Source organism: Brevibacterium jeotgali (genome assembly GCF_900169175.1).
In the GTDB taxonomy this organism is placed as follows: Bacteria; Actinomycetota; Actinomycetes; order Actinomycetales; family Brevibacteriaceae; genus Brevibacterium; species Brevibacterium jeotgali.
Genome location: NZ_FXZM01000002.1, coordinates 286,715 through 342,874, shown reverse-complemented (window position 1 = coordinate 342,874; position 56,160 = coordinate 286,715). Strand labels below are relative to the sequence as shown.

General features: G+C 68.7%; 52 protein-coding genes and 1 tRNA gene (2 of these 53 only partly in view). 22 read left to right on the top strand and 31 right to left on the bottom strand.

Annotated elements, in window-relative coordinates:
* Positions 1-279, bottom strand: partial view of an NAD(P)/FAD-dependent oxidoreductase gene (locus BJEO58_RS03425; RefSeq protein ID WP_246076015.1) — the start only. 969 nt of this gene lie to the left of the window's left edge; the window shows 279 of its 1,248 coding nt (coding positions 1-279); it begins with the start codon at positions 277-279; its stop codon lies beyond the left edge, outside the window.
* A gap of 153 nt (positions 280-432) precedes the next feature.
* Between BJEO58_RS03425 and BJEO58_RS03420 the strand changes: the two genes are divergently transcribed.
* Positions 433-1,341, top strand: a complete 909-nt coding sequence (locus tag BJEO58_RS03420) for a LysR family transcriptional regulator (protein WP_101587740.1) — start codon at positions 433-435, stop codon at positions 1,339-1,341.
* 109 nt (positions 1,342-1,450) lie between these two features.
* Here the strand turns inward: BJEO58_RS03420 and BJEO58_RS03415 are convergent, their stop codons facing one another.
* The 6 genes from BJEO58_RS03415 to BJEO58_RS03390 form a co-directional block, all read right to left on the bottom strand.
* Positions 1,451-2,758: a TRAP transporter large permease gene (locus BJEO58_RS03415; RefSeq protein WP_101587738.1), complete on the bottom strand. Its 1,308-nt coding sequence runs from the start codon at positions 2,756-2,758 to the stop codon at positions 1,451-1,453.
* On the bottom strand, positions 2,751-3,368 hold the full coding sequence (locus BJEO58_RS03410; RefSeq protein WP_246076014.1) for a TRAP transporter small permease subunit: 618 nt from the start codon (positions 3,366-3,368) through the stop codon (positions 2,751-2,753). Before BJEO58_RS03410 ends, BJEO58_RS03415 begins: the two co-directional genes overlap by 8 nt.
* The gene (locus BJEO58_RS03405) at positions 3,365-4,453 is read right to left on the bottom strand and encodes a TRAP transporter substrate-binding protein (protein WP_246076013.1); all 1,089 of its coding nucleotides are present in this window, start codon (positions 4,451-4,453) and stop codon (positions 3,365-3,367) included. Before BJEO58_RS03405 ends, BJEO58_RS03410 begins: the two co-directional genes overlap by 4 nt.
* 247 nt (positions 4,454-4,700) lie before the next feature.
* The gene (locus BJEO58_RS03400; protein WP_101587734.1) at positions 4,701-5,867 is read right to left on the bottom strand and encodes an acyl-CoA dehydrogenase family protein; all 1,167 of its coding nucleotides are present in this window, start codon (positions 5,865-5,867) and stop codon (positions 4,701-4,703) included.
* Entirely contained in the window at positions 5,864-7,159 is a 1,296-nt protein-coding gene (locus tag BJEO58_RS03395; protein WP_101587732.1) for a CaiB/BaiF CoA transferase family protein, read from the bottom strand. Before BJEO58_RS03395 ends, BJEO58_RS03400 begins: the two co-directional genes overlap by 4 nt.
* Entirely contained in the window at positions 7,156-8,628 is a 1,473-nt protein-coding gene (locus tag BJEO58_RS03390; protein WP_180951807.1) for an MmgE/PrpD family protein, read from the bottom strand. The genes BJEO58_RS03395 and BJEO58_RS03390 overlap by 4 nt, the downstream gene beginning before the upstream one ends.
* Positions 8,629-8,950: 322 nt before the next feature.
* Here BJEO58_RS03390 and BJEO58_RS03385 point away from each other — a divergent pair, with 322 nt between their 5' ends.
* From BJEO58_RS03385 to BJEO58_RS03375, 3 genes are read left to right on the top strand one after another with little or no spacing between them, the layout of a single operon-like run.
* Complete coding sequence (locus BJEO58_RS03385) at positions 8,951-9,688, top strand: IclR family transcriptional regulator (protein WP_180951806.1); 738 nt, start codon at positions 8,951-8,953, stop codon at positions 9,686-9,688.
* A gap of 56 nt (positions 9,689-9,744) precedes the next feature.
* A complete protein-coding gene (locus tag BJEO58_RS03380) occupies positions 9,745-11,046 on the top strand; it encodes an aspartate aminotransferase family protein (protein WP_101587729.1) in 1,302 nt (433 codons plus the stop codon).
* The gene (locus BJEO58_RS03375) at positions 11,027-12,040 is read left to right on the top strand and encodes a phosphotransferase (protein WP_180951805.1); all 1,014 of its coding nucleotides are present in this window, start codon (positions 11,027-11,029) and stop codon (positions 12,038-12,040) included. Before BJEO58_RS03380 ends, BJEO58_RS03375 begins: the two co-directional genes overlap by 20 nt.
* A 52-nt stretch (positions 12,041-12,092) precedes the next feature.
* Here the strand turns inward: BJEO58_RS03375 and BJEO58_RS03370 are convergent, their stop codons facing one another.
* Positions 12,093-12,911 carry a siderophore-interacting protein gene (locus BJEO58_RS03370; RefSeq protein WP_101587726.1) on the bottom strand — a complete coding sequence of 273 codons (819 nt, stop codon included), beginning with the start codon at positions 12,909-12,911 and terminating at the stop codon, positions 12,093-12,095.
* Between the two features lie 216 nt (positions 12,912-13,127).
* Between BJEO58_RS03370 and tpx the strand changes: the two genes are divergently transcribed.
* Both tpx and BJEO58_RS03360 read left to right on the top strand, forming a co-directional pair.
* Positions 13,128-13,625: a thiol peroxidase gene (tpx, locus tag BJEO58_RS03365; RefSeq protein WP_101587724.1), complete on the top strand. Its 498-nt coding sequence runs from the start codon at positions 13,128-13,130 to the stop codon at positions 13,623-13,625.
* A gap of 79 nt (positions 13,626-13,704) precedes the next feature.
* A complete protein-coding gene (locus BJEO58_RS03360; RefSeq protein ID WP_101587722.1) occupies positions 13,705-14,874 on the top strand; it encodes an SPFH domain-containing protein in 1,170 nt (389 codons plus the stop codon).
* Positions 14,875-14,977: 103 nt separating this feature from the next.
* Here the strand turns inward: BJEO58_RS03360 and BJEO58_RS03355 are convergent, their stop codons facing one another.
* From BJEO58_RS03355 to BJEO58_RS03325, 7 genes are all read right to left on the bottom strand, one after another.
* Positions 14,978-15,526 carry a CoA-binding protein gene (locus tag BJEO58_RS03355; RefSeq protein WP_101587720.1) on the bottom strand — a complete coding sequence of 183 codons (549 nt, stop codon included), beginning with the start codon at positions 15,524-15,526 and terminating at the stop codon, positions 14,978-14,980.
* Positions 15,526-16,866 carry an O-acetylhomoserine aminocarboxypropyltransferase/cysteine synthase family protein gene (locus BJEO58_RS03350; protein ID WP_101587718.1) on the bottom strand — a complete coding sequence of 447 codons (1,341 nt, stop codon included), beginning with the start codon at positions 16,864-16,866 and terminating at the stop codon, positions 15,526-15,528. The genes BJEO58_RS03355 and BJEO58_RS03350 overlap by 1 nt, the downstream gene beginning before the upstream one ends.
* A gap of 70 nt (positions 16,867-16,936) precedes the next feature.
* Positions 16,937-19,030 (bottom strand): acetate--CoA ligase, encoded by a 2,094-nt coding sequence (gene acs / locus BJEO58_RS03345; RefSeq protein ID WP_101587717.1) that lies wholly within the window; start codon positions 19,028-19,030, stop codon positions 16,937-16,939.
* Positions 19,027-19,893, bottom strand: coding sequence for an ABC transporter permease (locus tag BJEO58_RS03340; protein ID WP_101587715.1), 867 nt, complete (start codon positions 19,891-19,893; stop codon positions 19,027-19,029). The genes acs and BJEO58_RS03340 overlap by 4 nt, the downstream gene beginning before the upstream one ends.
* On the bottom strand, positions 19,890-20,951 hold the full coding sequence (locus tag BJEO58_RS03335) for an aliphatic sulfonate ABC transporter substrate-binding protein (RefSeq protein WP_101587714.1): 1,062 nt from the start codon (positions 20,949-20,951) through the stop codon (positions 19,890-19,892). The genes BJEO58_RS03340 and BJEO58_RS03335 overlap by 4 nt, the downstream gene beginning before the upstream one ends.
* A 93-nt stretch (positions 20,952-21,044) precedes the next feature.
* On the bottom strand, positions 21,045-21,869 hold the full coding sequence (locus tag BJEO58_RS03330) for an ABC transporter ATP-binding protein (protein ID WP_101587712.1): 825 nt from the start codon (positions 21,867-21,869) through the stop codon (positions 21,045-21,047).
* A 120-nt stretch (positions 21,870-21,989) separates the two neighbouring features.
* Positions 21,990-22,655: a PepSY domain-containing protein gene (locus BJEO58_RS03325; protein WP_101587710.1), complete on the bottom strand. Its 666-nt coding sequence runs from the start codon at positions 22,653-22,655 to the stop codon at positions 21,990-21,992.
* Between the two features lie 228 nt (positions 22,656-22,883).
* Here BJEO58_RS03325 and thpD point away from each other — a divergent pair, with 228 nt between their 5' ends.
* Positions 22,884-23,819, top strand: a complete 936-nt coding sequence (gene thpD / locus BJEO58_RS03320; protein WP_246076012.1) for an ectoine hydroxylase — start codon at positions 22,884-22,886, stop codon at positions 23,817-23,819.
* Positions 23,820-23,852: 33 nt separating this feature from the next.
* On the opposite strand, the gene BJEO58_RS03315 is transcribed toward thpD, so the two are convergent.
* From BJEO58_RS03315 to BJEO58_RS03300, 4 genes are read right to left on the bottom strand one after another with little or no spacing between them, the layout of a single operon-like run.
* A complete protein-coding gene (locus BJEO58_RS03315) occupies positions 23,853-24,656 on the bottom strand; it encodes a DeoR/GlpR family DNA-binding transcription regulator (protein WP_101587708.1) in 804 nt (267 codons plus the stop codon).
* 3 nt (positions 24,657-24,659) lie between these two features.
* On the bottom strand, positions 24,660-25,703 hold the full coding sequence (pdxA, locus tag BJEO58_RS03310) for a 4-hydroxythreonine-4-phosphate dehydrogenase PdxA (protein WP_101587706.1): 1,044 nt from the start codon (positions 25,701-25,703) through the stop codon (positions 24,660-24,662).
* A complete protein-coding gene (locus BJEO58_RS03305) occupies positions 25,700-27,067 on the bottom strand; it encodes a four-carbon acid sugar kinase family protein (protein WP_101587704.1) in 1,368 nt (455 codons plus the stop codon). Before BJEO58_RS03305 ends, pdxA begins: the two co-directional genes overlap by 4 nt.
* Before the next feature lie 10 nt (positions 27,068-27,077).
* Positions 27,078-28,553: a GntP family permease gene (locus BJEO58_RS03300; RefSeq protein WP_101587702.1), complete on the bottom strand. Its 1,476-nt coding sequence runs from the start codon at positions 28,551-28,553 to the stop codon at positions 27,078-27,080.
* Positions 28,554-28,838: 285 nt separating this feature from the next.
* Between BJEO58_RS03300 and BJEO58_RS03295 the strand changes: the two genes are divergently transcribed.
* On the top strand, positions 28,839-29,591 hold the full coding sequence (locus tag BJEO58_RS03295; protein ID WP_101587701.1) for a DsbA family oxidoreductase: 753 nt from the start codon (positions 28,839-28,841) through the stop codon (positions 29,589-29,591).
* Positions 29,588-29,797, top strand: coding sequence for a hypothetical protein (locus BJEO58_RS03290; protein ID WP_101587699.1), 210 nt, complete (start codon positions 29,588-29,590; stop codon positions 29,795-29,797). The genes BJEO58_RS03295 and BJEO58_RS03290 overlap by 4 nt, the downstream gene beginning before the upstream one ends.
* Positions 29,798-29,802: 5 nt before the next feature.
* On the opposite strand, the gene BJEO58_RS03285 is transcribed toward BJEO58_RS03290, so the two are convergent.
* Complete coding sequence (locus BJEO58_RS03285; protein ID WP_101587697.1) at positions 29,803-30,729, bottom strand: LysR family transcriptional regulator; 927 nt, start codon at positions 30,727-30,729, stop codon at positions 29,803-29,805.
* Positions 30,730-30,850: 121 nt separating this feature from the next.
* Here BJEO58_RS03285 and BJEO58_RS03280 point away from each other — a divergent pair, with 121 nt between their 5' ends.
* From BJEO58_RS03280 to BJEO58_RS03265, 4 genes are all read left to right on the top strand, one after another.
* Positions 30,851-32,686 (top strand): acyl-CoA dehydrogenase family protein, encoded by a 1,836-nt coding sequence (locus BJEO58_RS03280; protein WP_101587695.1) that lies wholly within the window; start codon positions 30,851-30,853, stop codon positions 32,684-32,686.
* Positions 32,683-33,837, top strand: a complete 1,155-nt coding sequence (locus BJEO58_RS03275) for a CaiB/BaiF CoA transferase family protein (protein WP_246076011.1) — start codon at positions 32,683-32,685, stop codon at positions 33,835-33,837. Before BJEO58_RS03280 ends, BJEO58_RS03275 begins: the two co-directional genes overlap by 4 nt.
* A gap of 88 nt (positions 33,838-33,925) precedes the next feature.
* Positions 33,926-33,998 (top strand) — tRNA-Ala (locus BJEO58_RS03270).
* Between the two features lie 157 nt (positions 33,999-34,155).
* A complete protein-coding gene (locus BJEO58_RS03265) occupies positions 34,156-34,731 on the top strand; it encodes a DUF421 domain-containing protein (protein WP_101587808.1) in 576 nt (191 codons plus the stop codon).
* Here BJEO58_RS03265 and BJEO58_RS03260 read toward each other — a convergent pair.
* Together BJEO58_RS03260 and pdxS are read right to left on the bottom strand one after the other, a co-directional pair.
* Positions 34,712-35,527, bottom strand: coding sequence for a class I SAM-dependent methyltransferase (locus BJEO58_RS03260; RefSeq protein ID WP_101587694.1), 816 nt, complete (start codon positions 35,525-35,527; stop codon positions 34,712-34,714). The genes BJEO58_RS03265 and BJEO58_RS03260 overlap by 20 nt on opposite strands.
* A gap of 48 nt (positions 35,528-35,575) precedes the next feature.
* Positions 35,576-36,496: a pyridoxal 5'-phosphate synthase lyase subunit PdxS gene (gene pdxS / locus BJEO58_RS03255; RefSeq protein WP_101587692.1), complete on the bottom strand. Its 921-nt coding sequence runs from the start codon at positions 36,494-36,496 to the stop codon at positions 35,576-35,578.
* A 113-nt stretch (positions 36,497-36,609) separates the two neighbouring features.
* Between pdxS and BJEO58_RS03250 the strand changes: the two genes are divergently transcribed.
* Complete coding sequence (locus BJEO58_RS03250; RefSeq protein ID WP_101587690.1) at positions 36,610-37,971, top strand: aminotransferase class I/II-fold pyridoxal phosphate-dependent enzyme; 1,362 nt, start codon at positions 36,610-36,612, stop codon at positions 37,969-37,971.
* Here the strand turns inward: BJEO58_RS03250 and BJEO58_RS03245 are convergent.
* Both BJEO58_RS03245 and BJEO58_RS03240 read right to left on the bottom strand, forming a co-directional pair.
* Positions 37,959-38,954 (bottom strand): cation diffusion facilitator family transporter, encoded by a 996-nt coding sequence (locus tag BJEO58_RS03245; protein WP_101587688.1) that lies wholly within the window; start codon positions 38,952-38,954, stop codon positions 37,959-37,961. The two genes, BJEO58_RS03250 and BJEO58_RS03245, sit on opposite strands and share 13 nt — an antisense overlap.
* Positions 38,951-39,463: a transporter substrate-binding domain-containing protein gene (locus BJEO58_RS03240; RefSeq protein WP_101587686.1), complete on the bottom strand. Its 513-nt coding sequence runs from the start codon at positions 39,461-39,463 to the stop codon at positions 38,951-38,953. Before BJEO58_RS03240 ends, BJEO58_RS03245 begins: the two co-directional genes overlap by 4 nt.
* Positions 39,464-39,713: 250 nt before the next feature.
* On the opposite strand from BJEO58_RS03240, the gene BJEO58_RS03235 reads away from it, so the two are divergent.
* Together BJEO58_RS03235 and BJEO58_RS03230 are read left to right on the top strand one after the other, a co-directional pair.
* Positions 39,714-41,006: an ATP-grasp domain-containing protein gene (locus BJEO58_RS03235; protein WP_101587684.1), complete on the top strand. Its 1,293-nt coding sequence runs from the start codon at positions 39,714-39,716 to the stop codon at positions 41,004-41,006.
* A 112-nt stretch (positions 41,007-41,118) separates the two neighbouring features.
* Positions 41,119-43,164: a CocE/NonD family hydrolase gene (locus BJEO58_RS03230; RefSeq protein WP_101587682.1), complete on the top strand. Its 2,046-nt coding sequence runs from the start codon at positions 41,119-41,121 to the stop codon at positions 43,162-43,164.
* A 34-nt stretch (positions 43,165-43,198) separates the two neighbouring features.
* Here the strand turns inward: BJEO58_RS03230 and BJEO58_RS03225 are convergent, their stop codons facing one another.
* Genes BJEO58_RS03225 through BJEO58_RS03215 form a run of 3 tightly spaced genes read right to left on the bottom strand, consistent with a single transcriptional unit; the run spans position 43,199 to position 45,612 of the window.
* Positions 43,199-44,809: a deoxyguanosinetriphosphate triphosphohydrolase family protein gene (locus BJEO58_RS03225; protein ID WP_101587681.1), complete on the bottom strand. Its 1,611-nt coding sequence runs from the start codon at positions 44,807-44,809 to the stop codon at positions 43,199-43,201.
* A 27-nt stretch (positions 44,810-44,836) separates the two neighbouring features.
* The gene (locus tag BJEO58_RS03220) at positions 44,837-45,259 is read right to left on the bottom strand and encodes a phage holin family protein (RefSeq protein ID WP_101587679.1); all 423 of its coding nucleotides are present in this window, start codon (positions 45,257-45,259) and stop codon (positions 44,837-44,839) included.
* Between the two features lie 35 nt (positions 45,260-45,294).
* Positions 45,295-45,612 carry a hypothetical protein gene (locus tag BJEO58_RS03215; protein ID WP_101587677.1) on the bottom strand — a complete coding sequence of 106 codons (318 nt, stop codon included), beginning with the start codon at positions 45,610-45,612 and terminating at the stop codon, positions 45,295-45,297.
* Positions 45,613-45,887: 275 nt separating this feature from the next.
* Between BJEO58_RS03215 and BJEO58_RS03210 the strand changes: the two genes are divergently transcribed.
* Positions 45,888-47,594 carry an AMP-binding protein gene (locus BJEO58_RS03210; RefSeq protein WP_246076010.1) on the top strand — a complete coding sequence of 569 codons (1,707 nt, stop codon included), beginning with the start codon at positions 45,888-45,890 and terminating at the stop codon, positions 47,592-47,594.
* Between the two features lie 70 nt (positions 47,595-47,664).
* On the opposite strand, the gene BJEO58_RS03205 is transcribed toward BJEO58_RS03210, so the two are convergent.
* Positions 47,665-48,120: an acyl-CoA thioesterase gene (locus BJEO58_RS03205; RefSeq protein ID WP_101587675.1), complete on the bottom strand. Its 456-nt coding sequence runs from the start codon at positions 48,118-48,120 to the stop codon at positions 47,665-47,667.
* Between the two features lies 1 nt (position 48,121).
* Complete coding sequence (locus BJEO58_RS03200; protein WP_101587673.1) at positions 48,122-49,774, bottom strand: thiamine pyrophosphate-dependent enzyme; 1,653 nt, start codon at positions 49,772-49,774, stop codon at positions 48,122-48,124.
* Between the two features lie 300 nt (positions 49,775-50,074).
* Here BJEO58_RS03200 and BJEO58_RS03195 point away from each other — a divergent pair, with 300 nt between their 5' ends.
* The 5 genes from BJEO58_RS03195 (at position 50,075) to BJEO58_RS03175 (ending at position 53,698) form a co-directional block, all read left to right on the top strand.
* A complete protein-coding gene (locus BJEO58_RS03195) occupies positions 50,075-50,794 on the top strand; it encodes an amino acid ABC transporter ATP-binding protein (RefSeq protein ID WP_373270402.1) in 720 nt (239 codons plus the stop codon).
* Positions 50,795-50,880: 86 nt separating this feature from the next.
* The gene (locus BJEO58_RS03190) at positions 50,881-51,777 is read left to right on the top strand and encodes a glutamate ABC transporter substrate-binding protein (RefSeq protein WP_101587669.1); all 897 of its coding nucleotides are present in this window, start codon (positions 50,881-50,883) and stop codon (positions 51,775-51,777) included.
* A 103-nt stretch (positions 51,778-51,880) separates the two neighbouring features.
* Positions 51,881-52,537: an amino acid ABC transporter permease gene (locus BJEO58_RS03185; protein ID WP_180951804.1), complete on the top strand. Its 657-nt coding sequence runs from the start codon at positions 51,881-51,883 to the stop codon at positions 52,535-52,537.
* Positions 52,534-53,364 carry an amino acid ABC transporter permease gene (locus BJEO58_RS03180; protein ID WP_101587666.1) on the top strand — a complete coding sequence of 277 codons (831 nt, stop codon included), beginning with the start codon at positions 52,534-52,536 and terminating at the stop codon, positions 53,362-53,364. Before BJEO58_RS03185 ends, BJEO58_RS03180 begins: the two co-directional genes overlap by 4 nt.
* 19 nt (positions 53,365-53,383) lie before the next feature.
* Positions 53,384-53,698 (top strand): GNAT family N-acetyltransferase, encoded by a 315-nt coding sequence (locus tag BJEO58_RS03175; protein WP_101587664.1) that lies wholly within the window; start codon positions 53,384-53,386, stop codon positions 53,696-53,698.
* A gap of 9 nt (positions 53,699-53,707) precedes the next feature.
* Here BJEO58_RS03175 and BJEO58_RS03170 read toward each other — a convergent pair whose 3' ends face one another.
* Positions 53,708-55,531, bottom strand: coding sequence for a 2Fe-2S iron-sulfur cluster-binding protein (locus BJEO58_RS03170; protein ID WP_101587662.1), 1,824 nt, complete (start codon positions 55,529-55,531; stop codon positions 53,708-53,710).
* Positions 55,532-55,586: 55 nt separating this feature from the next.
* Positions 55,587-56,160, bottom strand: the 3' end of a protein-coding gene (locus BJEO58_RS03165; protein WP_101587660.1) for a DEAD/DEAH box helicase. Its footprint extends 1,265 nt past the window's final position; only the last 574 of its 1,839 coding nucleotides appear in the window; the start codon falls outside the window, past its right edge — the gene reads right to left on this strand; the stop codon is at positions 55,587-55,589.

The window sequence follows — 56,160 nt, the reverse complement described above, 5'->3', positions numbered from 1 at the left end:
CGCGAACGTCTCGAGACTCCGCGCTCCCAATCGGATGTTCGCCTCATCGGAGAACTGGCTCCGCAGCCCTCCTGCCGCCTTCGACGTCGAGCCGGCGCCCAGATCGGACCGCTCCAGGACCAGCACACTCCGGCCGGCGCGAGCCAGTTCGTACGCACTCGCGAGTCCTATGATCCCGCCGCCGATCACGATGACGTCCACACGCTGCGGCAGCTCCGTCCTGCTCGCGCACGCGGCACCGGAGGATCGCTCCGTCTTCGTCGTACCAGTGGGTTCCACGTCCACTCACCCCCTCACTCGTCAGCCCCGTTGCGGACTGTGAAGTGGATCTCATGTCTCTGCCAGTGTGTTCTCGCTGGACTCTTCACACAAGCGAGGGTTCATGACAGCATCCATCAGTAAAGCTGACAGTGGCGTAGGCGAAGGAGCCTCATGCAGTGGACGTTGGCGCAGCTGCGCACCTTCTCCGCGGTCGCGGAGCTCGGAACGATGACGGCTGCGGCCGGGGCCCTCGGCTACACGCCCGGCGCGGTCAGCCAGCACATGACAGCACTGCAGCGGACCGTCGGCGTGCGACTGCTCGCGCCGACGGGCCGTCGCGTCGCGCTCACCGAGGCCGGGATCGCGCTCCTGCCCCGGATCCGGACCCTGCTGGCGGCGGAGGCCCAGGCCGCCGAGGCCGTGGCCGGGGGAGAGCCCGCGGGTCGCCTGCCGGTGACGGTCGGCGTGTTCGGCTCCGCCTCGGTCGTCGCGATCGCACCGGCCAAGCGGCTGCTCGAGAAGTCCGACGTCGAGCTGCGGGCCCGGGAGGTCGACGTCGAGCAGATGCAGGACGCCGTCTCCGCGGGGCGCATCGACGTGGGCATCGGCATCGACTACCCGTCGTCCCCGCTGGCGCCCCAGCGGGGTGTGCGCATGCGTGTGCTGAGGACGGAGTCGTTCCGGATCGTCAGAGTGAGCGCGGGTGAGAGCGCACGCCCGCCTGCCGGGACGAGTGATGCCGCCTCGCTCGAGACTGCCGAGGCCGCGTGGATCCTTCCGCCCGGGGACTCCCGGTTCGGTCGTGCCGTCCGCTTCGCGCTGGCGGAGCGGGCGATCGCGCCGCGCGAGACGCATATCGTCGTGGACACCGCGGTCACGCTCGCGCTCGTCGCGGCCGGCGTGGGCCTGGGGCTCGCGACGCCGACGATGCTGGCGCTGGCGCCAGAGCCGGTGGACAGCGTCCCGGGCACGGAATGCGGGGAGAGGCGGATCGTCGCACTCACGAGGTCTGAGCTGGACGCCCAGCCGGGCGTCGCCGCGGCCGTCGACGCGTTCGCTGACGTGCTGGGGGACGCCTGAGGGGGCAGTGGACGACCACTGCCCCCCTCAGGTGGCGAATACCTCAGCCGGCCGGGACACCTCAGCCAGCTGGGTGACTACCTCGCAGGCTGACGATGGCACGGGCTGACTATGTCGCGGTGAGCGACGGGAACCAGGTCGCGATCTCCGGGACGAAGACCATGAGGATGACGAGCCCGAACTCGATCGCGAGGTAGGGCAGGGCCCCTCGGATGATGTCCCCGATGTCGACCTGTGGCACGACGGACTTCATCGCATACAGGTTCAATCCCACGGGCGGCGTGATGACCGCCGTCTCCAGCGTCACGACGAGGATGACGCCGACCCACAGGGGGTCGTACCCGAGCGATTCGAAGATCGGCAGCAGGATCGGCGTGATCACCAGCATGAGCGAGGCCGCATCGATGAGGCAGCCGAGGCCCAGAACGATGATCAGCAGGATGATGACGATGAGCGACGGCGGGATCGACAATCCACCCACGAAGGTGGTGAGCGCCTCTGCGGCCCGGACCACCACGAGCATCTGGGTGAAGACGAATGCCGAGCCGACGATGATGAGCAGCGCACCGGAGATCTGCGTCGTGTGGATGAGGATCTTCTTGATGTTCGTCCAGGTGAGTGCACGATCGAAGACGCCGACGACGAGGAAGGCGCCGATCGCGCCGATGGCAGCCGCCTCCGTGGCGGTCGCGATGCCCGTGTAGATCGAGCCGAGCACGATGATGATGAGGATGAGGGCGGGCGCCACCTTCACCATCGCATCGAGGCGCTGCTTCCACGTGATGCCCTCTTCCGCACGCGGTGCGATCTCCGGCTTGAGCGTCGCCATGGTGAGGACGAACAGCGCCATGAGGGTGGCGAGCACGAGGCCCGGAACGATGCCGCCGGCGAACAGCGCGCCGATGCTCACACCGGAGACGGATGAGTAGAGGATGAACATGAGGCTCGGCGGGATGAGCATCGCGAGCGCTCCGGACGCGACGACGGCGCCGGTCGCGAAGCTCGGACGGTATCCGCGTTCGAGCATCTCCGGCACGGACATGCGACCCACGACCGTGACGGCGGACAGGCTCACGCCGGACAGCGCGCCGAACACAGTGGACGAACCGACGGCGGTGACGCCCAGACCACCGGGCAGGCGCCCCAGCCACGCGTGCGCGAACCGGAAGATCGCGCGCCCCAGGCCGCCCGCGGCGAGGATCTCGCCCATGAGGATGTACATCGGGGCGGCGACCAGCGCGTAGCTCTCCAGCTGGCTGACGAAGGCGATCGGGATCTGTTCGATGCCGCGCGGGCCCTCGAGCAGCAGCAGCCCCACGAGTCCGGACGAACCCAGGGCGATGAAGATGGGAGTGCGGAGGTAGACGAGGAGGAAGAGCAGGAGGATCGCGGCAGTGACCGCGAGGATGTCAAGCATCGCCGTCTCCCTTCTGGGTGGTCTGTGCCTTCTGGGTTGTCTGTGCGGACGTCGCGGAGGGTTCTGCCTGCGCGGACGATGCAGCCGCTCCGTCCTCAGCCGCTGCCTCCTCCGAGGACGCGAGCGCAGCGCCCTGGCGTGTGAGGAGGTAGCGCAGCAGCGTCACGACGGCGGCGAGGAGGAGCCCCAGAGCGACGAGCGCATAACCGATCCAGACGGGCATGTTGAAGGTGCCCGCGGTGCGCATCCCGGCAGTGAAGAAGTGGACGGACGTGAGAGCAGCGGCGACGCCGGACACGGTGCAGAAGACGAACGTCGCGATGACCGTGACGATGTCGGCGATGGCAGTCTGCGTCCGGCCGAAGCCGCGGTAGCACAGGTCCATGCCGATATTCGAGTCCTCGGCCTCGAGGTCCGGGACGGTCAGCATGACGATCGCGACGAGGCCCACCATCGAGATGGTGATGGACCACTCGAGCGGCTGCGCGAAGACGTACCGCATGACGACGTCATAGCCGGTGATGAGCATGACGAGGAGGATCACGCAGGCGGACGCCATGCGCAGCACCCGGGTCACCCGGCGGAGGGCGTTGAATGTGCTGAGCATCATGCCTCCTTCACGTAGGCCAGAGCCTGTTCGGCGAGCTCGGTGTCTCCGACGGCCTTGATCCACCAGTCGACGACGCCGCTCGTGGCATCCCGGAACGAGTCGATCTGGTTGTCGTCCAGTTCGACGATCTCCAGCGAGGAGGCCTGGACCATCGGGAGGTAGTCCTCCTCGTACACCTGGTACTGGATGTCCGTGCCCTCCTGCGCGTAGACGGCGCCGGCGGAGTGCAGGGCCTCCTGGACCGCCGGACCCGTGTCGCCGAACCATGCGGTGTTCGCATACGCATCGACGCTGTAGGCGCCGAAGTGTGCGCGCGTCGCGTAGTTCACCACGTCCTCGAGTCCGCGGGACACGATGGTGCCGAGGTAGGACACCATCCCGTCGATGGTGCCGCGCTCCAGCGCCTCGTACAGCTCTGCGGACGACATCGAGACGGGCGCGCCGCCGAGCGACTTCACCATCTCGCCTTCGACATGACCGGCGGTGCGGATGCGGAGTCCGCGCAGATCACCGGGTTCGACCACCGGACGGTCGACCGTGAAGAGCCACTGCTCCGTGCACGGCATCGCGCCGATGTTCGTGATGCCCTGCGGCCTCAGCGTGTCGTTCATGAGCGTCATGAGGGGTGAAGACGGCGCGAGGGCGCGACGCATCTGCTCGAATCCGTCATTGACGAACGGGAGCTCCGCAGCACCCAGGATCGGGAAGCTCGCAGACACGTAGCTGGACGTCTGGAAGCCCACGTCGGTGACACCGCGGAGCATGCCCGGGACCAGCTGTTCGGCGTTCAGGAGCGCGCCGGAATCGAAGAAGTCGACGATGTCGGACCCGAGCTCTGCGGAGAGCGACTCGTTGAAGAGCTCGATGCCGGGAAAGAGGTCGGTGTAGCCGGGGGTGATATAGGTGGCGACGCGCAGCGCGCCGTCGGGGCGAAGACCGTTCGCGGAGGCGCCCGGTGCGCAGCCGGCTGCGGCGAGCATCGGTGCCGCGGCAGCCAGGGCCAGCAATGACCTGCGGTTGAGCGGTCCGCTCGCGAAGGGCGCGTGTGAACGGGCAGCACCCTGTGAGGTCGTGATCGGTTTCATGGGACCGGATTCCTTGGGAAGGGGATTTCGTGTGATGCGTGCGCACGGAGCGTCGTCGCTCCGTCGATCCCCGGACGCGGCGGGATGTGCCGCGTGCAGGGACGCTGTCACTGGTGGATCCGAGGGTGTGGCTCCACCTGAGTATGCGAGGTGCTGTGAGGATGCGCTGTGCTCTGAGTATGCGCTGTGCTGTCCGGGCAGGCCGGCCTCACCCGGACGGCCTGCCCGGACAGCACAGTAGTCGGCGTCAGAACGAGCGGGGCATGCCCAGCACGTGCTGGCCGACGAACGACAGGATGAGGTTCGTCGAGATCGGCGCGATCTGGTAGAGACGCGTCTCACGGAACTTCCGCTCGATGTTGTACTCGCGGGACATGCCGAATCCGCCGTGCGTCTGCAGGGCCGTGTCGCCGGCCTTCCAGGACGCTTCGGACGCGAGCATCTTGGCCATGTTCGCCTCCGCGCCGCAGGGCTTGCCCGCGTCGAAGAGGTCCGCGGCCTTCCAGCGCATGAGGTCCGCCGCCTCGAGTTCGACGTGTGCGCGGGCGATGGGGAACTGGACGCCCTGGTTCGCGCCGATGGGACGGTTGAAGACGACGCGCTCCTTCGAGTAGTCCACAGCGCGGTCGATGAACCACCGGCCGTCTCCGATGCACTCGCTGGCGATGAGGATCCGCTCTGCGTTCATGCCGGTCAGCACGTACTTGAAGCCCTTGCCCTCCTCGCCGATGAGGGAGGAGGCAGGGATGCGCATGTCATCGAAGAACAGGGCGTTCGTCGAGTGATTGACCATCGTGTCGATCGGATTGATCGTGAGCCCGGGCAGGTCGCGGATGTCGATGAGGAACAGCGAGATCCCGTCGGACTTCTTCTGCACCTGATCCAGCGGGGTGGTCCGAGCCAGCAGGAGCATGAGGTCGGACTGCTGGACCCGGGAGATGAAGACCTTCTGGCCGTTGACGACGTACTCGTCCCCGTCGCGCACGGCGGTGGTCGTGAGGCTCGTGGTGTCCGTGCCGGCGCCGGGCTCCGTCACGCCGAACGCCTGCAGCCTCAGATCGCCGGACGCGACCTTCGGGAGGTACTCCTGCTTCTGCTCTTCGCTGCCGTGGTGGAGCACCGCGTTCATCGTGTACAGCTGCGCGTGGACGGCACCGGAGTTCGCGCCGTTGTAGTTGATCTGCTCGAGGATCGCAGATCCGTCGCCCAGGCCCAGGCCCAGGCCGCCGTACTCCTCGGGGATGAGTGCGCCCAGCGCACCGGTCGCCGTGAGGGCCTCGACGAACTTCTCCGGATAGGCCTCCTCCTTGTCGACCTGCTGCCAGTAGGTATCGGGGAAGTCCTGGCAGATCTGGTCGACCAGCGAGCGGAGATCCTTGCGGGTCTCGGTCTCCTCGTACGTGTTGATGGTCATGGTCGCTCCTTCGGATCTGGGGTGTGTTCGGGAATGGTCTGGGTCGAGCGGGACGTGGTCTGGGGCCGTGCAGGTGCGGGACTTGCCTCGTCCGGGTCGTCCAACCAGGCGAGGACGGAGTCCGTATGCTCGCCGAGTGCCGGGACGGCGCCGAAGTCCTGGGCCTCGGGCGGGACGGACCACGGCGGCCGGAGGGTCTCTGCGGAGCCGCCGGGGTGGGGAGTGTCGACCCAGCGTCCGCGTGCCCGCAGCTGCTGGTGGTCGCCCAGGTCGCGGATCCCGTTGAGGCGGGCCACGGCGATGTCCGCCTGCTCGAGGAGGGCACGGACCTCGTCGGTCGTGAAGGCGGCGAAGCGCTCCTCGATGAGGGCCTCGAGGTCGTCGGCCCGGGCGACCCGGTTCGGCTGATCCACGTAGCGGGAGTCGTCCGCGAGCTCCGGGTCTCCCAGCACGATGGTGCAGAGTCTGCGCCACTCGCGGTCATTCTGCACCGCGAAGAGGACCTGCCCCCCGTCACCGGTGGCGAATGCGCCGTAGGGGGCGATCGTCGCGTGCGACGTGCCGCGGCGCAGTGGTGCCGCACCGGAGTGCAGCGAGTAGTGGAGCGGGTAGCTCAGCCATTCGGCCAGGGCCTCGAGCATGGAGATCTTCACCGGCAGAGCCTCGCCGAACCGCAGACGGTGATGCAGCGCCGCGAGGATCGAGGAGTAGGCGTAGGAGCCGGCGGCGATATCCGCGATCGAGATGCCGACCTTGGCCTGGACATCGCCGTCGCCGGTGAGATCGATGAGACCGGACTCGCCCTGGACCAGCAGGTCGTAGGCCTTCGCCGTCGCCATCGGGCCGTCCTCGCCGTAGCCGGAGATGCCGCACGCGATGACGTGGGGGTGTCGCTCCTGCACCGCGTCCGGATCCAGGCCGGCACGGCGGGCGGCGGAGGGGGAGAGGTTCTGGATGAAGACGTCCGCGCGCTCGAGCAGCGACTCGAGCCGCGCCCATCCGTCGTCGTCCTTGAGGTCGAGGACGACCGATTCCTTGCCGCGCCCCAGCCAGAGGAATGCCGACGATGTGCCGTCGACGTGCGAGTCGTAGGCGCGGGCGAAGTCGCCCCCGCCCGGTCGCTCGACCTTGATGACCCGTGCGCCGAGGTCAGCCAGCTGCCGCGAGGCGAACGGCGCGGCGACCGCCTGCTCGAGGGCCACGACGACGATGCCGTCGAGCGGCCGCCGGAGCGCGTCTGCCGCCGAGGCTGCTGCAGCTGAGCGCTGCCGGTCCTTCTGCGTGGATGTCACTGTGCCGCCTCCTGGTCGGGTCGGTCCGCAAGGACCGTGGTGATGTGCTGAGCGACGTCGGAGACCGAACGCTGATCGGCGATCGTCACGAGTGCGTCGAAGAGCGCAGAGCCGTCGGCAGTCGCTTCCCCGTTCGTGCCCGTGAGCGGGACTCCGGCCGCAGTGAGGCAGTCGTCGAACTTGGCCCTCAAGGTGGCGTCGTCGACCGGACGGGTCGCGTGACCGCGCGGCCGATCGACACGCCTGCTGAACGTGCGACCGTCCGCCAGGGTCGCGACGACGACGGCGTACCCGGCGGTCCACCCGGCGGGCCCCACGGGTGGGACCTCCGCCTCGGCCTTCGTCACCGTCGCCAGCAGCTCCTGCAGTGCAGGGCGGGCGACGGAGGCCGGCTCGAACGAGGCGAGGGTGACGGCTCCGTCGAAGAGCATCGCGGCGGCGACGTACTCCATGCTGAACTTCGCCTGTGTGCCATCGCTGGGCTGCGGATGGATGAGCGGGGCGAGACCGCCCGGCTGGACGGTCACGCGGAGGGACGCGATAGAGGTGGGATCGACTGCGTCCGTGACCAGGTCCTCACGGAGTTCGGAGACCGCGTCCGCTGCGGCGTGCGTGTAGTAGCAGCAGGGATAGAGCTTCACATTGAGGAACGGGGTCGCGATGTCCGCATCGGTCACCGGTGGCGCCGACGACTGCCCGCGGTGGAGCGCGATGAAGCCCAACGGTCCTTCGAGCAGCTGGTCATCGGCAGTGAAGCCCTGCTCCGCGAGGGACGCGGCGAGCACCGCGCTGTGTGCGGCGGCGCCTGCGTGGAGCGGCTTCGTCATCGTCCCGAAGTTCTGCCGGCTGCCCTGTGCCAGTGACCCCGCGATGCCCAGCGCAGCGCGCATCCCGTTCTCGTCGAGTCCCAGCACGGACCCCACGGCGGCTGCGGCCGCGACCGTGCCGAGGGTGCTCGTGGTGTGCCAGCCGTCCTCGTAGTGCGAGCGCACGCCGAGCGCCGCTCCCAGGAGTCGGCCCACGACCAGACCACGGTGGAACGCCGTCACGATATCCGCACCGGAAGCGCGGCGATCAGCTCCCACCGCCAGCAGTGCGGGCACCATCGCGGCGGACGGGTGACTGATCGTCGCATCGTCGACGTCGTCGTAGTCGAGCGCGTGGGCGGCGAGCCCGGTGGCGCGTGCATGGTCGGCGACAGGGGAGTCCGCGGCGAACGGCGCGTGCCCGGTCGCCCGGACGAATGCGGCGACTCCCGGATCGGACAGGCCCGCGATCGCGCACGCGACGGTGTCGGTGAAGGCGATCCCCGCAGCACGTGCCGCCTCCTCGGGTCGCGGGTGCTGCCACCTGCGAGCGATCTCGACGAGCCGCCCTGTGAAGTCAGCCGAGGCCAGCGCATCGAGTGGTGTGTCCGCCGTCGGCAGCGTGGGCTCGGGGTCGGTGCGATCGGGAGCGATCGGATTCACGCGCGGGGTGCTCCTTCGGATCGTGACGACGGGGGATCGTGACGACCCATTCGTGTGCGGGCGGACTGACATGCGGGTGTCCAGCTCGTGGCCATCCGAACTGTGCAGCACCGGATCGAGGTGCCGAACGGCCGTGGGAGCAGTGCCCCCAACCTGTCGGTCCGCAGAGTGGACCAGCGGTCCAGTCCGTATGTAATATAGATCTCGAGACCATCCACGTCAAAGCGCCTCCATGGTCAGAGGCCCAGTTCCACGGTCAGAGACCCCCTCGGTCCAGAGCCCCCGGTGCCCTCGGCATCCATCGCGATCGGAGTCCCTCGGCATGTCACAGTCGATCCAGAGCGTCCTCAACGCATTCGCCGTGCTGGAGACCGTGGCCGAACGTCAGCCCGTCGGCCTCTCCGAGACTGCTCGGCTCACCGGCCTGCCGAAGACGACCGTGCTGCGATGCCTCGCCACGCTGAATGAGACGGGCTGGTTGCTGCCCAGCATCGATGGCCGCTCGGAGTGGTCGCTCACGAACAGATCACTGCTGGTCGGCATGCGGTCGACGCCCGCGGGCGGACTGGCCGCCGTCGCGCAGGAAGAGCTCAGTGCGATCCGTGAGGAGGTCGGCGAGACCGTTCACCTCCTCGTGCGGGATGAGGACTCCCAGGTCGTCGTGTCCCGCGCGGACGGGGTGAATGCGATCCGCACCTACCTGGGACTCGGCACCCGTGTCCCGTTCCACAGCACCGGATCAGGTCGAGCGATGCTGGCCGCGATGCCGGCGGACGAACGGGGCAGACTCCTCGACGGGGAGGCATCGCTGCCGGGCTTCGACCGGGAGGCGGTGGAGAGGCACGTGACCGCTGCGATCACGCGCGGCTACGCGGTGAACCACGGGGAGTGGCGCAGCGAGGTCGGCGGCGTGGGCGTCGCGGTCTTCGGCGGAGCGGGCGATCTGCGGGGTGCGGTGTCCGTGTCCCTGCCCGCCGCTCGGCTCACGAAGATCGGTGCGGAATCGGTTGCCGATGTCCTGCTCGCCTCCCAGCGGAGGCTCTCGCACATCCTGCGGTGAGGGCCGCACCGTCCTCTGGGCCTCGCAGACCTCTCACCGGCTGGCACACTGGGGCCATGAGCGACGACGGACACGTTCCCGCAGCACCGCGCAGAACTCCCGCAGCACCGCGCAGAGCGGGGACCTACCGCACCTTCTACTCGGAGCCCCTGACGGTGGCCTCGGCCCAGGGGTGCACGATCACCGACACCAGCGGCATCGACCATCTCGATGCGTACAACAACGTGCCTGTGATCGGGCATTCGCACCCCGCGATCGCCGACGCCGTCCACGCGCAGCTGCTGCGCGCGAACACCCACACCCGCTACCTCGACGACATCGTCGACGCGTATTCCCGCGACCTGCTCGCCCTCCTGCCGCAGCACATCGAATCCGTCGTCTACACATGCTCCGGGTCGGAGGCCAACGACCTCGCCCTCCAGGTCGCCGCGTACTCGTCGATGAGCTCGGGCGTGATCGTCGCCCGCCGCGCCTACCACGGGACGACGAGTGCCACGGCGGCGATCTCCCCGAGTCTCAGTCCTGGCCCACGCGACCATGTGGTCACGGTCGACATCCCCGCTGCAGAGGATCCCGACTTCGAACAGGACCTCGCTGACCGCGTGCGCCGCGCGGCTGCAGAGCTCGAGCGCCGCGGCCACGGCACATCGGCCTTCGTCCTCGATTCGACGATGACCTCGGAGGGGATCGTCGCGGGAGAGCATGTGCGACTCGCCGCGGCCGTCGACGCCGTCCACGATGCCGGCGGCTTCTACATCGCCGACGAGGTCCAGGCGGGATTCTTCCGCACCGGCGCCTGGTGGGGCTATGAGGCCCTGGGCGTCGCCCCCGACCTCGTCACACTCGGCAAGCCGATGGGCGGCGGAATGCCGATCGCCGCCGTCGCCGGCCCGCGCGTCGTCTTCAGCGACTTCGGCGGCCAGCAGCGGTACTTCAACACCTTCGCCGGCACACCGGCGCCGATCGCCGCCGCACACGCGGTGCTCGTCACGCTCCGCGACGGCGGGTTCGGCGAGAGGGTCGCGGACGCCGGCAGCCGCCTCGGAGAGGGGCTCGTCGACGCACTCGCGGAGGCGGGCGTGGACGGTCGGATTCGCCGCGCGGGACTCATGGTCGGCGTGGACCTGCGACCAGCGGCGGGGGACGACGCACGTGCCGGCGCACTGGCCGAGGAGATCGTCGAGGCGATGTACGCCCGCCGCGTGCTGGTGAGCCGCACGGGCCCGGGGGACGCCGTGCTGAAGATCAGGCCGCCGCTCGTCATCACGGATGAGGAGATCGACCGACTCGTCGACGCGTTCCGGGGAGCTCTCGCGGACGTCGCGGGGACCGGGGTGCGTGAGCGCGCGGATGGATGAGGAGGCGCCGCGGTCCGCTGTGCTCGATGCAGTGGCCCACGAGTACGGTCTGGATCCCCGCGAGCCCCGCATCTTCAAGGGGGAGTTCGACCGGAACGTGCGCATCAGCGACCCGGATCGGGGGACATGGCTCATCAAGGTGAGCGATGAGAGGACGCCGGCCGTCGCGCTCGACTGGCAGGAGACGGTGCTGGCCGCGGCCGCGCACGGCATCCGCTCCGGCCACCCGGACATGGAGATCGCCACGCCCCGACTGCTCGCGACACGGACGGGCCAGCGGCGGGTCACCCTCGAGCACGGCGGGAAGACCTTCCGCCTCCGGGTCGTCGAGTGGATCGACGGCGACCTGCTGTCGGCCTGCAGCGCGGTGCCGCGGAGTGTCTACGAAGAGCTCGGGCGCGCGTCCGCCGTGCTCACCCGCGCATTCGCAGATCTCACGGTGCCGACCGATCTTCCGGAGCACACGTGGCTCGCGCAGCGGAGCACCCAGGAGATCCGAGCGGCCCTCACCCGTCTGCGGGACGACGGTCGGTCCCGCACCGTCGCCGAGGTCGTCGCCGGCTTCGAGCGCGATCACGCCGACCGCTTGGCGAGGGTCCCGTGGGGAGTCGTCCACCAGGACCTCCATGACGACAACACGATCGTCACCGGAGGCGACGAGGACCCCCGCCGACTGAGGCTCGCCGGGGTGATCGACTTCAACGATGCCCACTTCGCACCTCTCGTCGCGGACCCTGCGGTCGCCGCGGCGTACGCGACGCTCAGGGCGGACGATCGCCGCGACCGGATCGCGGCGGTGGTGGCCGGCTACGAACGGATCCGTGAGCTCAGCGAGGACGAGCGGTCGCTCGTGGAACCGCTCGCGCTGCTGCGGCTGTGCACGAACTGGTCCGTGTGGAGCGTGCGCGCGGCCGAGGACGTGGACCCCGAATACGCGCTGCGCCGCTCCCGGCACACGTGGGCCGCCGTGGAGGCGCTGCTGGACCAGCCGTGAACGCGACGGATGGTCGTCTGCCGCGCCGGTCGGTCGTCAGTCGATCCGGTCGTCAGTCGATCGTGCCGATCGGTTCGCGCTTCTCCGACTGGAAGCGGTCCTCGTTCCTGCCGTAGGCCCAGTACCCGGAGATCGAGATCTGCTCGCGTGAGAGCTCATGCTCCTTGAGCAGCCGGCGGACCTGCTTGATCGATTCCCGCTCTCCGTGCGCGAAGACGTGCACTCGACCCTCGAGCCAGGGGCGGGACCGGATGGTGGCGGCGAGCAGGTCCGTCGCCGCACCGCCCTCCGACCCCACCGCCCACACGATCTCGACTCCCTCCGGCGCCGTGAGCTCGAGGCGGTCGTCCTCCTCGTCGACGACGAGGAACGCGTAGCCGCGCGCATCGGCGGGCAGGGCTTCGAGCGCTGCGGCGACGGCGGGCAGCGCGGAGAGGTCGCCAGCCAGCAGATGCCAGTCGGCGGAGGCGTCCGGGGTGTACGCGCCTCCGGGCCCGTGGAAGACGATCCGATCGCCGGGCTGCGCGTCGCGTGCCCAGGGAGCGGCGAGCCCTGCGTCCCCGTGCACCACGAAGTCGAGTGTGAGGGTGCCCGCCTCCATGTCCACGTCGCGCACGGTATAGGTGCGGGTGACCGGGATGTCCTCAGGGGCGAGGGTCTCGCGCAGCTGCGCGAGGTCGTACGGGGGCTCGAGGTCCAGCTCCGGCTTCGCGAAGACGATCTTCACATAGGCGTCGGTGCTGGGCGGCTGCGGGAACGTCGAGAAGCCGGGCCCGCCGACCACGAGCCGTACGAGGGACGGTGAGAGCCGCGAGCGCTCGAGGACCTCCATGACATGCTGGGGGCGCTTCGGACGTGGGCGGTCGGTCATGGAGACTCGTCCTTTCACAGGGGGATGGGAAATCACGGGGCGGGGTATGGAATCGCGCGACGGGGGACAGCCGCGCGGCGTGGGATGGGTGCGACCCTGCCTTCGACCCTATCCGATGTAGGTGAGGGCGACCTCACTAAATGGCGAGTCGTCAGAGGACTGCCCACGGTGCGATATGCGGTTGCCGCCGCCACACCCATGGGCAAGGATGTGGACATGGCTGAGACTGCATTCCGAGGAACCCCCGTCCAGACCAACGGCGAACTTCCCGCCGTCGGTGTCATCGCCCCGTCCTTCGCCCTGGTGGGACAGGATCTGTCCGACGTCACGTCGGAGGGACTGTCGGGCAGGCGCGTCGTGCTCAACATCTTCCCCAGCGTCGACACGGGCGTCTGCGCGGCGAGCGTGCGGAAGTTCAATGAACTCGCGGCAGGACTCGAGGACACCGCCGTCGTGTGCGTCTCGCAGGACCTGCCCTTCGCCCAGGCGCGTTTCTGCGGAGCAGACGGCATCGAGAACGTGACGATGGGCTCCGCATTCCGGTCCGACTTCGGCGCCGACTACGGCCTCCAGCAGACCGACGGGCCCCTGGCAGGACTGCTCGCGCGGGCCGTGCTCGTCCTCGACGTGGACGGGAAGGTGCTCCACGCGCAGCTGGTCCCGGAGATCGGTCAGGAGCCCGATTACGACGCAGCCGTCACGGCACTGGGCTGAACCGCCGCTCAGCCGATGGGGTCCGAGACTGCTCCGATAGGCTGGTGGAGAACGCGCACTCCACTCTAGGAGCCATCTCATGGATGCAGTACTCGGATTGGGCGTCGGGGCCATCGTCCTCGTCGTCATCCTCATCATCGTGGGGGTCATGCTCTTCAGCGGCCTCCGCACCTCGATCTTCTTCACCGTGAAGACGCAGGAGAACGTGATCGTCGAACGGTTCGGCAAGTTCAAGAAGGTCGCGCGTCCGGGCCTGAACACGAAGACTCCGTTCATCGAGACCACGACGAAGCCGATCTCTCTGCGCGTCCAGCAGCTGGGCGTGGAGATCGAGTCGAAGACGAAGGACAACGTCTTCGTCAATGTGCCGGTCGCCGTGCAGTACGTGGTCGGCGAGGACAGCGTGGTCGAGGCGTACTACCGTCTGCAGAACCCCGAAGAGCAGATCCGGTCGTACGTCTTCGACACGGTCCGCTCCGCACTGTCGGGGCTGACGCTCGATTCGGCCTTCGAGTCGAAGGACGACATCGCGCACAACGTCGAGCAGCGGCTCTCGCAGTCGATGGCGGCCTACGGCTTCCGCATCGTCAACACACTGGTCACGGACATCTCGCCGGACACCCGCGTGCGCGACTCGATGAACTCGATCAACGCGGCGCAGCGTGATCGGGTCGCGGCGCAGTCGCTCGCCGAGGCGGACAAGATCAAGCGCGTCACGCAGGCCGAGGCGGACGCGGAGGCCATGCGCCTCCACGGTGAGGGCGTGGCCGCGCAGCGGAAGGCGATCGCGGACGGGATCGCGATCCAGTACGAGCGCCTCAGCGAGGTGGGCATCAGCGATTCCGCCGAACAGCTGCTGATGATGACGCAGTACTTCGACGCGATGCAGGAAGTCGCTCGTGGTGGTCGTTCCAATGTGCTGTTCATGCCGTCGAATCCCGGCGGCATGGGAGAGATGATGGACCAGATCCGCAATTCCCTGTTCTCCGCCCAGGCGAACGACCGGGGCATGGAGGGTGCCGAGCAGGACGACCGTGATCAGGCCGATCTGGACACCCGTCGTGCCCGTCGTGAGGCGCAGGTGGAGGAGCAGGCACAGCAGCGTGCACAGCAGCATGCGGCTCGCCGTCACGACACCGCACTGGACACGGGAGGCGCGATGCCCCACGACGGCAACCCGGCCGAGCGCGCTCAGCAGTGGGCGCAGAAGCAGCGCGGCGTCCCACCGCAGCCTCCGCACCAGCCCTGAGCCAGTACGACTCTGAGGTCAGTACGACTCTGAGAGCCGGACTCGCACTCTGGACAGCAGAAGGGCCCGCACCATCGGATGGTGCGGGCCCTTCTGCATTCGCTCAGGCGAGCGTCTGGCGCTTCGAGGAGATGACTCCCGTGTTGAAGCCGGCCAGGTTGAGGCCGCCGTGGAAGCGGGCGTGCTCGATCTTGAGGCAGCGGTCCATGGCGACGGACAGGCCCGCCTCCTCGGCGATGCGCGCGGCCTCCTCGTTCCACAGTCCCAGCTGGATCCACAGGGACTTCGCTCCGATCGCGACGGCTTCGCGGGCGACGTCCGGCAGATCGTCGTTGCGGCGGAACACGTCGACGATGTCCGGCACCTCGGGCAGGTCCTCGAGAGAGGGGTAGACCGGGTGTCCCAGGATCTCCTTCTCACGCGGGTTGATGAAGTACACGCGGTAGTTCGACGAGGACAGCAGGTACGTGCCCACGAAGTTCGAAGCCCGCGCGGGCTTCGCGGACGCACCGACGATGGCGACCGACGACGCCTCCCTCAGCATCTGCAGCCGCTGTGTGGCCGACGGCCCCACCCACGAGCGCCCGGGTGCTGCGGTCTGCTGCTGCTCTGCCTGCTGCTCGGTCTGCTGGTGCGCTGTCTGCTCAGTCATCAGGCCGCTCCTTCTTCTGTCGAGCTCGCTCCGGAGGCGGTCACACCAGCCGCGGCGGTGAGCGCCTGATCGAGGTCCCAGAGGATGTCGTCGAGATCCTCGAGCCCCACGGAGATCCGGATGAGGTCCGGCTTCACGCCGCCCGCCTCGAGCTGAGCGGCCGTGAGCTGCTGGTGGGTCGTCGACGCGGGGTGCAGCACGAGGGTGCGCGCATCGCCCACGTTCGCCAGGTGCGATGCGATCTGGAGCCTCTCGATGAACTCCTCGCCGACCTCGCGCCCGGACCCCTGGGCACTGGCGGCGACTCCGAACGAGAAGACCGAGCCGGAGCCGGTGAGGTACTTACCAGCCCGCTCGTGGTGCGGGTGCGCGGCGAGGCCCGAGTACTGGACGTACGCGATGCGCGGGTCACGGTCGAGCCATTCGGCGACAGCAGTGGCGTTGGCCTGGTGGGCGTCCATGCGCTGGGCGAGCGTCTCCACCCCCTGCAGCAGCTGCCACGCGGACTGCGGCGAGAGCGACGGACCGATATCGCGCAGCTGCTCCGAGCGCAGGCGGGTGAGGAATCCGAACTCACCGAAGTTGTCCCACCACGACAGGCCGTTGTACGTGGGGACCGGCTCCGTCATGAGCGGGAAGTTGCCGTTGCCCCAGTCGAAGGTCCCCGCCTCCACGACGACGCCTCCGAGCGTCGTTCCGTGACCGCCGATGAACTTCGTCGCGGAATGGATCACGATGTCCGCGCCGTGCTCGATCGGTCGGCAGAGGTACGGGGTGTTGAGGGTCGCGTCGACGACGAGGGGGATGCCTGCGGAGTGCGCGACATCGGCGAGGCCCTCGAGGTCCGCGATCTCCGACGAAGGATTCGCGATGAGCTCCGTGTAGACGGCCTTCGTCTCCGGACGCAGCGCGGCGCGGTAGTCCTCCGCATCCGTGCCGTCGACGAACGTGGTCTCGATGCCGAACCGGCGCAGCGTCACGTCCAGCTGGGTGATGGTGCCGCCGTAGAGCTGGGACGAAGCCACGATGTGGTCGCCGGCCTGCGCGAGTGCTGCGAAGACGATGAACTCCGAGGACATCCCTGACGCAGTGGCGACCGCACCGATCCCGCCCTCGAGGCTCGCGATGCGCTCCTCGAACGCCGCGACCGTGGGGTTGCCGATGCGCGAGTAGATATTGCCGTACTTCTGCAGCGCGAAGAGGTTCGCGGCGTCGTCGGCGTCCTTGAAGACGAACGACGTGGTCTGGTGGATCGGCACCGCGCGTGAACCGTGGACCGCGTCGGGTACCCCACCGGCGTGCAGCGCACGTGTGCGGAAGCCGAACTGGTGATCGGACAAGGCGTCCTCACTTTCTCGAGACTGGTGATGGTCGCGTCAGATGGTTGGCGGGTCAGGCGGGTCAGGCGGGTCAGGCGGTCAGGTGGTCAGCGGGACAGGCGGTCGGCGGCTCGGCGGCCGGGTGTCCGACGATCCTGGCGATGTCGTCCACCGCGTGCGCGTTCGTGAGCGACGTCGTATCGCCGAGCGTAGTGTGCTCGAACAGCTGGGTGAGCAGTCGTCTCATGATCTTCCCGGACCGGGTCTTGGGGACCTCGGGCACGGCGATGATGTGCGCGGGCTTCGCGATCGGTCCGATCCGGTGAGAGACGTGGGCGCGCAGCGTGTCCCGCAGGTCGTCCCCGGAGACGCCGGGGGCCTCCTGGGACAGGACGACGAACGACAGCACCGCGTGCCCGGTCAGGGGGTCCGTGGTCGGCGCGGCACCGGCCTCGACGACCCACGGGTGGGACACGAGGGCCGATTCGATCTCGATCGTGGACAGGCGGTGGCCGGAGATGTTGATGACATCATCGACGCGGCCCAGCACGGTGATGTCACCCTCGGCATCGCGACGGGCGCCGTCGCCGGACAGGAACCAGCCGCGCTCCCCGAAGTGCGCCCAGTAGGAGTCGAGGAACCGCTGGGGCTCGTTCCACACCGTGCGCGCCGCGGACGGGCCGATCCCGTCCACCACGAGCAGGCCCTGCTCGTCGGTGGGAGCAGGGGAGCCGTCGGCGTCGACGACGGCGGCCGACAGCCCCGGCAGGGCGCGGGTGGCGCAGCCGGGCTTGGGGGCATCGGGGGTGGTCTCCGCATCCCAGCACGCGTCGTGGGGGCGCGGCGACATGACGCAGGAACCGGTCTCCGACTGCCACCACGTGTCGATGACGGGTGCTGTCCCGGCACCCACCTCGCGCCGCAGCCATGACCAGGCCTCGGGGTTGACGGACTCGCCGACAGTGCCGACGAGCCGCACCGAGGAGAGGTCCCAGCGGTCGGCCGGACGCTCGCCCGCCGCGGGGCGCGATCCGAACGCGCCCATGTGCGAGCGCACCAGCGTGGGGGCCGTGTAGTAGGTGGTGACCCCGTAGCGCTCGATGATCTCGAAGTGCCTGCCGGCGTGCGGCACCTGGGGCGTTCCCTCGTAGATCACCTGGGTGACGCCGTTGAGCAGCGGACCGTAGATCTCGTAGGTGTGGGCGGTGACCCAGGCGAGGTCGGCAGTGCACCAGTGGACGGCGTCGGCGACCTTCTGCGGGTCGTTCGCCGCGTCCAGCTCCCCGTCGACGAGGTCGAACAGGAGTGCGTGCGTGTACGCCGTCTGAGTGAGGTAGCCGCCCGTCGTGTGGACGAGGCCCTTGGGCCTGCCCGTCGTCCCGGACGTGTAGATGATGAACAGGGGATGCTCTGCGTCGAACTGCTGCGGCTCGTGGTCCGGCGAGGCGGCGGCCAGGGCCTCGTGCCACCAGGCGTCGCGTCCGTCGGTCCAGGCGATGTCGTCGCCGGTGCGGCGGATCACCAGCACGTGCTCGATGTCGTTGTCGCCGCTCACCGCCTGGTCGGCGGCGTCCTTGACGGGGACGGCCCTCCCGCGGCGGAACTGGCCATCGGAGGTCACGAGCACCTTCGCACCGGTGTCCTCCACGCGGAACTGCAGCGCGTCGGCACTGAAGCCGCCGAACACCAGGGAGTGGACTGCCCCGATCCGCGCGCACGCCAATGTGACGATGACGGTCTCCGGGATGACCGGGAGGTAGATCACGACGCGGTCTCCCGCTTCGACGCCCAGGCTGACGAGCGCGTTCGCCGCGCGGGAGACCTCCTCCTGGAGATCGGCGTAGGTGAGCGTCCTGCGATCGCCGGGTTCGCCTTCGAAGAGCAGCGCAGGCTTGTCCCCGAACCCTGCCTCGACGTGGCGGTCGAGGCAGTTGTGGGCGGCGTTGAGCGTGCCCCCGGCGAACCACTCGATGCGCGGCACGGTGAAGTCCGGCGCCCCGTCCTCCCGGGTGCCGATCCGCTGCGGGCGCTCGAAGGCGTGAGCAGTGTGCCACGGCTTCGCCCAGTCGAGGCGCGACGCCTGACGCTCCCAGAACGCAACGCGCTCGGCCTCGGTGCGGGGTTCGGTCTGTGCTGTGGGTTCGGCCTGTGCTGTGGGTTCGGTCGTGCGTTCAGTCGCGGTCATGCGGTCCACCTCTTCAGTGCGCGCGTCTCGACGAGGCCCAGCAGCGCATCGGTCACCTTGCCGAGGACTGCGAGGAGGATGATCGCCAGCAGGAGCCGGTCGGTGCGTCCGTTGTTCTGGCTGTCGGTGAGCAGGTAGCCCAGACCCATCGACGATGCGAGGAGTTCGGCCGCGACGAGGAAGAGCCAGGCTTGGGCGAGTGCGAGTCGGAGTCCGGAGAACACGCTCGGGACGACCGCCGGCAGCTGCACAGTGAGCAGGAGCCGCAGTCCGCTGTAGCCGAACGTGCGGGCGGCCTCGACCAGCTGGACGTCGACGTGCCGCAGGGACGACGCGACGGTCGTGTAGACGGGGAAGAACGCGCCGATCGCGATCAGCGTCACCTTCGAGTCCTCGCCGATCCCGATCCACAGGAGCAGCAGCGGCACCCAGGCGAGCGACGGCACAGCCCTGAACGCGCCGATGAGAGGTGCGGACACGGCGTGGGCGAACCGGGACAGGCCCACTGCCGACCCCAGCACGATCCCCAGCGCGCCGCCCGCGATGAAGCCCAGGAGCACCCGCTGGACGGAGATGCCGATGTGGGTCCACAGCTCACCCCGCGCGATGAGGTCGGCACCCGCCGTCGCCACGGCGGCCGGCGGCGGGAGCTGCACGAAGGAGAAGGCGCCCGTGCCGCTGAGTATCTGCCACGCCCCCAGGAGGCAGAGGGGGAGGATCGCTCCCAGCACCACCTGCACCAAGCGTCGGGACAGGAGGTCCGTGCCCGAGGTCCCGGTCGGGGACGGAGTCCGGTTCGGCGACCGGTCGTGCGACCCGGCCGTGCGCAGGCCGCTGCCGGTGCCTTCGTCCACCGCGCTCATGCGCCGTCCCCTCCGCCGGCGTCTGCGACCCGGGCCGCTTCCGCTTCGGCGGCGAAGCGGTCGTCGACGATCGTGTCGATCGCCTCGTCGACCTGAGACTGATCTGCGACGTCTCCGATCTCGACGAGCGTGGGACCGATGCGGCGGAGCACCTCAAGCTGTTCATCGCCGGGGACCGGATCGATGTCGAGGTGGGTGCGCTCCATCGTGCGTTCCGCGGTCTCCTCGTCGATGCTCGCGGCCTCGGCGAGGATCGACACCGTCTCGTCCTGGTTCGCGAGCGACCAGGTGCGTGCGTGGGCGTAGACGTCGAGGACCGTCTGGGCGAGCTGGGGCGAGGACTCGAGGAACTCCTCGCGGGCATTGAGGAATCCGTACGTGTTGAAGTCGAGGTTCCGGTAGAAGAGTTCGTCCCCGTCCGACTCCGCGGCGGCCATGATCGGGTCGAGTCCGGACCACGCGTCGACGTCCCCGGACTGCAGAGCGGTGCGCCCGTCTGCGTGCTGGATGTTCTGGACCGTCACGTCATCCAGCGCCAGGTCCGCCTCTGCGAGTGCCTGGACGAGGAAGAAGTACGGGTCCGTGCCCTTCGTCGCGGCGATGCTCCTGCCTGCGAGGTCCTCAACGGATTCGACGTCCGAGTCCGGGCCGGCGACGAGGGCGGACCATTCGGGCTGCGAGTAGAGGTCGACGACCTTGATGGGGGAGCCGTTCGCGCGGGCCAGGAGCGCCGCGGACCCCGCGGTGGAGCCGATGTCGACCGTCTCCGCCCGCAGCGACTCGTTCGCCTTGTTGGAGCCGGCGGAGAAGACCCACTCGACGTCGACGCCTTCCTCCGCGAGCGTCTCCTCCAGCCATCCCTTCTCCTTGATGACCAGCGACAGCGGGTTGTAGGTGGCCCAGTCGATCGCGAGCGTGTCCGGCTGCTCCTGGACCGTGTCCTCGCCCTCCATGCATGCGGTGAGCATGAACACGCTCACAGCGGTGAGGGCTGCGATCCGCGCCCGTGTGCGGGTGGCGCGGGGCGTGCGGACAGGGGCGGGCCGGGAACGGTTCATCGGGGTGCCTTTCGGGGCTGTGTGTGCGGTTGTCGGTGCGGCGGATGCGTGAGACGAATGCGTGGGGCGGATGCGTGAGACGCCGCCGGGGTGTCAGGAGACGTGGGCCGGGCCCTCGGCACGGGTCCGTGATCCGCGTGCGCCGGTGTCGATTCCGAGTGCGGAGAGCAGATCCGCGCGGACATGTGCGAGTCCTGCACTGCCGCGGTCGCGGGGACGGGGCTCGTCGAGGCGGATATCGCGCACGACGGTCGCAGGGGCGTCGGCGGTCCCGGAGGCGGGACCGAGCACGACGATGCGGTCTGCGATATGGACGGCCTCATCGACGTCATGGGTCACGAGCAGCACTGTGGTGGGCTGCTCCTGGTGGATCGTGAGGAGCAGGTCCTGCATCTGGAGTCGGGTGAGGGCATCGAGCGCTCCGAACGGTTCGTCGAGCAGAAGGACTCCGGGCCGACGGGCGAGAGCGCGTGCGAGCGACACCCGCTGAGCCATGCCGCCGGAGACCTCCCGCGGTCGCAGTCCACCGCGGCCGGTGAGTCCCACGAGGTTGAGCAGTCGTGCGACCTCGGTGCGAGCAGCATCCTTCGCGGTGCCCCGCGGCAGTCCGATCTCCGTGTTCTTCTCGAGCGTCCTCCAGGGGAGCAGGCGCGGCTCCTGGAACGCGAAGGCCGTCCGCTCGTCCCCGCCTGTCACGGCTTCGCCGTCGAGGAGGACGTTTCCGGAGGTGGGCGCGCCCAATCCGGCTGCGGACCGCAGAAGTGTGGACTTCCCGCATCCGGACGGCCCGAGGATCACCAGCAGCTCGCCGGCGGGGACGGTGAGATCGACGTCCGTGAGGACCGTGCGATGACCGAACGCCTGGCTGTACGAGGAGAACTCGACGGTCGACGCGGCAGGGGGAGTGGAAGTGCGCATAGCTGCAATAGAACAGCGTGGGGAGCCGCAGAACGTCGCTGTGCGTCATACAGCGGCCCGCGACGCAGTGGAGCGTCACGGGCCGTCATGGAATGTCACACTGACTTGCGTGTGGGGGACTCAGTCGTCATCATCCCCCTCACCCTCGTCATCGGTGTCGTCGTCATCGCTGCCGGTGATGTCGCCGGTCTGCGCATCGATGCGGATATCCGTGCTGTCCGAGGAGCCTTCGGCATAGATCCCGACCTCCCAGTGCAGGGCGCCGTCGTCCTCGTCGAGCTCCGCGTCGTCGATCGTGCCCGGTGTGTCCCCGAGGGCGACGTCGAGGGCCTCGAGGACACTGACCTCGGCCTGCTGGACCTCGCGCTGGTCGTCGCTGTCGGCGTCGTCCTCGTCCGTCTGCTCGATCGTCGAGCCGTCAGCGCTCACCTGGTACTCGAACTCGCGGTCGCCGACGACGTCGATCTCCCAGTGCTCGTCGTCGTCCCAGTCGATCTGGTGGACGGTCCCGCCGTTCTCGGACTCGGCCGTGTCGATCGCTGCGGTGACGGACTCCAGATCGCCGCCCTCTGCGGAGCCGGACAGAGTGGACTCGGCAGTCGACGTCTCCTCGGACTGCGCGCCGTCGGCAGGAGCGCCCTCCCCCTGCGGGGCCGGGGACTGCTCGATGCCGTCGGTCTGCTCGGCCTCGTCGCCCGACCCGCATGCGGATACTGCGAGTGCGGCCGCGGCGATGACTGCGGTGGAGAGTGTGTGGAGGGGGCGGTGGCGCCGTGTGTTCGTCATGGCTCTCACAGTATCGAGGCTGTGTGAACCGGTGATGAGATCCGGATGAGCGAGTTCTCATGAGCGGGTCCGGTCGTGCTCTGCTGACCGACCACCAGTGCATTCGTGGACGAATCCTGCTAGCGTCAAAAGGGAGGGTGCCTTGCTCCGACCACGTGCTTTGCAACCTGATCGAGTGACGCCCCTGTCCATAGATGACATCGCTCACGACCACTCAAGGAGGTCCAGTTGACGACGACTGCCCTGAAGGCCGCGACCGACGCTCAGGCCACGCAGCCCCAGCTCCACGACCGATATCCCACTCGACAGGACGACCGCACGACGGTGTTCGACCGGCAGGATCGCGTCGTGCACGGCGCCGCGGAGGCAGGACCGATGGAGGAGGCGACCCTGCGTCACTACGACGAGAAGGGGTACCTCACGATCGACCGACTGATCAGCGACGAGGAGCTGACGACCTTCCGCGCGGAGCTGGCTCGGCTCTCGAAGGATCCGAAGGTCCGTGCGGATGAAGCGACGATCGTCGAGGCAGCCTCGGACGAAGTGCGCTCGATCTTCGACATCCATCGGACGAACGACGTCTTCTCCCGCATCGCCAACGATCCCCGGATCGTGCGCCGCGCGGAGCAGCTGCTGGGATCGCCCGTCTACATCCATCAGAGCCGCATCAACTACAAGCCCGGCTTCGTCGGGAAGGAGTTCGGGTGGCACTCGGACTTCGAGACGTGGCACGCGGAGGACGGCATGCCCTCCCCGCGGGCCGTCAGCATCTCGATCTCCTTGACGGACAACCACTCGTTCAACGGTCCGCTCATGATCATGCCGGGATCGCATCGGAAGTACATCAGCTGCGCGGGCGGCACACCGGAGGAGAATTACAAGAAGTCCCTCATCATGCAGGGCGCCGGCACTCCCGACGAGGACACACTCACACGGTTCGCCGACGACTACGGGATCGACGTCCTCGAAGGACCTGCAGGCGGTGCCATCATGTTCGACTCGAACTGCATGCACGCCTCCAACGGCAACGTCACACCGTACTCGCGGTCCAACGTGTTCATCGTCTACAACTCGGTCGAGAACGCGACGGTCGCTCCGTACGCGGCCCCTGCGCCCCGGCCGGAATTCGCAGGCAGCACGGACTTCACCCCCGCAGGAAGCTGATCCCTGCGGCTGCCCATCTGCCGGGCGGGCAGTTCAGCGGGATGAGTCCGCAGTGCTGAGGACGCGGACGCGGGCCTCCTCGAAGGGTGCGAGGAGGTCCGCGTCGTCCGTGTCCGTCACGAGTGTCCACGTCTCCGGCAGTCGCGCCCAGGAGCTGATCCCCGTGACCCCGAACTTGGAGCGGTCGGCCAGCACGGCGCTGCGGTCGCTGCGGTTCGCCGCGCACTCCTTCACGTAGGCCTCCTCCAGTGTGGGCTCACCGACGCCCAGCTGTGCGGAGACCGCGTCGCATCCCAGGACTGCGAGGTCGAACGAGAAGCGCCCCAGCGCCTCGAGCGCGAGCGGGCCGGTCGCACCGTGGGAGGCCGTGGTCAGGCGACCGCCGACGACGTGCACGTCGATCCCGTCGCACCCGACCAGCAGGAGGGCGTTCTCGAGGCCGCGTGTCACGACCGTCACATCGCTGACCGATCGCTGCCGGAGCGCTTCGACGAACGCCATCGTCGTCGAGCCGGCATCGAGGAACACCGTCGCACCGTCATGGACGAGGTCGACGGCCGCCCGGCCGATTCCCGCCTTCTCCGCAGTATTGAGCGCCAGCCGATCGGCCAGCGCTCGATCGCGGTAGGGAGCGGAGGTGATCGCACCGCCGTACGTGCGGGACACCATCCCCGCGGACTCCAGCGCAGCCAGGTCACGCCGGACGGTCGACGCGGACACCTCCAGGAGCGCAGCGATGTCCTCGACGCGGACCGTGCCGCTCTGGACCAGCGAGACGAGTGCGTCGCGGCGGCTCCGGGTGGCGCGGTGCGTTCGCCGCGGCGTGACCTGTTCCATCACTCAGCGCGGAAGGTACTCTGCGCGGATCCCATCGACATACGGTGCGTAGTCGATCGCCGCGCGGAATGCGGATCGCATCGTGCCCGGATCGGCCAGCGCCTTCCCGGCGATGTCGAATGCCGTGCCGTGGTCGACGCTGGTGCGCAGGATCGGCAGTCCCACCGTGACGGAGATCGTGCCGTCGAAGTCGAAGGTCTTCGCCGCGATGTGCCCCTGGTCGTGGTACTGCGAGAGGATCCCGTCGTAGCGGCCGGAGAGCCCGTGGTGGAAGACGGAGTCCGCGGGGATCGGGCCGGTGACAGTGAGTCCGTCCGCTCTCACCCGGTCGATCGCCGGGTGCAGGATCTCGATCTCCTCATCGCCGAACGCGCCGTTCTCCCCGCCGTGCGGATTGATCGCGGCCGTCGCCAGGCGGGGGTTCTGGATCCCGTAGACCTCGAGGGCGCGGTGCGCGCGGCGGATCGAATCGATCTGTGTCTCCAGCGTGATCGCGTCGAGCGCCTTCCGCAGCGACATGTGGCGGGTCGCGAAGAACACGTGCATGTGGTGGCCGGGCACGTGCGAGCGCTCGACGACGAACATCGTGTCCTGCTTCGTCACCCCTGTGAGCGCACCCAGCATCTCCGTGTGGCCCAGGTGCTCCGATCCGGCCTCCCAGATCGCCTCCTTGTTGATCGGGCCGGTGACGATGCCCGCGATCTCCTGGTTCATCGCCGCGGTCGTCGCGATCTCGATCGCACGGACGGCGGCGCGGCCGGCGCGCGCGTCGACGACGCCCCACTCCAGCTGCGCATCACCCAGCTCATCGATGTCGAACACGTCGATGACGCCCGGACCCGCGTGCGGGACGTCCCACGAGGTGACGGCCCGGACCTCGGCGTCGAGGCCCAGGACCTCGACGGCACGGCGCATGACGGACGCATCGGCGACTGCGATGCCGTGGACCGATTCGTCGGCTGAGTACTCGTGGAGGACGGCGGCGGTGATCTCCGGGCCGATGCCGACGGGGTCGCCGGGGGTGAGTGCGAGGACGGGTGCGGTCATGGAAGATCCTTCGCTGGTTCTGTGGTGGGGGTTCGTGGTGCTGTGGCCGTGGTGCGGTCGGCGGCGAGGTCGGCCAGCGCATCGAGGCATACACCGGCAGTGCCGGTGTCGCCCACGAGGCCGCCCTTCGTGACGATGGGCAGTCCGGCGTGCGGGCCGCCCACGAGCGTTCCCGCCGTGGCCAGCGGGACGACCTCGTCGTGGACCTCGATCCCGACGCCGCCGAGGCCGTCGAGGACCTCCGCGGTCACATCGCCTCCCGTGGTGTAGAGGCCGCCGACCGTCGCGTCGGCGAGGACGGCGGCTGTGACGGCGCCCAGTGCGGCGGGGATCGCGTCAGCCTCGGCCTCGTTGAGATCGAAGAGGTCTGCGACCTCCAGCACTGTGGCCAGCAGCACGATCGGGGCCGCGCCGGTGCGGATGTCGCGGATGATGTCACGGCTGGTCGCCGTGACGTCGATGCGACGGGTTCCGGGGGTGAAGACCGGACGGACGACGGACACGTCGCGGGCTGAGGTGAGGTGCGCCAGCTGGGTCCGAGTCAGTTCTGTCGCGGATCCGGAGACCGCGAGCAGCGGCGGGACCGAGCGCGTTCCGGGCCGTCCCGTCGGATCGGCCAGTCCCATCTGCTCTGCGAGGGCCCAGGTGCCGGGTCCCGGATCGACCCCGACCCACAGGGCATGGGGCCTCACGGCGAGAGCGGCGCGCGCGATCTCGTGCAGATGCGCATCGGTGAAGGCGTCGCCGATCAGGACGTCGGGGGCGGTCGCGGAGGAGCCCGCGCCGTCGAGCAGCCGTGCGATCCGCTCCTCGAGCGCAGCGCCGCCGGCGGTGACCGTCTCCAGATCGATCTCTGCGCACGTGAGCGTCGAGTCCTGGGAAAGGGCGGCGGACACCGACGACGTCGTCATCGGCGTCCGGACGTCATGGGCGAGTTCCGTGTGCTCGAGGCGCACGCCACCCATGAGCTGCAGTCCGGCCACTGTCTGACGGTCCGCGGTGGGGAACGCCGGCATGCACAGACCGATGACCTCGCGGTCGGTCAGGGAGCGGACCGAGTCGATCACCGCCTGGGCCTGCGCCCCGACGTGGCCCCGCAGCGTGGAGTCGCAGCGCGACGACACGAGGGAGGCCGGCCAGCCCGCGCGGACGGAGGCAGCGGTGCGGCGTGCGGCCTCGGCGGCGGATGCATGACGGGAATCCGTCGTCACCACGACGGCGTCGTAGTGCTCCCGCTGTGCGGTGATCTGCGCGTGGGCCTCGCCCACGCGCAGAGTCACGGCGCGCAGACCGCGCCGGGCGAGGCCGGTGGCCGCGCCGTTGGACCCGGTGAGGTCATCCCCGATGATGAGAATGTCAGCCATGGCGCGGCATTCACCCCACGATGAGGTTGAGGATGACGAGAAGCGGGATCGACCCCGCCCACACGGCGGTCGTGATGCCGGACCAGCCCTTGAGCGCCTCCAGCCCGTCCAGTCCCGTGAAGCGTGTGACGACCCAGAAATAGGAGTCGTTGAAGTAGCTGAAGACCATCGAACCGGCGGTGCAGGCGATGACCGCGACGAGCGGATCGAGGCCGGACTCCACGATGACGGAGGCGGAGACGGATGCTGCTGTGATCATCGCGACGGTGCCGGAGCCCTGGGCGATGCGGACGACGGTCGCGATGATGAAGGGGACGAAGAAGGCCGGAAGCGGCGTGGTGGCGACGGCTGTGGCCAGGGCGTCGCCGACGCCCGATTCGCGCAGGACCATGCCCAGTCCTCCGCCGGCACCGGTGATGAGGAGGATGAGGCCCGCGGAACCGGCGGCCTCGGCCAGCCAGCCGTGGACCTGGGTGCGCGGCGTCCAGCGGGGCAGGAGCACGTAGACGGCGAGGATGACGCCGATCGTGAGGGCGACGACGGGGTTGCCGAGGAAGACGAGCGGCTGGGCCCAGGCGGCCGGCGAGTACTCGGCCTCCTGGTCGCCGATGATGCCCTGGTTGCCCTGGTCGATCGCCGAAGCGACGGTGTTGCCGACGATCAGCAGCAGGGGCACGACGAGGGGGAGCGCACCCAGCAGGGCGTTCGTGCGGTGAGGCTTCCGACCGATCGGTGTGGCACCGAGGTAGGTCTCCGGGCGGTAGGTCACGACGTTGGCGACGGCCTCAGAGCTTCCTGATCCGCCCTGCACGGCCAGGGCCGTGTCATGGTCGGCGCCGTAGACCTCGCTCGCGACGGTGGTGTTGAGGCGGGGCTCCAGGCGGGGGCCGATCCACTTCGCGTAGACCACGGCGACGGGCAGCAGGCAGACGGTGAAGATGACGCCGGTGAGGATGACGGAGCCCATGTCGGCGCCGAGGATGCCGGTGACGGCGAGCGGGCCCGGGGTGGGCGGCACCATGTGGTGGGTGAGCGTCATCCCGCAGCCCAGCGCGAGCGCCAGCGTGACGTAGGCGCCCTTCTTCACGCGGGCGATCGAACGCGCGAGCGGATTCATGATGACGTAGCCGGAATCGCAGAAGACCGGGATGGACACGAGTGAGCCGACGGATGCCATCGCCCACGGCTCGCGGCCCTTGCCGAACATCTTCAGGAAGGCGCGGGCGAGCGCATCCGCGGCCCCGGAGACTTCGAGGATCTTGCCGATGAAGACGCCCAGACCGATCACGATGCCGACGCTTGCGAGCGTGGAGCCGAATCCTGCAGTGATCCACTCGATCGTCTCCACGAAGCCGGAGCCGGCGACGATGCCGGTGACGACGCCGGCGATGAGGAGGGCCACGAACGCATCGAGGCGGGTGGTGAGAACGAGGACGACGATGGTCGCTATGCCCAGCACGAGGGCCGAGAGCAGCTGAAAGTCCATGGCGGACTCCTTGGGAGGGAGGGCGGTGGATGGGCGGAGCCCGGCGCTGTGGCAGAAGATGCCGTCGGCTGGGCGTTCGAAGATTTCTGAGAGTCTACGCGCAGTTCCTTCAGGACATGAAGTCGAAGATGCGCAGAGTACGCAGAAAGTGAGAGCGGGAGCAGGTCGTGGGCGGGGCCGCGCAGGGCGCGTGGGGAATCCCCGCCGCGGGGCATGCGTTGAAGGGAGACGAAGCGCGAACCGTGCGGAGCGTGGCACATTCAGGGTGGAAGAGGAGATGACTCGATGGTGGTTGAAGCCGCAGGGACCGATGGCGCAGTGCAGCAGAGCGGTGGGCGTCGTGTCCGCATCGACGTGTGGACGGATCTCGTCTGCCCGTGGTGCTACGTCGGTCAGGGACGGCTGGAGAGGGCGATCGCGGACGAAGGGGTCGACGTGGACCTCGTCGTCCATTCCTTCGAGCTCGATCCCAGCGCACCGCATGCCCGCGGAGACAGCAGCGCGCCTGACGGGGCGGTGCCGTCGGTGGGGGCGGTGCCGTCGAACATCGACTACCTGATCACGGCGAAGGGCATGCCGCGGGAGCAGGTCGTCGCGATGGAGGAGCGTGTCGGAGGCCTGGCCGCGGAGCTCGACATGCCGTACGCGCAGGAGAGGCCCATGGCGAACACGCGCACTCTGCATCGCGTGGTGCAGACGGTCGCCGCGACAGTCGACGAGGCCACGGCGGCAGTGCTGTTCTCACAGCTCCAGGGCGGCTACTTCGCGGGGACCTTCGATCCTTTCGACACCGATTCCCTCGTGCAGAGGGCGGTCGAGGCCGGAGCGCCTGAGGAGGCAGTGCGGAGAGCGGCGGCGGGAGAATCCGCTGAGGCGGACGACGCGGTGGAGGCCGACATCGCACGCGCACGTTCGCTGGGCGCGCAGGGCGTGCCCTTCATGGTGTTCGACGATCGTGTCGCGGCTCCCGGAGCGATGGATGTCGCGACGTACCGGCGGGCGCTCCGGCAGCTCGCAGACGGAGAGGAGGTCGCATGACACAGGATGATGTGACGCGCGACGAGGAGCAGGACGCGGCGGACGCCGTCGCCTCGGGGGAAGGCGCGGGCACGGAGCCCGGCGGTGGAGAGCAGACGGACGTCGACGCGGAGCAGGCGTCCGCAGGCGAGGGGATGCTGAGCCTCGACGACCTGCTGTCCGGTGCACAGGGGACCAGCTGCTCCATCGACGGCACCTGCGACTGACGGAGTCAGCGGAACGCGTCCACCACTGCCTGCCGGAGGCGCTCGGACAGCTGTGAGGTGGCTCCGGTCCGTGTGCTGATCCAGGATTCGACGCGCAGGTCGGAGTCGACGACCTGCGCGATCCGCACGCGTGGGTCGTCTCCGTCGCGTGCACGAGCCACGGACAGCGGGGCGAGCGAGACGCAGAGGCCCGCTGCGACGGCGTCCAGAGCAGATCGCCAGGTGCGCGTCCGATACGTGAGGGCAGGGGTGAAGCCGGCTTCACCGCACAGCGCTCGCACGGTGTCGTGGAGTCGGGGAGACGCGCTGCGGCGGAAGACTGCGAAGGGCAGCTCGGCGCAGTCGGCGAGGCGCTGCGGGGAGGAACCGGCAGCCGCAGTGCTGCCCACCGGTCTAAGCGCGGCAGTGGGCCGTGTCGGCACGACGAGTGCGAACGGCGCTGCGGTGAGACGGGTCGACGTCACGTCGGGCCCGTCGGCGGGAGCGTTCCCGCATGCGACGTCGACGCGGCCCTCCCGCAGTGCGGTGACGGATTCGGCGCTGGAGAGCTCGTCGACGACGACGCGCAGGTCGGGGAGTTCCTCCGCGAGGCCTGCGATCGCGTCGAGCAGGCCCTGCTCCAGGACCGTCGCCGTGGACCCGATCGTCACGACGCCGGCCTGACCTGAGGCCAGCACGGCGGATGCCGAGGCGAACCGATCTGCTCCCGCGAGCACCGCCTCGGCCTCGGGCAGGAGCGTCCTGCCCTCATGGGTGAGGGCGGTGCGCGGAGTCCGGCTGAACAGCGTCACTCCCAGCTGCCGCTCGAGTCGCCTGATCTCCGCGCTGAGACCGGGCTGCGAGATGTGGAGCAGCACTGCTGCGCGTCCGAAGTGCAGGCTCTCCGCGAGCACGACGAAGTAGCGGAGGCGACGCAGGTCGATATCTTTCATAATGCAAGGTTATCGCGTGTTCACTTTCTGCTGTTGGACGGTTATCTGCGATCTTCCTACGCTGAGGACAGAGACACTGGCGACGGTCAGTGAGAGCCCTGACCTGATCGAAGGAGATCCCATGACCGCAGAAGCAGCCTCGAGCGCGCCGAATGCGCCCGCTTGGCCCGTTCCGGACAGTCGCGGCATCGACCGAGTGGCCGACGACAAGAGCCTGCAGGCGCTCCTGCCGCTCTACCTCGATGAGGACCTGCGGAGTCACCTCGCGCCGGTCCTCGCCGAACTGGGTCCGCGGCTGGGCGGGGAGATGGACGACTGGGCGCACCAGGCGGACGTGAACCCGCCCGTCCTCCATCACCGCACGCGGCAGGGGCGCGATCACCAGTGGATCGACGTCCATCCTGCGTATCGGGAGCTGCAGAAGGTCGCATTCGAGGACCTGGGCATGCACGCGATGAGCCACACGCCGGTGCTGGGCTGGGACACGCCCATGCCGCCGATCGTGAAGTACATGTTCTTCTACCTCTTCGCGCAGGCCGAGTTCGGCCTCGAATGCCCCGTGTCGATGACGGACGCGCTCACCCGCACCCTGCGGAAGTTCGGCGACCAGGACCTCATCGACCGCTATCTGCCCAGCCTGACGTCGACGTCGCTCGAGACGCTGACCCAGGGGGCGATGTTCATGACGGAGCAGGATGCCGGTTCGGACGTGGGGCGTGCGACGACGATCGCCCGCGACAACGGCGACGGGTCCTGGGCACTGACGGGTGAGAAGTGGTTCTGCTCCAACGCGGATGCGGGGGTCACGATGATCCTCGCTCGTCCCGAGGGCGCACGGCCCGGCATCAAGGGGATCGGCCTCTTCCTGCTGCCGCAGACCCTGCCGGACGGGACGCGGAACAGCTATCGGATCGTCCGCCTCAAGGACAAGCTCGGAACCAGGTCCATGCCGTCGGGCGAGGTGAGTCTGGACGGAGCGACCGCCTATCTGGTGGGAGATGTGGGTCAGGGCTTCAAGCAGATGGCGGACATGGTGAACTCGTCCCGCCTGTCGAACGCCGTGCGGTCAGCAGGCATGATGCGCCGGGCGTTCGGGGAATCGCGGTTCGTGTGCCTGGAGCGCGAGGCGTTCGGCACGCGCCTCATCGACCTGCCGCTGCAGCGGCGTCAGCTCGCCAAACTGCTGGTGCCCGCCGAGCAGGGACTCACCATGTCCTTCCACACCGCGCGCGTGTTCGAGCGCGCCGACGCGGGAGACGACGAAGCCGCGGCCGTGCTGCGCATCCTCACTCCGATCATCAAGCTGCGCACCACGCGGGAGGCGCGGAAGGTGACCGCGGACGCGATGGAGGTGCGCGGCGGCGTCGGCTACATCGAGGAGTACGGCGACGCTCGCACGTTCCGCGACGCTCAGCTGGGGTCCATCTGGGAGGGGACGTCCAACATCGTCGCCCTGGATGTGGTCCGCGCCGCACACCGGTCCTCGGCGCTCAAGCCGCTCATCGGCTACCTGGGCGAGCTCATCGCAGAGGTCGGGGGCCGGGCTGCGCCCGTCGATGCGACGCAGGCCGCCGCGCCCGAGGCCGCAGTCCGCGACGAGGCCTTCGCACCTCTCGCTGCGGAACTGGACCGGCTGTCCGGTGAACTGCTCCACGCGCTGGAGACGCTGGGCGACTCGGCGAAGGAGGCGCAGGCCCGCCAGCTCGCGACGGCGCTGTACTGCCTGTGCTCTGCAGTGTTCCTCGCCTGGGAGGGGGTCCGGATCGGTGCTCGCGACGGCGACTACAGCCGCGTGGTCCTCGCCACGATGGTCGTGCGCCACCGTCTGCATCCCCAGGACCCGCTGGCCGTCGTCGAGGACCCGGCCGAGCTCCTGAAGGACCTCATCCTCCAGGACGCGGTGGACGCCGATTCCGCCGCGGCGTACGTCGCCGAGGCGCTGGGAGCCCGGGCGTGACGCGGGGGCTGAGCGGAACCTCGGCGGCGGGGACGCAGGCCGGGGCCCCGGCCGGGCCGGGCAGTCTTGCCGGGATCACCGTCGTCGATCTGTCGCGTGTGCTGGGCGGGCCGTATGCCACGCAGATCCTGGGCGACCACGGGGCGCGCGTCCTCAAGATCGAGCCGCCTCAGGGCGATGAGACGCGCGGATGGGGCCCGCCGTTCTACCGAGACGACATCGCCTGGTACTACGCGGGTGTGAACCGGAACAAGGAGGTGCGGACCCTCGATCTGCGCTCCGATGAGGGCAGGGATGCACTGCGGGGCCTGCTCGCCGAAGCGGATGTCCTGGTCGAGAACTTCAAGCCGGGCACACTCGAGAAGTGGAATCTGGGCTACGACGTGCTGAGTGTCGAGTTCCCCCGCCTGGTCCACTGCTCCGTGACCGGGTTCGGCGAGGACGGGCCGCTGGGCGGCATGCCGGGCTACGACGCAGTCGCACAGGCGATGAGTGGGCTCATGAGCGTGAACGGTACTCCGGAGACCGGTCCCACGCGGATCGGCATGCCGGCGGTCGACATGATCACGGGACTCAACGCGGTCAACGGCATCATGATGGCGCTGTGGGAGCGGAATGCCTCCGGCAGAGGCCAGCGGGTGGAGACCACGCTGTTCGACTGCGCGCTGTCCGTCATGCACCCGCACATGCCGAATCTGTTCGGGACGGGGAAGCCCGCTGCCCGGACCGGGAACGACCATCCGAACATCGCCCCGTACTCCACGTATGCGACGGGCGACGGCGACCTCTTCATCGCTGTGGGGAACGACCGGCAGTTCGCGCGACTGTGCGAGCGGATCGAGGCCCGGGAGCTGGTGGAGGATGCGCGATTCGCGACCAACGCGGACCGCACCGCACACCGCGAGGCCCTGCGGGCTGCGCTCGAGGCGGCGATGGCATCGTTCGAGGCAGTCGCGCTGGGGGAGGCGCTGATGGCCGACGGGGTGCCTGCGGGCCCGATCCTCGACTCCGCCCAGGCCGCGGCGCATCCGCACACGCGGCACCGCGGCATGATCGTGGAGATGGAGGACGGGTACCGCGGAGTCGCGTCGCCGGTGAAGATGTCGCGCACGCCCGCGGCGTACCGGATCGCACCGGGGAGTGATCGGTGACACACCGCGTTCGCCTTGGCGACCGCTCCGCTTCGCAGTAATATGGAGCGGTCGTCCTCGGACGAGCACGGTCAGCACGGCTGGCCGTGGGGCTATAGCTCAGTTGGTAGAGCGCTTCGTTCGCAATGAAGAGGTCAGGGGTTCGAATCCCCTTAGCTCCACAGACAGTCCTGTGTCGAGACGTCGTTTCCGAACGGTGTCACGACGCAGGACTTCTTCGTGGGTGCAGACGGGTGCGCTGGGGTATCGGACGGCATCGGATATCTTTCGAAGATGAGCTCTCATGCGGCGATGCAAGCGAATACACCCTCTGCCGGCATGTCTCTGCAGCCGCCCGACGGATGGTGGCCGGCTGTGGTCGACCACATCTGGATCGAGCCGTACCGGATCCCGCTCGTGATCGTGTCCTCGGTGCTCATCTACGTCGTCTTCCTGCTCACGGTCCGCATCTTCGGGGCGCGGGTGCTGTCGGGCAGCAGCGGCTTCGACACGGTCGTGCTCATCATGTTCGGCGCGGTCGCGGGCCGTGTGATCCTGGGCCACCCGCCCACCGTTGCGGCGGGAGTGGTCGGGCTGCTCACCCTCGTGGGGATGGAGGCGATCTTCGGGGCGGTCGAATCGTCGCGGCGAGGGCGGCGGCTCCTCAGCGCGCATCCGACGGTGGTCTTCGCCCACGGTCGTGCGCTGCCCGATGCCTGCAGGCGCACGCACACGTCGCGGACCGACCTGCAGACGGTGATGCGGCAGGCCGGTGTGACCTGCCCAGCGGAGGTGCAGTGCATCGTCCTGGAATCCGGCGGGTCCTACTCGCTCATCCGCGCAGGCATGCCGGTCGCCCCGGAACTCCTCGACGGCGTTGCGGGGGCGAAGAGTGTCAGGGGGAGCACCGCCTGAGCTCCAGGACCACCGTCTGCGAATCCACGGCGACGTGCTGGGTCGCTGTGAAGCCGACGTGTGCGGCGACGCGCGCCGCGTCGCGGGCCTGAGCGCTGTGCATCTCCACGACGAGCCTGCCGCTCGGCGCCAGCCACTGCGGTGCTTCGCCGATGAGGGCGCCAGCCGCGTCCAGCCCGTCAGTTCCGCTGAACAGCGCGGCGGGCGGTTCGAAGTCCCGTGCCTCGCGGGGCAGGAGGTCCGCCTCGCCGATCGGCACATAGGGCGGCACCGCCGCGATGACGGACGCACGCCCACCGAGGTGATCGGGCAGTCCGCGGAGGACGGAGCCCGGGTGGACGCCCGCCGCGTCACCGAGATTCGTCCGGGCGTACCGCAGAGCCGTCTCGTCGAGGTCGGTCGCGTGGGCCTCCGCGGACGGATGCGCCGCGCGGACCGCCGCCGCGACGGGCGCCACCCCGGCGAACGCTTCAACGAACACCGGCGGGGCCGCGCGCGGCGCGGAGTCCGTCTCAGCGGATCGGACGGCGTCGACCGCGACCTCCGTCAGGAGGCGCGTGCGCTGGCGCGGGACGAAGACGCCGGGTCCCACGCGGAGGCGAAGGCCGTCGAGGTCGACCCAGCCCACGAGCTGCTCCAGCGGAGCGCCCTCGGCGCGGGTCCGCACCAGGCGCTCGAGGTCGGCGAGGCTGTCCGCGGACTCGCGCAGCACTGCAGCCTCCTCCTCCGCGAAGACGCAGCCTGCGCGCCGCAGCGCGGCGACGAGCCCGTCAGGCTCGCCGGGGGACGTCGTCATCGGGTCGCAGCGCTCACTGGTGCCATGGAGATCATGGTGTCATGCGGCTCACCATCCGCGGTCAGCCAGGCGATGCGGTGCGGGGAGATCTGCGACGCTGATGCCCACCATCGCCTCGCCCAGTCCGCGCGACGCCTCTGCGACGATCCGGGGATCGGTGTGCGACTCGGTCGCCCGCACGATCGCCTGTGCGCGCTCGGCGGGTTTCCCGGAGGTGAAGATGCCGGAGCCCACGAACACGCCGTCCGCGCCCAGCTGCATCATCATCGCAGCGTCTGCGGGGGTCGCCACGCCACCGGCGGTGAAGAGGGGGACCGGGAGACGGCCGGCCTCCGCGACCTCGGCGACGAGGTCGTACGGTGCCCGAAGCTCCTTCGCGGCGACATAGAGCTCGTCCTTCGCCACTGCGCGCAGTGAGGCGATCTCCGCCGTGATGGTGCGGATGTGCTTCGTCGCCTCCGAGACGTCCCCGGTGCCGGCCTCACCCTTGGACCGGATCATCTGGGCGCCCTCGGAGATGCGGCGCAGGGCTTCCCCCAGGTTCGTCGCGCCGCACACGAACGGCACGGTGAAGTCCCGCTTGCTGATGTGGTGGACGTAGTCGGCGGGGGAGAGGACCTCCGACTCGTCGATGAAGTCCACACCCAGCTCCTGCAGCACCTGTGCCTCGACGAAGTGGCCGATCCGCGCCTTCGCCATGACAGGGACCTTCACCGCAGCGATGATGCCGTCGATGAGGTCCGGGTCGCTCATGCGTGCGACACCGCCCTGTGCCCGGATGTCCGCCGGCACGCGCTCGAGCGCCATGACCGCGACCGCTCCCGCGTCCTCGGCGATCCGCGCCTGCTCTGCTGTGACGACGTCCATGATGACGCCGCCCTTCAGTCGGTCTGCGAGTCCGTTCGTGGAAGCGGCCGCGGCCGCCGGCGGGCGCGGCGTCGTTGCGGTGGTCTCCGTCGTGAGCGTCATGATCGACCCCTTTGGTCCTGTGCACGCCGCGGCGTGCACGCGAGAGTTCTTGGCCTAGGCCATTGTCTGGCCTAGGCCAAAAGATAGCATGCTCCGCCCGTAGACTGGTGTGGATGAGCACGTCAGTCGGATCAGGCATCAGGGGGCGCACCTCAGCGGAGATCGCTGAGAGCGTGCGCGGACTCGTCGACCGGGGCGCCCTGGCGCCCGGTGATGGACTGCCGCCTGTGCGAGCACTCGCAGACGAACTGGGCGTCAATCGGAACACCGTCGTCGCCGCCTACGGCGTCCTGGGCCGGACGGGGGTCGTCGAAGCACTGGGACGTGCCGGGACTCGGATCGCTGACCGGGCACGCGTGCCGCAGGAGGGGTACGCGTCCACGGAGTCGCTGCGCGACCTCGCCAGCGGCAATCCCGACCCGGCCCTGATCCCGGACCCCACTCGAGCGCTCCAGGCCGCCGGCGGTCGTCCCATTCTCTACGGCGAGCCGGTGATCGACCCCTCGCTGGAGGCGTGGGCGCGTGCGTGGATGGAGCCGGACACCCACGGGGACTTCGGCCTCACAGTGACGAGCGGCGCGGTCGACGCCGTGGAGCGCCTGCTTGCCCAGGTGCTCACCCGCGATGACGCGGTGGCGCTCGAGGACCCCTGCTTCCTCGCAAGCATCCACACGGTCCGTCTGGGCGGGTACCGCGCCGTGCCCGTTCCCGTCGACGAGGAGGGGATGACGGTCGAGGGGCTCCGCGCGGCGCTCTCGCAGGGAGTGCGCGCGATCGTGTGCACTCCGCGGGCTCAGAACCCGACGGGAGCGTCACGATCGGCGGAGCGCGCAGAGGGTCTGAGAAGGGTGCTCGCCGATCACCCGTACGTCCTCGTCATCGAGGACGACTACTATTCACTGCTGTCCCAGCAGCCGTTCCATCCGATCGTCGGGCCCGGGCACCGTCGCTGGGCCCTCGTGAGGTCACTGTCGAAGTTCATCGGCCCAGACATCGCAGTCGCACTCGTCGCCTCCGACGCGGAGACTGCAGACCGGTTGGCGATGCGGCTGAGTCCGGGGACCACGTGGGTGAGCCATCTGCTCCAGCGCATCGCCCATGCGCTCCTGACCGACGATGGCGCACGTGCACAGATCCATCGAGCGGGCACGCACTACGCGCAGCGCAATAGGGAGTTCGCCGCACGCCTGGCGGAGCACGGAATGCTGGCGGCCTCCGGCGACGGACTCAGCGCATGGGTTCCGGTGGGTGCGCCCGCGCGGCAGGTGCAGGTAGGGCTCGCCCGCCGTGGGTGGTGGGTGCGACCCGGTGACGAGTTCCGCTTCGCAGACTCCTCGGCCGTCTCCCATCGCCTGCGCATCACCGTGCACGGACTCACTGATGCCGACGCTGCGGACCTGGCCGGCGACCTCGCCGCAGCCGTCGCGGAGGCGAGGGGCGCACGGAGTGGACGCGGTCATCCTCACTCGTCGTGAGGGCCTGCTCCGTTCAGCTGCGGAAGGAGCTCGTCGGGCAGCTCTTCGACGACGGACAGGACGAGGTCCTGGATCCGCCAGTCCAGTCCGATGCACCTCTCACGGAGCGCGGTCACCTCGGCGAGCGGCGGCAGACCTCCGTCGACCGGGACCACGAAGGCCTCGATGTGCAGGACGTGTCCCAGGTCCCGCGCCCGGGCCTCGGCCTCGTCGACCCATGTCGCGGCGAGCAGTGTGTTCACGACATCCTGGGGCAGGGGGTCCGGTCCTGCTCCGTCGTGCGTCGTCGCGCGGGAGTCCATGAGGTCGCGGACTGCGTCGCGCAGGTTGTTCCATCCGTCGCGGATGATGTCCACGGAGACGAGGATCGCGGCCGCGCCGTCCGCCCACCACAGGCCCATCCCGATGCCCAGGACACCCGCGATGGTCGCCAGTGCCGTCATCCAGTCCGCCTTGTTCATCTGCGCGTCTGCGTAGAGGACCTTGTCGTGCAGCAGGGGCGCGAGCTTCAGCTTCATACGGCCGAGGATGATCGGGGGCACCGCCACGACCGACATCACCCCCACCATCAGCCAGCCCTGCCAGATCGGAGTGCCGAAGACGACCATCACGCCGATGGGTGGGTGGTCGCCGGCCACCAGCCCGTGGCCGGAGTCGACGATGAGGTAGAGCCCCATGACGAGCAGCGCCACGCCGGACACGAGGTGGGCGACACCGATCGCACGGTGGTAGCCGTACGGCCTCCGCGCTGTCGGGCGACGGCGGATGAAGCGGGCGGCGATGAGGAAGGCGAGTGGCGGGAGGAGGGCGAGCGAGTCTTCGATCCAGGCGGCCTTCATCGCCTGCGAGCTGCCCGCGACCAGGAGCACCAGGGTGATGGTCCCGACGGTCACGAGCAGGGTGATGCGCTCGAGGCGGATCGCCTTCGCGAGTGCGTGAGCCTGCTCCTCTGGGAGTTCGGTGTGGCCGAAGCGCGGCCTCACGGCTCGACCGTCCCGAGCTCCTGTGCGAGCGCATGGCGCTCGAGGGCGACCATGAACGCGTTCTCGCCGGTCCGCACAGCCAGGACGTGCTTGCTCGTGGACCCGTCCGGACCGACGGATTCCGCGTACGGGGTGGTGAGTGCCGCGTGGGTGGTCCAGGGGGAGCTGTCGGTGAGCCCGCCGACCACCATGTCGATGCGGCCCTCGTCGAGCATCGTCATCAGCTGCTCCTCGCCGCCGGCCTCCCAGGCGAGCTCCGCGTCGTGGGCCTGGGCGAAGTCCCGGACGAGCCGCGGCTCGACGCCCGTCGGTTCCGATTCGGCGGACACGTCCGTCCACGGCGGGCTGTGGGAGACGCCCACCCGCAGCTCTCCTCCCTCGATCCGGTCGAGAGTGCCTTCCGGGTCGGCGGGGAACGAGCTGCCGCAGCCGGTCAGGAGCAGTGCGGCGACGGCGAGGCCGAGCAGCCGCCCGCGTCGCGATATCCGGAGTCGCGAGGAGGTGTCCATGCCTCAAGTGTGACAAGCCCGGTTGGCAGAGTCACGGTGCGGTGCGACGGGGCCCGGCCGAGGCGCTCCGTGGGAAGCCTTCGGGGAAGGCGTCCTGGGGGCGCGCGCTGAGGGCTTCCTGTGAAGTCTGTGGGCGGTGGGAGCGCCGGCGGCGTGAGGGATTGTGCCGAGGCGTGCTGGCCCATACGGTCGAGAGGACAAGGTGCCTTACATTCGGAGGTGTCTTCTGCGACAGCGAAAGCGAGGAGACATGAGTCCTGCCAACATCTTGGTTCTGGCGATGACGCACGAACAGCGCCTGGAGCTCGAGACCGTTCGCGGTGCGGGGGATCTGAGATTCCACGATCTGCTCGACTACGAGCATGCGGTGGCGGCGCGCGCGATCGACTTCGAGGGCCTCCTCGCCGCCGCGAGGGCGGAGCTGGAGGAGTTCGACGGCACGGTCGACGGGATCATCGCGCACTGGGACTTCCCGGTCAGCGTTCTGGCCCCCATCCTCGCCGCCGAGCGCGGCCTCCCCGCTCCGCCGCTGTCGAGCCTGCTGGCCAGCGAGCACAAGTACTGGAGCAGGCTCGCACAGCGCGAGTGCATCCCTGAGTGCGTCCCCGGCTTCGTCGCGTTCGATCCGTTCGACGACGGGGCGCTGTCGGCCGTCCGCGAGCAGCTCGCGTTCCCCTTCTGGGTGAAGCCGGTCAAGGCGCACTCCTCTGCACTGGGCTTCAAGATCACGGACGAGGAGGACTTCCTGGACGCGCAGTCCCGGATCCGGGACTCGATCGAGGAGATGGGTGACGCGTTCAACGCTGTGCTGTCCCGCGTCGACCTGCCTCGGGACCTGGGCGAAGCCGGAGGGAACACCTGCCTTGCGGAGCAGTTCGTCGAAGGCATGCAGTGCGCGCCGGAGGGAACGGTCTTCCGTGGGGAGTTCCGCGTGCACGGTCTGTTCGACATGCACAAGGACGGCGCCGGGACGAGTTTCGATCGCTTCGACTATCCCGCCGGCAGCGTGCCGGAGTCCGTCCAGGAGCGGATGATCGACCTCACCCGCCGCTACCTGGAGCACATCGGGTTCGACAACGGCTGCTTCAACTCCGAGTTCATGTGGGACGAGGCCGAAGACCAGCTGTGGCTCATCGAGGTGAACACGCGCATCAGCCAGTCGCACAGCGACCTGTTCCTCAAGGTGGACGGAGCGTCGAACCACGAGGTGGCGATCGACATCGCCCGCGGCCGGCCTCCGCGGATGCCGTACCGCGAGGGGCGCTACGCGGTGGCGGGGCAGTGCATGGTCTTCCATGACGAGGACGGCGTCGTGACGAGGATCCCCGATGAAGCGGACATGGATCGGCTGCGCGAGACGTATCCGGACGTCCGGCTCGTCACGCAGGTCGCGGTCGGCGACCGGCTGTCTGAGCTGCCGGGCCAGGACAGCTACCGGTTCGTCGTCGGCAAGCTCCACATCGGAGCGGCCGGCCACGACGAGCTGGGGCGACTCCATGCCGAGATCGCGGCGGCGCTTCCGTTCGAGTACACGGACGCTTGAACCGTTGTTCGACGTCAGGCATAACTGACAGGCTCCCTTGCGGGGACCGAGGCTGAATGGAACCGTGCGAGGGAGCGCATCGGCAGATCACGCGAGTGAGAGGAGAGCTCCGATGAGGACCATCAGCGACTTCCCGTACGAGGTGCGCGTCGTCGAAAATGTGTTCATCCCTCTGCGGGACGGTCAGCGGGTGGCGGCCCGGATGTGGATCCCGCAGTCCGCGGAGACGCGTCCCCTGCCCGCGATCCTCGAATACATCCCGTATCGGAAGCGCGACGGCACCCGCGGACGCGATGCGCTCAATCATCCGTACATGGCCGGACACGGCTACGTGTGCGTGCGCGTCGACATGCGCGGCAGCGGCGACTCCGATGGAGTGCTCCGCGACGAGTACCTCGAACAGGAGCACGAGGACGCCGAGGACGTCATCGCGTGGATCGCCGAGCAGTCCTGGTGCGAGGGGAGCGTCGGGATGATGGGCATCTCCTGGGGCGGCTTCAACAGCCTGCAGGTCGCGGCCCGTCGGCCGCCCGCACTCAAGGCGATCGTGAGCGCCTCTGCGACCGACGACCTGTACGTCGACAACATGCACTACATGGGCGGTGCCCTCCTGGTGGACAACCTGTCCGAAGCGACCGTGATGTTCGCGTTCAACAGCCTCCCGCCGGACCCGGAGATCGTCGGCGAGCGGTGGCGCGAGATGTGGCACGAACGGCTCGAGAACAGCGGGCTGTGGATCGAGAAGTGGCTCGAGCACCAGCACCGCGACGACTACTGGGAGCGTGCCTCGGTCAACGAGGACTACTCGGATGTGGCCTGCCCGGTCATGGCGGTCGGGGGATGGGCCGACGGCTACACGAACGCGATCTTCCGTCTCATGGAGCACCTCGACGTCCCCCGGCGGGCACTCATCGGTCCGTGGGGCCACAAGTACCCCCACCTGGGCGTGCCGGGGCCCTCGATCGGGTTCCTCCACGAGGTGGTCCGCTGGTGGGACCACTGGCTCAAGGGCACCGACACGGGTGTGATGGACGAGCCGATGCTGCGGGTCTGGATGCAGGACAGCGCGGCGCCGCGCTCCTCCTACGCGGAGCGTCCCGGGCACTGGGTCGGAGAGCCCTCGTGGCCCTCGCCCCACACGGAGACGGGCGAATACGCTCTGAGCGGGCACCACCTGGTGCCGGCGGACGACGACGGGCAGGACGCGGAGCCCGCCGAAGTGACCCTCCAGTCACCGTTGAGCGTGGGCATGTTCGCGGGCAAGTGGGCGTCGTACGCCGCGACCCCCGATCTGCCCTTCGACCAGCGCGAAGAGGACGGAGGGGCGCTCGTCTACGAGACGAAGCCCCTCGATCACGACCTGGAGATGCTGGGGATGGGAGAGTGCGAGCTCGACGTGTCAGCGGACGCTCCCGTCGCGCAGGTCATCGCCCGGTTGTCGGACGTCCTGCCCAACGGCGAGACCACGCGTGTGACCTACGGGGTGCTGAACCTCACGCATCGCGACAGCAGTGCCGAGCCGACCCCTCTCGAACCGGGCAGGCGGTACCGCGTGCGCGTCCCTCTCAACGCGGTGGCCCAGCACTTCCCGAAGAGGCACCGCATCCGGCTGTCCCTGTCGACCTCCTACTGGCCGCTCGTCTGGCCGTCGCCGACGGCAGCGGCGCTCACACTCTCCACGGAGGTGAGCAGGCTGCGGCTGCCGCTGCGCCGACCCCGCGAGGAGGACGCGCATCTTCGTGCGCTCGGGCCGGCGGAGGCGGCTCCGCCGCTGGCGGTGGAGACGCTCCGGACGGGCGACCATCAGTGGCGGGTCATCCGCGACCTCGCGACGGACGTGTCGACCCTCGAGATCGTCAATGACGAGGGGTCCTTCCGGATCGTGGAGACCGGGACGATCGTGCGGCGGGAGACCAGCGAGTGGTTCAGCTTCCGGTGGAACGACGTGTCCTCGGTCCGCGGCGAGACGCGGACGGTGCGTCGGTTCGAGCGTGAGGGATGGCGGACGGAGGTGATCACCCGCACCGTGCTCACCTCGACGGAGCACGACTTCTGCATCGCCGCAGAGCTGGACGCCTACGAACTGAACGCCGAGCGCGGCAACCCCCGCGTCTACTCGCAGAACTGGCGCAGGATGATCCCGCGCGACCTCGTGTGAGTCGTGCTGTGCTGAGGAGACACTCCTCCGGCATTCACCCCCGGGTGATCGAGGCGTGTGTGGCCAGTGCCTGCTGGTCCGTCATCGACGCGACGTAGTCGAGGATCGCACGGGACCGTCCCTGTCGTCGCAGGGCCGCCTCTCCTCCGTCGCCGGTGAGCAGGTCCGGCCTGCGACTGCGCAGGTCGAAGACGGCCTGGGTCGTCCCGTCGATCCACTCCAGCAGACGGCGCGGTGCGCGGCCGTGGTCGTGCGGGTCGTCGAGCCAGGCGTCGAACCCCCGGACCAGGTCCTCGAGCACGCGGGCCTGGCCCCTCTGCGCCTGAGCGATGTCCGGCAGGTCGAGCACGAAGCGCGCGTGGACGAACTTCAGCACCAGGACCTCGTGCCAGGCACGCTGCTCCAGGTGCACGTGACCGCCGCGCACGTGAGGGTGCGCCTCCACGACCACTGCGCTGCGCAGGCGCTCGATCCATCGGCGGGTGAACGAGGAGACGGCACGCTCGGCCTCGACGCCCCCGTCGTAGGGGCGGGTCAGCAGATCGTCGCCCAGCTCGCCGCTGATGCGATCCACCGCGTCAGCGAAGAACTCCCGATCAGCGATCCATGGGTCCTTGGTCCTCGCTCTCCGCCACAGCAGTTCGAGCGAGACCCCGGGGACGCGCCACTGCCGATCGAGATCCGCTGTGCGCCCGTCGCGGAATCCACCGGAGTCCCCGAGCCAGGCATGGAACTCGCCTGCGACCGGTGCGTGCTGGAGGACGCCCGCACGGACGAAGTCGTCGAGGTCGTGGACGGCGTAGGCGATGTCGTCCGCGAGGTCCATGATCGCGCAGTCGACGGTCTGCGCTCCGTGCTCGAGGTTCGGGAACGCAGCTCGGACCTCGTCCATCTCCTCGGCCTCGAGTGCGTAGGCGGAGAACTTGACGGCACCGCGCGCGGGGTCCAGACCCACACCGCGAGGTCGGTCCTCCACGGGCATCTGCTCTGCCTCCACGCCCTTCCACAGGCCACGGGTCCACGGATACTTGAGCACTGACGCGCGGACGGCTGCAGTGAGGTTCACCCCGGGAAAGTCCAGCCCCAGCGTGTCGAGAGTGGTGAGGATGCGGAACGTCTGCGCGTTGCCCTCGAAGCCCTCGTCCAGCCCCAGTTCCGTCGTGGCGAGTCGGTCGAGCACGCGTTCGCCGAGGTGTCCGAACGGCGGGTGCCCGAGGTCGTGGGCATGCGCAGCCGCCTGCGCGACGATCGTGTCGCACCCGCCGAGGTGCGCGAGCGTGCGGCCCACCTCGTCGCCGGCCGCCGCCCGGCCCGCGGCATGCTCGCGGTGCACGGACAGCCGTGCGGCGAGGTTCGCAGCGATGACGCGTGCGACCGCACTGACCTTGAGGGAGTGAGTGAGTCGATTGTGCATGATCGGGCCCACACCGGACTGGGGCACCACCTGGGTGACGGCCGAGAGTCGTCCGAAGTACGGAGAGAACCTCAGGCGCTCCAGGTCGATCCGATACTCGTGGACCTCTCCGCGCCCTTTCGCATCGGCCTCGGCGGCTTCTTCGGCCGCTGAACGATGCTGCGACCGGATGGATTCCGAGTGGCGTCGCTGCAGTCTGTGGTCTTCGTGCGATGGGGGACGAGCCGGCATACCGATCATTCAAGCATCCATCGGAGCTCACCGCTCCGCTCTGCGCTCAGGCGCAGAGTCGGGGAGCAGCCATCCGAGCACCGCCGAGACGACGGCCACGATGATCGCCGCGAGCACCGCGGTCCAGAAGAACGCGTCGATCATCAGGACGATGGGAGTGAACTCCGAGAGCCACGCCGTCAGTGCGATCATGAGCGCATTCACGATGATCGAGAAGAGTCCCAGGGTGAGGCACGTGAGCGGCGTCGACACGAACGCGACGATGGGCTTGACGAATGCGTTGACCACGCCGAAGACGACAGCGATCGCAAGGTAGGCGACGACGGTCGCGGGACGGTCGCCGATCGAATCGGCGAGTGCGTCGCTGCCGGAGATCGTGAGCCCCGGCAGCAGGATCGCCGCTGCGGCGAGGGCCAGTGCATTGACGACGGTGCGGACGAGGAATCTCATGCCCACCACTGTACGGAGCACCGCTGGAAGAATCCTCAGGAGAGGCGGGAGGCCACGTCCTCGACCACCTTCGCCGCCATCGACGCGTTCTTCTTGCCGTCCATGAGTGCGCGGGGTGCCTCCGGAAGTCCCGTGACCACCAGCTCCAGGCGCGCGCCATCGGGCTCGTCGAGCACCTGAGCCGTGACGATGTGTCCCCACGAGAAGAGCGATTTGCCGGTCTGGAACGTCACTGCGCGGGCTCCGTCGTCCACTTCCAGGAGATGGCGCGCACTCTGTGCGCATGCCTGGAGGGCCTGGTAGACGGCATCCGGCTCCGCAGAGAAGCTGCGGGTCGATTCCTTCTCGAACATATCTGTGCTCCGTGGGTGTGATCCTGGCGGTGCCTCGTGCGGGACCGCTGCGGTCCCAACGCTACGACACGCGCACCTTCCCGCTCTCGGATCTGTGTTGCGGTCCTGGTACACGGCCGCGCCTGACGGCTGCGCCTGCGGATCCCACGGGCCCGTCGTGCGGCCCACGCCACCCAGGTGGCGCCACGCAGGGGCGGCATGGCCGCGCGGGATATGCGAGAGTAGCGCCTGGATGATCGACGAGGATCCCCAGACGACGTGAGGAGTACGACGACGTGACCGCACAGCCCACCATCCGGAACCTGTCCTACAGCTCGGGCATCTCAGATGTGCCGCTGCTCGGACTGACGCTCGGCGACAGTCTGGCCGCGGCGACCGCTGCGCACCCCGGTCGGGACGCACTCGTCGACGTCCCCTCAGGTCGCCGGTGGACGTACGCGGAGCTCGACGAGGAGACGAGAGCGCTGGCGGTCGCGCTGATGGACAGGGGAGTCCAGAACGGCGACCGCGTGGGCATCTGGGCGCAGAACGTGCCGGAGTGGACGCTCGTGATGTACGCGGTGGCACGCATCGGCGGGATCCTGGTCAACATCAACCCCGCCTACCGTGTGCACGAGCTCGAGTACGTGCTCGAGCAGAACGGCACGTCGGTGCTCATCACCCAGGTGGCGGATGCCCGTGCAGACTTCCTGGGGATGTCGAACGAGGCGGCAGGGAAGATCACCGGCCTCGACGTCATCGCCCTGGACACGGTTGAGGGCCCGCTGGGGTCCGGTGCGGGTGCGCGCATCCGCCCCGAACAGTCGTTCGAGCGGCTCTGGGAGCACGGCCGCACCCTGCTGATGGACGACGGCGCGCAGTGGGCGACTCGCCTGCGCCGCGTCGAGGACGAGGTGTCAGCAGACGATCCCGTCAATCTCCAGTACACCTCCGGCACGACAGGGTTCCCCAAGGGCGTCACCCTCAGCCACCACAACATCCTCAACAACGGGTTCTCGATCGGAGGGCTGCTGGGATACACGGAGGCGGACGTGGTCGTCCTGCCCGTCCCGTTCTTCCACTGCTTCGGAATGGTCATCGGGACGCTCGCGATCGTGTCGCACGGTGCGTGCGCGGTCATCCCTGCGGCGTCGTTCGACGCCTCAGCCACCCTGCGCGCGGTGCAGCAGGAGCGTGCCACGTCCCTGTACGGAGTGCCCACGATGTTCATCGCGGAACTGGCGCTCGCCGACTTCGATGACTACGACCTCACCTCCCTGCGCACCGGGGTCATGGCAGGGTCGACGTGCCCCGTGGAGGTCATGCGGCAGGTGATCGACCGCATGCACATGTCCGAGGTGGCGATCTGCTACGGGATGACGGAGACCTCGCCGGTCTCCACGATGACCCGCGTCGACGATTCCCTGAAGCGGCGGACCGAGACCGTGGGCCGGGTCATGCCGCACGTCGAGGTGAAGGTCGTCGACCCCGTGACCGGACGCACTGCGCCGCGCGGTGTCAAGGGTGAGATCCTCACCCGCGGGTACTCCGTGATGCTGGGGTACTGGGGCGAGCCGGACAAGACGGCAGACGCCATCGACGCCGGGCGCTGGATGCGCACCGGTGACCTCGGGATCATGGACGAGGACGGCTACCTCGACGTCACCGGCCGGATCAAGGACATGGTGATCCGCGGGGGTGAGAACATCTATCCGCGGGAGATCGAGGAGTTCTTCTACCGTCATCCCGGCATCCGCGACATCCAGGTGGTGGGGGTGCCCGATGAGAAGTACGGGGAGGAGCTCATGGCGTGGGTCGTCACCGCGGACGGGTACGACGCTCTGACTGCGGACGACCTCCGTGCGTTCGCCCAGGGCCACCTCGCGCACTACAAGATCCCGCGCTACGTGGAGGTCCGGGACGGATTCCCCATGACCGTGTCCGGGAAGGTCAGGAAGGTGGAGCTGCGCGAGGAGGCCGCACGGCTGGTCGGAGGCGTCTGAGGAGCGGGGCGACCCTGTCGGGTCGTCCCGCTCCCCACCGGTCGCGGACCGTCAGTCGCGTCGCGGACCGTCAGTCGCGCGGAGGGACATCTCCCCGCAGCGTCTCCAGCGTGCTGCGCGACAGGTCGTCCAGCGGGGTGGAGCGGCGCGTCGTCGTATCGGTGAGCACCATGACGGACTCAGCACGGGCATGCGGAAGCCCCTCACTGGTGAGCAGCTGCTCGATGATGATCGAGCTCGTGCCGACCCGGATGACGCGAGAGCCCACCTCGGCCTCGCCGGGCCACAGGAGTTCCTTGAGGTACTCGATGCTGATCTTCGCGATCACGAAGTCCTTCGTCGGATCGGCCGCGACCTGCCTGAGCTGTTGTATGAGCTCGACCCGCCCCGTCTCGAAGAAGGTGGAGAAGACCGCGTTGTTCACGTGGCCCTGACGGTCAGTGTCCGCGTAGCGGAGCTTGTCATATGAACGCAGCGGGTACCCGCTCAGCGGCGAGGACTCCGCCGCTCCTCCGGTCGTGGTCATCTCAGTACGCCTTCACTCGCTGCTCGACGATGATGTGGATGAGGGCGAACGTCCCCTCACTGATCGCCGCGAACGCCTGGTCGAGCGCGGCCGGTACGTCTGCGTCCTGCTCGACCCGGACACCCAGGCCGCCGAACGACTGCGCCATGAGCGCGAAGTCCGGGTTCACCATCTGCGTGCCGGACACGCGGTCCGGGTACTGGCGCTCCTGGTGGGTGCGGATCGTGCCGTACTCCTGATTGTCCATGACGACGACCAGGGGATGCGCGCCGTACTGTGTCGCGGTCGCGAGTTCCTGACCGTTCATCAGGAACTCGCCGTCGCCGGCGATGGTGACGACCTGACGGTCCGGGTAGCGCAGCGACGCGGCGATGCCGGAGGGCACGGAATAGCCCATGGACCCGTTGCGCGCCGACAGCATCGAGGCGTATCCGTTGGTGGGGAAGTAGCGGTGCGCCCAGTTGGTGTGCTCGCCCGCGCCGAATGTCACCATCGCGTCGTCCTCGAGGCGCTCCACCAGTCCGCCCATCAGCGTCGCCATGCGCGCCTGTCCGTCGCCGGGCACCGACGTGGGTGCGGTGGAGAACTCCGCCTGCGCCTGCCTGAGCCGGTTGGTCCACTGCCGCCACGCGTCGCGCACGGGGAGGTCCATGCGGACGAGGTCGCGGATGAAGGGCTCCGGCTTGGACACGATCTGGTGGGTCACGGGACCGGAGCGCCCGCGCAGGGCCGGGTCGATCGCGACGATGAAGTTCTTCTTGTCCCAGTTCTGCCGCACGGTGAAGCCGTCCGTGATCACGTCGCCGGGGACGGTGCCGACGAACACGAGCAGGTCTGATTCGCTCATGAGGCTCTGGGTGAAGTCGGGTCGGCCGTATCCCAGCGGACCCACGTAGGAGGGCGAACCGAACGGAACGGTGCCCTGGCAGCGCCATTCGGCCGCAGCCGGCAGGTTGTGGTCCTCCAGCCAGCGGGTGAACTCATCCGCGACGTCGTGCGTCCAGTCGTTGCCGCCGAACACGAACAGGGGACGGTCGGCTCCGTCGAGTGCAGCCTTCAGCGCCTTCCAGTCCGTGACCGTCATACCGCCGGTGGCGATCGGGATCTCCGGGTGGACCGGGTCCTCGTGCGGCATCGTGATGACGTCCTCGGGGAGCCCGACGACGACAGGACCGGGTCGGCCGGAACTGGCTGCGAACATCGCCTCCGCGACGATCTCCGACGCGCGCTCCGGGTGGTCGAGCACCATGACGCGCTTGGCGCCGGTGTCGAACCATGCCTTGGGATCGAACTCCTGGAACGCTTCCTTCTCGCGGTGCTCGAACGGGATGAGCCCGACGAAGAGCACCATCGGCGTCGAATCCTGCCATGCGGTGTGCAGGCCGACGTGTGCGTTCGCTGCTCCCGGGCCGCGCGTGACCATCGCGACGCCGGGGGTGATGGACATCTTGCCGTCCGCTTCGGCCATGTAGGCGGCTCCGCCCTCGTGCCGGCAGACGACGGTCTGGATGCTCGAGTCGTGGAGTCCGTCCAGAACGTCGAGGTAGGACTCACCCGGGACGACGTAGGCGCGTTCGACTCCGTGCTGTTCGAGGGAGCGGACGATCATGTGACCGGCCGACGGGGTGCCGAGACGGGCGGAGGGTGACGCCATTGTGAGAGATCCTTCGTGGTCGCGGTGGATTGCCGATTTCTGGGGTCCGGAACATTATGCGGGTGAAACCGCCGTTGGGTAGCGAATCTGCCCGACTGAGGTCCGATCGGCACAAGTGTCTCGGGTCATGAGACGTCTGCTGGGAGGTGCGGGCGTGTGATCTATGTGACGATCGTGTTGCGATTCGTGTGGGGGCAGTACCAATCACTGTGTCTGAGATGACCCTTGGAGGGTCTTGTGCGTAGTCTTGGCGCCATGACCGCGAATGTGAGACACGACACGGGCGATGCTCTTGTCGAGATGAAGGACGTCGACAAGTTCTTCGGGGACTTTCAGGCCCTGAAGAACATCAACCTGCACGTCTCCCGCGGTGAGGTCGTCGTTGTGATCGGTCCCTCCGGCTCGGGGAAGTCGACCCTGTGCCGCACGATCAATCGACTGGAGACCGTCAGCGGGGGTTCCATCACGATCGATGGGCAGAAGCTCCCCGAAGAGGGAGCCGGCCTCGCGCGGCTCCGTTCGGATGTGGGCATGGTCTTCCAGGCGTTCAACCTGTTCGCCCATCTCACGATCCTGGAGAACGTGACGCTCGGCCCGCTCAAGGTCCGTGGGCTCAAGAAGGCGGCCGCGGAAGAACTGGCCATGCAGCTCTTGGCGCGCGTCGGTGTCGAGCACCAGGCGCAGAAGTACCCTGCCCAGCTGTCGGGCGGACAGCAGCAGCGCGTCGCGATCGCCCGATCGCTCGCGATGAAGCCCAAGCTCATGCTCTTCGACGAGCCGACCTCTGCCCTGGATCCCGAGATGATCAACGAAGTCCTGGACACGATGGTCGAGCTGGCGGACGAGGGCATGACGATGGTCGTCGTCACCCACGAGATGGGTTTCGCACGGAAGGCGGCCCACCGCGTCGTGTTCATGGCCGAGGGCGAGATCGTCGAAGTCGCGGAGCCGGAGGAGTTCTTCACGAACCCGCAGTCCGATCGCGCGCAGGACTTCCTCTCGAAGCTGCTCACCCAGTGATCCCGACGGCGGGCCGCACACCTCCCGCCGGCGCACCCCGTCCGTCGCCGTCGACGGGCACGAATCCCCAGAAGGAGAGACAGACCATGAAGAAGCTCAGCACGATCATCGCCGGCGCCGCAGTCGGAATGCTCGCACTCAGCGCATGCGGCCAGGAGGGCGCGCCTGAGCCCGCAGCGGGCGGAGGCGGTGGGGGAGAAGCCCCCGAATACGACGTCGCCGACGACGTCGATCTGTCGGAGAGCCCCACGTGGGAGGCCGCGAACTCCGCCGGCAGCCTCACCATCGGTGTGAAGAAGGACCAGCCGGGACTCGGCAACCAGGAGCCGGGTTCGGACGTCCCGGAGGGCTTCGACATCGAGATCGCCACGATCGTGGCCGGGTCCCTCGGCTTCAGCCCCGACCAGATCGAATGGACTGAGACCGTCTCCGCGAACCGCGAGCCCTTCCTCCAGCAGGGGAACGTCGACTTGGTCGTCGCGACCTACACGATCAACGACGAGCGGAAGCAGGTCGTCGACTTCGCCGGGCCGTACTACGTCGCCGGCCAGGACCTCCTCGTCGCGGCCGATTCGGACATCGCGAGCCCGGATGACATCGCCGGCAGGACGGTCTGCTCCGTCGACGGGTCCACTCCCGCCCAGAACATCGAGGACGAGTACTCGGACGCGGAGCTGGTCACGTACGACACCTACTCGAAGTGCGTGACCGACCTCCAGTCCGGATCCGTCGACGCGGTCACGACCGATGACGCGATCCTCCGCGGCTATGCGGCTCAGTACGAGGGCGAGTTCTCCGTCGTGGGAGACCCCTTCACCGACGAGCCGTACGGCGTCGGTCTGCCCCAGGGCGACGACGCGCTCCGCGATGCGGTGAATGACGCGCTCGAGGCATCGATGGAGGACGGCACGTGGACGGAGGCGTTCGAGTACACCCTGGGTGACTCCTCCGGCGTCGAGCAGCCAGAAGTCGATCGGTACTGATCCCGCTCGGCTCTGCGCCTGCGCCCCGGTTCGCCGGTGAGGCCCGGCGGTCGCACGGTGCGACCGCCGGGCCGACACGACCATTCGAGAACGTGAGGCTTTCGTGAATCCGCTCATCCAGACGTTCCTCAGCGGGACCTGGGGAACGCTTGCGCTGTTCGGCGTGACACTGATCGGCTGCCTGATCGGCGGAACGATCCTCGCGGCGATGCGCGTGTCCCCGGTCCCGATCCTGCGAGGCGCCGCCGCCGCGTACGTCGACGTCGTGAGGAACACCCCCCTCACACTGGTGATGTTCTTCTGCGTGTTCGGCCTTCCGTACCTCGATATCCGGTTCGGCAGCACCGCCGGGATGAACTCGTTCGTCCTGGCATGCATCGCACTCACGGCGTACACCTCGTGCTTCATCGCAGAGACGCTGAGGTCCGGCATCGCGACGGTTCCTGTGGGTCAGGCCGAAGCCGCCCGCGCGGTGGGCCTGGGCTTCGGCCAGGTGCTCGGCTACGTCGTGCTGCCGCAGGCGTTCCGCACCGTCATCCCGCCTCTGGGCAGTGTGATCATCGCGATGCTGAAGAACACCTCGATCGCATCCGCGTTCAACAACCGAGAGCTCATCTCCGCGATGCGCAACGCGATCGAGGTCCGCGGAGACATCGTCATCCCGCTCCTGCTGGCCACCGCGCTCATCTATCTCGTGCTGGCTCTGGGGCTCGGCCGCGTCTTCGCCTACCTCGAGAAGAGGATGGTGATCCTCCGATGAGCGCACCGACCCAGGTCCTGTTCGACGAGCCCGGCCCTCGTGCCCGCCGGCTCAACGTCATCCTGTCCGTCGTGTCCGTGGTCCTGCTGCTCGGCCTCATCGCCTTCGTCGTCTGGAAGTTCTCCGACGCCGGCCAGCTCGAGTACGCGAAGTGGGAGCCGTTCACGTACGCGGTGATCCAGCAGACGCTGCTCGCGGGGATGTGGGCGACGATCAAGGTTGCGATCGTCGCAACGATCCTCGCGCTCGTCGTCGGGGTGGTCTTCGCTCTGCTGCGCCTCGCGCCGAAGAAGGCCGTGTCCCTGCCGGCGACCCTGGTGCTCGAAGTGTTCCGCGGTGTGCCCGTCCTGCTGCTGATCTTCGCGATGTTCCTGGTGTTCGGAAATGAGATCGGGTCCTTCTGGTCCGTGGTCTTCGGACTCACGCTGTACAACGGCATGGTGATCGCAGAGATCATCCGCGCGGGGATCCTGGCGGTGCCGCGCGGACAGAGCGAGGCTGCGATGTCGATCGGCCTCCGGAGTTCGCAGACGATGCGGCTCATCCTCATGCCCCAGGCGGTCCGCGCGATGATGCCCACGCTCATCGCCCAGGTGGTCGTGCTGCTGAAGGATTCGGCGCTGGGCTTCATCGTCACGTATCAGGACCTGCTGTACCAGGTGAATGCGATCGGGAGGAGCTACAACAACCTGCTTCCCACGTTCATCGTGGGTGCTGTGCTGTTCATCATCATCAACATGGTGGTGGCCGCGATCGCGCGATACCTTGAGAAGAGGATGTCGCAGAAGACCGCCGCGACGACCGCGCCCGACAAGGGCACCGACTGACGGAGGAGTGGAGGTTCAGATGGCCGAACCGACGAAGGTGGCGACGCCGTACGCAGTCACCGAGGAGAAGGGACGCAGCCGGATCGTCATCCACGATGTGCACGAGGACGTCCCTGTGCTCGTGGGATTCCTCGAGTACCGGATGGACGGCGACGTGCGGACGATCCTCCACACGATCATCGACGAGGCGTATGCGCGGCAGGGCTGGGCTCGCACGCTCGTGACGGAGTCACTCGAGCGGTTCTCGCAGGACGACGCGAAGATCCGGTCGATGTGCAGCTACGTGGACCGGTACATGGAGCGGTTCCCGCAGTATCGATCGCTGCTGGCCTGACGGAGGCGCTCAGCCCTCGTCGAGGACCCTGAGTTCGCCCACGGGCACGGTCGAACAGCTCAGGACTCGTCCTGGTCCCGCATCCGCGGTCGCATCGAGCACGCGGACGGTGCGTGCCGGGTCGTCGACCGCGATCGTGCACGTGCCGCACGCACCGGACCTGCAGGTGTAGGGGATCCGAGCACCGTCGGCCTCGAGTGCATCGAGCAGCGTCCCGTCCTCGGGCACCCACGTCAGGCGCGTGCCGTCCGGTCGTCGGATGACCGCAGGTTCGTAGCCTGCGAGCCGGTCGGTGAGATCGTCCACGGGAGAGGAGAATGCTTCGCGGTGGATGCGGTCCGGCGCGATGCCCGCGGCTTCGCACGCCGCGGTCGCCGCCGCGACGAACTGCGCTCCACCGCAGACCACCGCGGTCGAGGCACCGGCCACCGCTGCGATGAGGTCTGCCCGGGCCGGTCGGCCGCGGACTGCCGTGTCCCATGTCGTGAGGGTGCGCTCACGAGACTCCGTGAGGCGCGTGAGCGCATCGATGGTGACGCGTGCGCCCTCGTCGATCCCGCGGTCGATATGGAGGAGCCGGACGGGGAGGCCGTCCGGGAGTCCCGGCAGCAGCGACAGTGCACTGGTGAGGCCGACTCCCGACGTGACGAGCGCGATGCCGTCAGTGGGGGCCCCGCGTGTGGGGGCCTCGGCAGCGGGGGCAGAGGCAGCTGCGGCCTCGCGTTCGGACGTGAGCACGCGTGCCGCGGTGAGGGCGCCGAAGGGGCCGGACACGGTGAGGCGGTCACCGGGGGTCAGGTGGGTCAGCGCCGTGGAGACCGGGCCCCGGACGCCGACGATGACGGAGAACTCCGACTCGTCGACCAGTGCAGCGGTGTAGGTGCGCCACGTGTGACGGCCCTCGACCTGATGGTGGACGCGGACGTGGCGGCCCGGCTCCCACCCGGCGGCGAACCAGCGATAGGGATCGCGGAGTCGGAGCGCGTGCCGGCCGTCCTCGAGCGGACCGGAGTCGGTGACGACCATGGTGCGAGGCCCCGTGCCGACGGGCAGAGGATGGTCCGTGGTGTCGGACTCCACTGTGATCGGATCGTTCGGCTGCACGCGACCGGGGGACAGCACGGTGCCGTAGACGCCGCAGTGGATGTGGCCGAACTCGCTCGCGAGCATGCGCGGGATCCCCATGTCGCTGACTGCAGTGCGGGGGCCGACGGTCGTCGCACTGCACCGTTCGATCGTGGAGCGGATCAGCACGCGCGCCTCACCGATGCGGACGATCGACCCGACGAGGTCGAACTCCGCGAGCGGTTCGAATCCGTCGACCAGCAGGTTGCCCCGGAACCGCAGGGGATCGATCCGGCTCCCCGTCTGGGCCTCGAGCGCGCGCACCGTCGCCAGGGAGATGAGGCTCACATGGCCCTGCTCGCAGTCGAACATCCCCTGCGGGGCTGCGGGTGCGTAGGCGGTGACCACGTCGACGGGTCCGGGTCCGGCCGGCAGGTGTGCGGCGATGTCGATCGCGGCGCTGGAGCGCGAGTCGGGATCAGCGGGGTCGATGACGATCGGTGCACTGACGGAGGGAGGAGTGAGTGCCACCGCTCCGTCATCGCACGTGCGGACCGACCACGCGGCGAGGGCGGGACGCTTCTTGAGAGCGAAGAAGCGCGACCAGCGGTTCCAGGCTCCGGGAACCGTGCCGGCGGTGCCGTCCGATACCGCGAGCACACGGTCGCCGGGGACTCCTGCCCCCGGCTCGAGGTGGGCGCGCGTCACGTCCTCTGCAGGGAACCCCTTGACGGGGAACCGGTGGAGCGACACCACCTGTGGCTGCATCGTCGCCTCCTCCGTCCTGCCGCGCTGCCGTCCTGCGCGGGTAGGCCCTCGCGCGTCAGTCGTTGCGGCGGAAGCTCTTCTTCGCGTCCGCGCGGCTCACGTCACGGCCCCCCGGGCGCCCGGGCTTGCGGGCGTCACGATCACCACGGTACCCGCCGCTGTCGTTCGAGCGCTTGTTGTAGGGGCGACCCGGGCGTCCCTTGTCGGGACGCAGATCGATGGGTCGGCCCTGGATCTTGGTGCGCGAGAGACGGTTGAGCGTGCCATCGGGCAGGTTCTCCGGCAGGTCGACCAGTGAGTGCGTGGTGCGGATGTCGATCGCGCCGATCTGTGCGGAGGTCAGGCCGCCCTCGTTCGCGATCGCACCGACGATGCCGCCGGGCTGAACACGGTCATTGCGTCCCACTGCGATCCGGTAGGTGCGCATCCCCGACTTCTGGCCGTGGCGCTCGTTCCGGGTGTTCGTGGTGCGGGCCTTGGGCTCGGGCAGCGGTTCTGCCATGAGCGACTCGCCGTCGAGCACGAGGACGGCGAGCGCGGCAGCGACCTCTTCGGCGGTGACGTCGTGCGCCTGGATGTAGTCCTCGATGACGGGGCGGATGTCGGTGAGGTCCGAGGAGGTCCGCGAT

Excerpts from the sequence above, each read along its gene's own strand:
- BJEO58_RS03420 (WP_101587740.1), top strand. The coding sequence starts at position 433 with ATGCAGTGGACGTTGGCGCAGCTGCGCACCTTCTCCGCGGTCGCGGAG.
- BJEO58_RS03415 (WP_101587738.1), bottom strand. The coding sequence starts at position 2,758 with ATGCTTGACATCCTCGCGGTCACTGCCGCGATCCTCCTGCTCTTCCTC.
- BJEO58_RS03410 (WP_246076014.1), bottom strand. The coding sequence starts at position 3,368 with ATGATGCTCAGCACATTCAACGCCCTCCGCCGGGTGACCCGGGTGCTG.
- BJEO58_RS03405 (WP_246076013.1), bottom strand. The coding sequence starts at position 4,453 with ATGAAACCGATCACGACCTCACAGGGTGCTGCCCGTTCACACGCGCCC.
- BJEO58_RS03400 (WP_101587734.1), bottom strand. The coding sequence starts at position 5,867 with ATGACCATCAACACGTACGAGGAGACCGAGACCCGCAAGGATCTCCGC.
- BJEO58_RS03385 (WP_180951806.1), top strand. The coding sequence starts at position 8,951 with ATGTCACAGTCGATCCAGAGCGTCCTCAACGCATTCGCCGTGCTGGAG.
- BJEO58_RS03380 (WP_101587729.1), top strand. The coding sequence starts at position 9,745 with ATGAGCGACGACGGACACGTTCCCGCAGCACCGCGCAGAACTCCCGCA.
- BJEO58_RS03370 (WP_101587726.1), bottom strand. The coding sequence starts at position 12,911 with ATGACCGACCGCCCACGTCCGAAGCGCCCCCAGCATGTCATGGAGGTC.
- tpx (WP_101587724.1), top strand. The coding sequence starts at position 13,128 with ATGGCTGAGACTGCATTCCGAGGAACCCCCGTCCAGACCAACGGCGAA.
- BJEO58_RS03360 (WP_101587722.1), top strand. The coding sequence starts at position 13,705 with ATGGATGCAGTACTCGGATTGGGCGTCGGGGCCATCGTCCTCGTCGTC.
- BJEO58_RS03355 (WP_101587720.1), bottom strand. The coding sequence starts at position 15,526 with ATGACTGAGCAGACAGCGCACCAGCAGACCGAGCAGCAGGCAGAGCAG.
- acs (WP_101587717.1), bottom strand. The coding sequence starts at position 19,030 with ATGACCGCGACTGAACGCACGACCGAACCCACAGCACAGGCCGAACCC.
- BJEO58_RS03340 (WP_101587715.1), bottom strand. The coding sequence starts at position 19,893 with ATGAGCGCGGTGGACGAAGGCACCGGCAGCGGCCTGCGCACGGCCGGG.
- BJEO58_RS03335 (WP_101587714.1), bottom strand. The coding sequence starts at position 20,951 with ATGAACCGTTCCCGGCCCGCCCCTGTCCGCACGCCCCGCGCCACCCGC.
- BJEO58_RS03330 (WP_101587712.1), bottom strand. The coding sequence starts at position 21,869 with ATGCGCACTTCCACTCCCCCTGCCGCGTCGACCGTCGAGTTCTCCTCG.
- BJEO58_RS03325 (WP_101587710.1), bottom strand. The coding sequence starts at position 22,655 with ATGACGAACACACGGCGCCACCGCCCCCTCCACACACTCTCCACCGCA.
- BJEO58_RS03315 (WP_101587708.1), bottom strand. The coding sequence starts at position 24,656 with ATGGAACAGGTCACGCCGCGGCGAACGCACCGCGCCACCCGGAGCCGC.
- pdxA (WP_101587706.1), bottom strand. The coding sequence starts at position 25,703 with ATGACCGCACCCGTCCTCGCACTCACCCCCGGCGACCCCGTCGGCATC.
- BJEO58_RS03305 (WP_101587704.1), bottom strand. The coding sequence starts at position 27,067 with ATGGCTGACATTCTCATCATCGGGGATGACCTCACCGGGTCCAACGGC.
- BJEO58_RS03300 (WP_101587702.1), bottom strand. The coding sequence starts at position 28,553 with ATGGACTTTCAGCTGCTCTCGGCCCTCGTGCTGGGCATAGCGACCATC.
- BJEO58_RS03295 (WP_101587701.1), top strand. The coding sequence starts at position 28,839 with ATGGTGGTTGAAGCCGCAGGGACCGATGGCGCAGTGCAGCAGAGCGGT.
- BJEO58_RS03290 (WP_101587699.1), top strand. The coding sequence starts at position 29,588 with ATGACACAGGATGATGTGACGCGCGACGAGGAGCAGGACGCGGCGGAC.
- BJEO58_RS03285 (WP_101587697.1), bottom strand. The coding sequence starts at position 30,729 with ATGAAAGATATCGACCTGCGTCGCCTCCGCTACTTCGTCGTGCTCGCG.
- BJEO58_RS03280 (WP_101587695.1), top strand. The coding sequence starts at position 30,851 with ATGACCGCAGAAGCAGCCTCGAGCGCGCCGAATGCGCCCGCTTGGCCC.
- BJEO58_RS03265 (WP_101587808.1), top strand. The coding sequence starts at position 34,156 with ATGTCTCTGCAGCCGCCCGACGGATGGTGGCCGGCTGTGGTCGACCAC.
- BJEO58_RS03260 (WP_101587694.1), bottom strand. The coding sequence starts at position 35,527 with ATGACGACGTCCCCCGGCGAGCCTGACGGGCTCGTCGCCGCGCTGCGG.
- pdxS (WP_101587692.1), bottom strand. The coding sequence starts at position 36,496 with ATGACGCTCACGACGGAGACCACCGCAACGACGCCGCGCCCGCCGGCG.
- BJEO58_RS03250 (WP_101587690.1), top strand. The coding sequence starts at position 36,610 with ATGAGCACGTCAGTCGGATCAGGCATCAGGGGGCGCACCTCAGCGGAG.
- BJEO58_RS03240 (WP_101587686.1), bottom strand. The coding sequence starts at position 39,463 with ATGGACACCTCCTCGCGACTCCGGATATCGCGACGCGGGCGGCTGCTC.
- BJEO58_RS03235 (WP_101587684.1), top strand. The coding sequence starts at position 39,714 with ATGAGTCCTGCCAACATCTTGGTTCTGGCGATGACGCACGAACAGCGC.
- BJEO58_RS03230 (WP_101587682.1), top strand. The coding sequence starts at position 41,119 with ATGAGGACCATCAGCGACTTCCCGTACGAGGTGCGCGTCGTCGAAAAT.
- BJEO58_RS03225 (WP_101587681.1), bottom strand. The coding sequence starts at position 44,809 with ATGCCGGCTCGTCCCCCATCGCACGAAGACCACAGACTGCAGCGACGC.
- BJEO58_RS03220 (WP_101587679.1), bottom strand. The coding sequence starts at position 45,259 with ATGAGATTCCTCGTCCGCACCGTCGTCAATGCACTGGCCCTCGCCGCA.
- BJEO58_RS03215 (WP_101587677.1), bottom strand. The coding sequence starts at position 45,612 with ATGTTCGAGAAGGAATCGACCCGCAGCTTCTCTGCGGAGCCGGATGCC.
- BJEO58_RS03205 (WP_101587675.1), bottom strand. The coding sequence starts at position 48,120 with ATGACCACGACCGGAGGAGCGGCGGAGTCCTCGCCGCTGAGCGGGTAC.
- BJEO58_RS03200 (WP_101587673.1), bottom strand. The coding sequence starts at position 49,774 with ATGGCGTCACCCTCCGCCCGTCTCGGCACCCCGTCGGCCGGTCACATG.
- BJEO58_RS03195 (WP_373270402.1), top strand. The coding sequence starts at position 50,075 with ATGAAGGACGTCGACAAGTTCTTCGGGGACTTTCAGGCCCTGAAGAAC.
- BJEO58_RS03190 (WP_101587669.1), top strand. The coding sequence starts at position 50,881 with ATGAAGAAGCTCAGCACGATCATCGCCGGCGCCGCAGTCGGAATGCTC.
- BJEO58_RS03180 (WP_101587666.1), top strand. The coding sequence starts at position 52,534 with ATGAGCGCACCGACCCAGGTCCTGTTCGACGAGCCCGGCCCTCGTGCC.
- BJEO58_RS03175 (WP_101587664.1), top strand. The coding sequence starts at position 53,384 with ATGGCCGAACCGACGAAGGTGGCGACGCCGTACGCAGTCACCGAGGAG.
- BJEO58_RS03170 (WP_101587662.1), bottom strand. The coding sequence starts at position 55,531 with ATGCAGCCACAGGTGGTGTCGCTCCACCGGTTCCCCGTCAAGGGGTTC.